Source organism: Nocardia asiatica NBRC 100129 (assembly GCF_000308415.1).
Classification (GTDB): domain Bacteria; phylum Actinomycetota; class Actinomycetes; order Mycobacteriales; family Mycobacteriaceae; genus Nocardia; species Nocardia asiatica.
In genome coordinates this window covers 1-53,004 of sequence record NZ_BAFS01000210.1, presented here as the reverse complement: position 1 = coordinate 53,004, position 53,004 = coordinate 1, and the positions used below count along the sequence as shown (strand labels likewise).

Below are 53,004 nucleotides of genomic sequence, written 5' to 3'. Positions count from 1 at the left end.
CGAAGAGGTTCGATGGTGAGCGACGGTGGCGCGCGGGGGAAGCGCGTCCGATGACCGTCACCGTCGCTCTGTTCACCCGCGACCTGCGGGTGCGGGACAATCCGGCGCTCACCGCCGCACACCGGGAGGGTGCGGCGGTGGTACCGCTGTTCGTCCTCGACGACGCCATTCTCTCCGGCCGCTTCGCCGCGCCGAACCGCGCCCGGTTCCTGTGCGCGGCGCTCGCCGAGCTGGACGACGAATTGCGGGCCGTCGGCGGCGGTCTGGTCCTGCGCCGTGGCGACGTGGCCGCGGAGGTCGACCGGGTGGTCGCGCAGGTGCACGCCGATAGCGTGCACGTGGCCGCCGATGTCAGCGGCTACAGCCGCCGCCGGGAACGCGCCCTGCGGGAGCGTCTGGCGCGCCGCGACTGTCTGCTGCACACGCATCCCGCCACCATCACCGCCGCCGACCCGGAGTCGCTGCTGCCCGCCACCGGGCGCGACCACTTCGCCGTCTTCAGCCCGTATTTCCGGCGCTGGTCGGAGGCGCCACAACGCAAGCCGCTCGGCAAGCCGCGTGATCTCACGGTGCCCCGGGTGTCGAGCTTGCCGCTGCCGGACGCGGCGGAACTGTGCGCGGGCCCGACCTCCCCCCGCCTGGCCGTCGGCGGTGAGACCACGGGAAGGAAGATCCTGCGGGACTGGCTGTCCGGGCCGATCGAGCAATACGCGCGTGACAACGACGATCTCGCCGCCGACGCCACCTCGCGGCTGTCGCCCTATCTGCATTTCGGGTGTGTGTCCCCAGTGGAGCTGGTGCATCGGGTGGACATGTGCACCGAGGGCGGGCATGCGTTCGCCCGGCAACTGGCCTGGCGCGATTTCCATCACCAACTGCTTGCCGCCCGACCGTCCGCGGCCTGGTCGGACTATCGCGAGCGTGCGATCCGCTGGCGCGAGGACCAGCAGGCCGTCGACGCTTGGCGGGAGGGGCGCACCGGCCATCCGATCGTGGACGCCGGAATGCGGCAGCTGCGCGCGGAGGGCTGGATGCACAACCGGGCGCGGCTGATCACCGGCAGCTTCCTGACAAAGTCGCTGCGCGTCGACTGGCGGGTCGGCGCGGAGCATTTCCTGCGCTGGCTGGTGGACGGCGATTTGGCGAACAACCAGCTCAACTGGCAGTGGGTGGCCGGTACCGGTACCGACACCAGGCCGAACCGGGTGCTGAACCCGCTGCGCCAAGCCGAACGCTACGACCCGGACGGCGCGTACGTGCGGCGCTGGGTTCCCGAACTCGCGCACCTGCCCGGCGCGAGCATCCATCGACCATGGCGCGCCGGTGTCGATCCGGCCGACTATCCGGGGCCGATCATCGATTTCGTCGGAATGTGACGCGGCGAGGCGAAGTCATCGGGGCAGCTCGCTCGGCTGGTCGGCGAAGATCGCGGGCACGGCTTCGGCGACCTCCTCGAAGGCTCGCACCACCTCCTCCAATTCCTCGGTGAGCTCTCGCATCCCGGCCATCGCCGAGAGGTCGTCGGTGTCGAAGTACCATCGCGCGAACAGGCGGCGGAAAGCGTCGTCGGCGTCGTCGGCCAGCCGGAGGATCTCGGCGCGATACCACGCGGCCCAGGTGGGATCGAAGGGTGCGGCGAACTGTCGGGCGGTGTGCCGACCGCATTCCTCGATGATGCCGACGACCTCGGCGAGTTCGTCCGCGAGCGATGTCACGCGGTGCCGGTTCGCGTGCTCGGCGCTCGTCCGGAGGCGGGTCAGGACGCTGTGCAGAGCCCGGCCGAGGCGGCGGTCGGCCGTGGCCGTATCCGGCGTGTCCGCACCGCGATCGGCGAGCATCGCGATCTCCGCCGCGACCGCCGCGTGGTCGGCGGGGACTTGCTGGAGGCCGGCGAGTATCGCCGTGGCTCGCCCGACCGCGCTCGCCGTGTCCCCGAAACAGTCGTACCGGTCTCTTCGGGTCGACGGGTGCGACGACACAGGCGCTCCTGACGGTGGATGGAAAAGTCGGCGCGGTGCGGTGTTCCGCATCCACGGCCACGACTGGTGTCGCGACACAGATGATTCGAAGAGACGGGCGTCGTGGATCAACCCTTCTCGACAGCGTTCCGCCGCGATTCCAGCACCCGGATCATGCGACTTCGTACGCGGGTCGTACGGCGCGAATGGCCGGACGAATCCGGCTTTTCCGGCGTGAGCTTCCGAATCGCGTTTGCGCGCGCTTGAATTGAGAGGTCGAGGATTCACCATGCCCGAGGAAAGGGGCCTGTCATGGGCACCGTAGAAATCGCCATCACCATCGGCCGCATCGTGGACACCCTGCAGAAAGCGCTCATCCTGCTCATTCTCTGAGCGCACGGTGGTTCCCGGGCGAGCGGACCAGGGCCGCTGGGAGTCACCGGAGCCCTCGCTCGGTCGATCAGTCGTACACCGACCGGGTGCGATCTTGTGCGTCGGACAGACCCGGGTGCTGCGCCTTGCCAGCGGTTTCGCAGCGGAGTATCGGATCGCCTCGGTCCCCCTGCCCAGCGCCCGCCGTCAGGTCGATTACCTCGCAGGTAATCGACCTGACGGCGTTCGTCGACGAGGCTCGGGACATGGTGACGAACAGCATGCGGCGGTCCCGCTCCGCACTGGCCTGCGCGTTGCGCGGTCTGGCGCTCGGCCGGGTCGCGCTGGGGTCGGCCGCCCTGGTGGCCCCGGCGACGTCGGCCAAGGCGCTCGGCGTGCGCCCGACGCCCGAACTCGACTACATGACCCGCATTTTCGGTGCGCGGGCGATCGCGCTCGGTCTCGGATACCTCACCGCGCCCGCCGAAGAACTGCCCCGCTGGCAGCGCCTGGCGTTGCTGGTGGACATCCTCGACACGACGCACGGCGGAGTGCGCCTGCTACGCGGTGACGTCCCGCGGCCGACCGCCCTCGCACTGGTTGCGTTGACCGGTGGCTACCTGCTCGTCGGCGCGACGCGCCTGGCCAGGGACCTGCGCTGAGACTCTGCGGCACACTGGGGCGATGGCGACCGTTGTGGCATTCCACGCGCACCCCGACGACGAGACGCTTCTGACCGGAGGGACGCTGGCCGAGCTGTCGGCCGCCGGGCACCGAACCGTGATCGTGGTGGCCACGGACGGTCACATGGCCGATCTGGCCGGGCGGGAAGCGCCGCGACTGCGCGAATTGGCGGCCAGTGCCGCCACACTGGGCGTGCACCGGGTAGCGCATCTCGGCTACGCCGACAGCGGACACGGCGCCGTGCTGTACGCGGACCCGCCGGACCGGACGCGGTTCGTTCGTGCGGATGCCGAGCAGGCGGCCGAGCGGTTGGCCGCGATCCTGCGCGAGGAGAACGCCGAGATCCTGCTCAGCTACGACCGCAACGGCGGGTACGGGCACCGCGACCACGTCCGCGTGCACGAGGTGGGCCAGCGTGCGGCCGAACTCGCCGGTGTCTCCCGCGTGCTCGACGCCACCCTGCCGCGCGAGGGCTACGCACGCCTGGCCCGTGTGCTCGGGCGGTTGCCGATCCCGTTCCGCTACGACCCGGCGGCCCTCGCCGCGCTCTACAGCCCGCGCTCGGAGATCACCCACCGCATCGATGTCGGCGCACACGCCGCGCGACGCAGAGCCGCTCTGACCGCCCACCGCTCGGTCATCGAGGGCTCGGGCCGTTTCGCCACCATCGCCGGTGTGCTGCTCCGCCTGCCCGTTCCCGTTCTCGGCCGGGTCCTGCGCTGGGAATGGTTCGCCGAAGAAGGCGCGGTTCCGGGCATCGACGCACCGCTCACGGACATCTTCGATCCGGCGCCGCGCTGAAACATCGCGGTCGCCCGTCGTGCGGGCGGGAGAACTGGCCGGCGCGCGGTCAGTCCGGCGGGGACAGCAGTGCGGTGGCGGCCGTTTCGGCGACCGTGCGAGTGAGTCGGGGGATTTCGGCGCGGTCGCCGTCCAGGATCAGCAGCCAGGCGAAGATCGGGCCGAGCAGCAGGGCATGCACCGTGGCCGGGTCGGGTGCCACGGCCAATTCGCCGCGGGCGACCGCGCGGGCGAGCACTTCGATCACGGCCTGTCGCTCCCGTTCGAGGAAGGTTTCGGCGAAGCGGGTGCTCAGCGCGGGATCGGCGTAGATGTCGGCGAGCAGCCCGGCCAGCACGTCGGCCGGCGCGCGGCCGAGTTGGGCTGCGATGGTGCGGGTGAGGGCGGCCAAGTCCGCGCGGAGGCTACCGGCGTCGGGGGGCGGCTGCTCCCGCATGTCGTGCACCGTGGCGGCGAAAATCATCTCCTGCTTGCTGGCGTAGCGCCGATAGATCGCGGCTTTGCCGATTCCGGCTGTCGCGGCCACGGCGTCCACCGTGAGTCCGGCGTATCCGCGCTCGGCCAGGACTTCTCGCGTGGCGCGGACGATGGCGAGATCGACCTCCTGGTCTTCCTGGGACTCGGGCACACGCTCGGTAGCTGGGTGCTGGTCGCCCCCGACCACGCGGGCTCCTGGTTCACCACGCAGCTGTGGAGTCCCGGGGAGGGGATCAGCGAGATGAGTCCGGCAATGGCGTCGTTCTGGCTGACCACCGGTAGCTTCGGTGTGCCGTTGGTGCTGGTCGGCGTGCTCGTCCTGTGGCTGGATCGGCGCGGCATCGTGCCGCCGCCGTTCGTGGCGTGGACGCTGGGCATCTGGTCGGCGCTCGCCGGCGTCATCCTCGAGCCCGCACCCTGGGCGCTGGCCTGGATCGCGGTCGGGCTGCTCGCGGTCGGGGCTCGGCGTGCCGTTCACGAGTCCCAGCTCGCGGCCGCGCCACGGTGAGTGTGTCGGCGAGGACGGACTGATGGGCGGGCCTTCGATCCGGCCTGGCTCGACCAGTTCGCCGCCGGACGCGGACAAGGCTCGCGCGCGGGCATCGGATCACAACGGCCGGGCCGGGTTCGGCGCGGCCGCGGGCTCACGGGGCAGCACCACCGTGAACGTGCTGCCCCGGCCCGGTTCGCTCTGCACCGACACCCGTCCGCCGTGGGCCGTGACCAGCGCTTGGACGATGGACAGGCCGAGCCCGGCGCCACCGCTGGCGCGGGTGCGCGAGGCGTCCGCGCGGTAGAACCGTTCGAACACGCGGGCGGTGGCATCGGGTGACAGTCCGGGACCGGCGTCGACGACGTCGAGGCGGACGCGGTCGGGCGCGGCGGTCAGCCGCACCGTGACCGCCGCTTCGCGCGGGGTGTGGGTGAGGGCGTTGCCGAGCAGGTTGGCCAGTACCTGGCGCAGACGGGCCTCGTCGCCGATGACGTCCATGGTTCCCTCGCCCTCGCCGATCTCCAGCGTGATCGGACGATCCGGCGCGGCGGGGATGGCTTCTGCCGGGCGGCGACGGCCCGGGCATTGTGCACGGCGTCGCCCGCCAGCGCGAGCAGGTCGACGGGTTTGCGCTCCAGCGGACGTTTCTCGTCCAGCCGCGCCAGCAGCAGCAGATCCTCGACGAGCAGACCCATCCGCTCGGCCTCGGCCTCGATCCGGCCGACCACCATCCCCGCGTCCGTGCTGGCGCCCTGCCGGTACAGCTCGGCGAAACCGCGAATCGTGGTCAGCGGCGTGCGCAACTCGTGGCTCGCGTCGGCGACGAAGCGTCGCATCCGCGCTTCCGAGCGCCGGGCCGCTTCCTCCGACGCCTCGGTGGCGGCCACGCCGTGCTGGATCTGCGCGAGCATCTCGTTCAACGAACGCGCCAGATGGTCGACCTCGGTGTCGACCCCGCGCACCGGCACCCGCCGGTGCAGGTCACCACCCGCGATCGCCGCCGCGGTCCGCTCCACCTCGCGCAGCGGCCGCAGGCTGCGCCGGATCACCAGATAGCCGACGGCGCCCAGAGCCAGCAAGGCCACCGCCCCAGTGCCGAGTTCGAAGAAGATCAACCGGGAGACCGTCTCCTGGTTGTCGTTCAGAGGCAGGCCGATGGTGGTGGAACCGTACTGGTTCGTGGTGGTCAGCACCCGCCAGTCCACCGAAGAACCGTCCGAGGACGGCACCGTCTCCGGTGTGCCCGGGGTCGTGCCGCCGAGGGCGGGAGTCCCGGCGCTGTTGCCGCCCGGTGGGTCCGGATACACCTGCCCGTCGGCGCCTGTGCGCAATTCGAAGAACCGGCGCGGCTGCTCCCCGGCCGTTCTCGGCGGCACGGGCGCGGTGGGCAGTTCGGCCGGAATCCACTGCACGTGACCGTCGCCGGCGATCACCTGGCGCATCGGACGCGGCTGCGCCCAGGACCGTGCCGCGTCGTAGAGCTGCTCGTCGGTGCGCTGGGTCAGCGATCGGCTCAGCGCCGAGGTCACCGCCGCCCCCGAGGCGAACAGCGCCGCGGCCGTCAGCAGCAGCAGCACGACCACCAGCCCCACCCGCAGCGGGACCGCTGATATCCGCCGCGCGATTTTCGCCCGCGCGCTCACGTCCGGCTCGGCTGGGGTTCGCGCAGCACGCAGCCCACCCCGCGCAGTGCGCGCGGCAGCTTCGGTCGGGTGGTGTCGACCTCGCGCCGTTCGTCGTCCACGAGCCGGACGCGAGCTTCGGGTTCGCGACTGGTCATGAGCCCATGATCGCGCCGCAAGCACCGAGCAATCTGCGAGCGAGCTGGGTGTTTCCTGTGGACGGGTCGCCGTCCGGGAAGATGTCCTTCGGGCCGCGATCAGTCGTGGGCGACTCGCCGCGACCGGGTCAGCAACGCGCCGTCGGAGCGGATGAGCACGTCGTGCACGACACAGCTCGGCGCGATCTCCGGCTTGCTGCCCGGGCGGATCTTGACCACCAGGCAGTAGGCGGTGGACACGATGGTCCCGTCGTCCTGCGGCTGCAGATTGATCATGTTGAACCAGTGCCTGCGCTGCATCGGGTCGGTCTCGAAGCGCTTGTGGAACTCCACCAGGTCCGCGATGATGCCCGCCCTGGTCCGGGCAGGCGGAATGCCCGGGGTGTGCTCGAATTCCGCGTCCTCGGCGAAGGTCGCGGCGTAGCCGGGGATGTCGCGGTTGTCCAACCGCTGCATCTGCTCGGCGTAGAACTGCTGGACCTCGGCGTACAACTCGGTGCGGCTGGTGACGGTGGTCATGGTGGCTCCTCTGGACGCTGCGGGCTCGGCTGCACGCCACAGTGGCCGACGCTGCTAAAGCCTCGGTCGAGCCACGGTCCGCGACCGGCGGTTGACCGGATCTATAGGACGCGGGTCGACCCTGGTGGTCGAAAAGCCCGGGGTATTCGGAAGAACGACCGATGGAGGAGTCATGGCGAAGAATCGGCGCGTCGCGCTGGTCACCGGAGCGACCAGTGGAATGGGCCTGGAGATCACCAAAAGCCTGGCGGCGCAGGGCATCGCGGTGTTCCTCTGCGCTCGCGACCAGCAGCGGGTGACCGACACGGTGAAGAGCATGCAGGACGACGGTCACGAAGTGGACGGCACCGTGTGCGACGTCACCGACGCCGCGCAAATTCGCGAGTACGTGGACGCGGGTGTGCGGCGCTACGGTCCGGTCGACATCCTGGTCAACAACGCGGGCCGCAGCGGCGGAGGCGTCACCGCGCAGGTGCCCGACGAACTGTGGTTCGACGTGATCAACACCAACCTCAACAGCGTGTTCCTGATGACGAAGGCGGTGCTGACCGCGGGCGGCATGCTGGAACGCGGCAGCGGCCGGATCGTCAACATCGCCTCGACCGGCGGCAAACAGGGCGTGGTGCACGGCGCTCCGTACTCCGCGTCCAAGCACGGCGTGGTCGGCTTCACCAAAGCCCTCGGCCTCGAACTGGCCAAGACCGGGATCACCGTGAACGCGGTGTGCCCGGGATTCGTGGAGACGCCGATGGCCGAGCGCGTACGCGAGGTGTATTCCGGTCTGTGGGGCGTGGACACCGATGAAGTGCACGCCAGGGTCAGTGCGCGGGTTCCCATCGGCCGCTACGTGGAACCCTACGAGGTGGCGGCGATGGTCGACTATCTGATCGGCCCCGGGGCGGGCGCCGTCACCGCACAGGCGCTGAACGTCTGTGGCGGACTGGGCAATTACTGACGAGGGGTGAGGGCAATGACCGCAGTGGAGGAGAACGCCCCCGTCACCGGGCACGAGGACTACCTCCGGGTGCTCGAGGCGATCCAGACCGGCGCGTTGCAGTTGCTCGCGGGTTTCCCGCAGCAGCCGAGCGCGCTGCGCTTCCAGGTGGGGGAGGTGACCGTCGAGGCCGAGTGGCAGGCGACCGCCCCGCCCGTGGCGGTCGCCGCCGCGCCCGGGGAAGCCGCCGCGGAGCCGCAGGCGCTCGGGGCGGTCGTGCGCGCCCCCAGCGTCGGCGTGTTCTATCGGTGCCCCGAGCCCGGCGCGGACCCTTTCGTGGCCGTCGGCGACCGGGTGAGTGCCGGGCAGCAGATCGCCATCGTCGAGGCGATGAAGTTGATGATCCCGGTGACCGCCCAAGCCGGCGGTGTGATCACCGGGATACTCAAGGAAGACAACGAACCGGTTCAATTCGACGAGCCGTTGTTCTCGTATACGCCGGAATAACGGTCCGATTCAGGCGAGCGGGTGGCTGCGACGCCAGGTGAGCACCCGGCGTTGCGTCCGCCCGCCCACCTGTGCGGCGCCGACCAGTGTCAGCACATCTCCGTTCAGCGACATCTGCCGCACCTGCTCGGTGCGCGCCCACGCCGGGTTGGAGCAGACGCTGATCGCGTGCACCACCTTCGCACCGGATCGCCGCCAGGTGCCCGCGTAGCCCATGAACGGGGTGGCTCCCCCGGCCCCGTCCGTGCGCATCATGCTCACCGACATGTAGCCGTGCGCGCCGTAGATCAGCAGGCCGCGCGGCGCGTCGCCGAGCGGGCCCTCGCTGGTGACGTCCTGCTCATCGATGTCGTAGTAGGACACCAGTTCCCAGGTGCCCACAAGATCGGTCGCGTTCATGGCACCGACGATGACGGCTGCCGCTCTAGTCACGCTGTAGCCGATCGATGGGCGAAGCGGTGACTGATCCGGACCAGCTGCCACACGACCTCCAGCTCCTCCTGATCGCGCGGTCCGTAGACCATCACCAGCGTCCCGGGCAGGTATCCCTGCCTGGCCATCGGATGCTGTTCCGCCCACCCCTGCCGGAGCGCCTGTGCCGCGACTTCTTTCGGCAGGCACATGTGCAGGCTGCCGTCGCCGTGCCCGTGCAGGTGGGCGAATTCGCTGCCCACGAGGTACGCCTCGCGCGGCCCATGGGCCATCGCGGGCCGCAGGTGCAGGGCCCGGGTGTCCGGCACGGATACGCCGCTGCGGCCGGGCAGGACGTCGGCGAGCGCGGTCATCCGCGACCACAGCTGCTCTTGCAGGTCGGGTGGCGAGATCTGGCTGAGCTGCTGGTGCGGGGTGCGCTCACGGGTGCGGGGCCGGTCGCCGGAGCGGCGCGGCAGGTTCAGGCGTCCGTCCAGTGTTGTCGTCATGACTGTGCTCCCTTCGGATTTCGCGTGCTCGCGACTCTGGGAAACACATTACTTCCCAAAGTATAGTAGTAACCAAGTGGAAAGTGACTCACCGGGAGGATGTATGACAACCGCGCCCGACACCCTCGTCGACCCCTGCCCGATCACACCGGTCATCGATCTGGTGTTCGGCCGCTGGTCCACCCAAGTGCTCTGGGTTCTCACCCACGACGGCAGACTTCGCTTCACCGAACTGCAACAGCGGATTCCCGGCCTGACGCCCAAGGTCCTCACCCAGCGCTTGCGCCAGCTCGAACGCGACGGCCTGGTCGCGCGCACCTACCACGCCGAGATCCCGCCGCGCGTCGAATACGAGGCGACCGCGCTGGCCAGGACGCTGACCCCGGTGTTCAGCAGCATCGTGACCTGGTCGGGTGAGCATCTCGGCGAGGTCCTCGCGGCGCGCGCCGCCTATGACGCGGGTGCGATCCGACCATCCGGCAGTACTCGTCACCCGTAGGTGTCCGCGACTGGAGTAGTCGCGGATCTACCGCCGGGGTGAGCGAATAAGGTTCGGAGAGGCCGGGGTGAGGGCCGCGATGTCCGCGTGCTGGTGCACCGGTCGCGGCGCGTGCGGAGGGCATGCGAGGAAGCCGGTCGTCGAGGAGACGACCGGCTCCGCGCCGGGCCCGGTATCAGCCGGCCGATGCCGATTCGGGCGCCCTTTGCAGCAGACATCCGGCCAATTCACGGGGCATCGTGATCATGCAGTCGTGCCCGGTGGGGAGCACGTGCAGGCGGTCGGCGGGCAGGTCGGCGGGCGGCAGGGTGCGTGGCATCGCCGCGCGCATCGCCTTGAAGTCCTCGCCGCCTTCGCTGCAGTGGACGTGCGTCACCGGAATCGCCGCCAGCGCTTCCGGATTCGCCACTCGCATCGGTTGCTGGAAGGTCTCGAGCGATTGCGGCGTCTGCATGGACGCCACCCAGCTGAGGTCGGGCTCCGTGGTGACGCCGTAGAGTCCGCCGTCGCCCGTGGGCTCGGTTTGCGGCGGGACCCGCCAGCCGTCGCCGGTTGCCGCCGCCGCGGCCGCGAAGGCGTCGACCATGCCCGGCATGATGTCGGCCACCGCTTCGCCGTCACGGGGCACGAAGGTATCGATGTAGACCAGTTCGGCGATGCGGTCCGGCAGCGCGTCGGCCAGTGCGGTGATCACGATGCCGCCGTAGCTGTGACCGGCCAGCACGATGCCGGTCAGGTCCTCGGCGGTGATCAGGTCGATCAGGTCCTGGACATGGGTGTCCAGGCCGACGTCCGCGGTGAGCAGGTCCGCGCGGTCACCGAGACCGACCAGCGAGGGGGCCAGGACGCGGTGGCCCGCGTCCTCGAGCAGCGGGGCCACCCGCTGCCAGACCCATCCGCCGTGGAAGGCGCCGTGGATGAGCAGGTAGGTCGACACGATCAGTTCTCCCTGAGTCTCGTTATGGCCGTGACGTTTCCGATCGAGGCCGCCGCGGGCGGCACCGGCTCGGGACGGATGCCGAGGCCGATCACCCGGGCTACCAGCCGGGGCAGGCGCGGGAAGCGGCGGAGCAGCCGGACCAGCAGCGGCTTGTCGGTCCCGGGTCGCCCGGCGCTGGGGTAGAGATCGGCCAGCAAGTGCAATTGCGCGAATTGCACGACGCGCATGGGGAATTCGCGGCGGTGCTGGACGGCGCGCAGCTGAGCCGTGGACGGCGTCGCCCCCGCGGCGAGGACGGGTCCCAGTAACCGGGCGGTCGCGATGGCGTCCTGGATCGCCAGGTTGATCCCGACCCCGCCCGCCGGGGACATCGCGTGCGCCGCGTCCCCGATCGCCACCAGCCCCGGGCGATACCAGCGGCGCAGCCGATCCACCCGGACATCGAGCGGCTTCACGTCGTCCCAGTGCAGGATCTCCGCGTCCAGACGGGACGCGAGCACCGGATAGACGGCGGCCAGGTCCGCGCGAAACCGTGTGATCCCCGCGTCCCGGATCGTCGCGAAACCACCCTTCGGGATCATGTACGCGACCTGGAGATAGTCTCCGCGATCGATACAGACGATGAAGAATCCCTTCCCACTGCGCACGGTGGGCAGCCGTTCGCCCTCCGGCTTGCCGACCCGGAACCAGAGCACGTCCATGGGCGCCGCGCTGGCGGCGACCTCGAGCAGCCCGGACCGGCGCACGATCGAATGTCGGCCGTCGGCCGCGATCACCAGATCGGCGGCGACCTCCAGCGGTCCATCGGCCGTCTCGGCGCGGACGCCGGTCACCGCGCCGTCGCGCTGGACCAGCTCGGTGACCTCCGCTTGCCGCACCAACCGGAAGCCGGGACAGCGGCGGCCCGCCTCGGCGAGGAAATTCAGCACGTCCCACTGCGGCATGAACGCCACGAACGGGAATGGGCCGGGCAGGGCGCTGAAGTCCGCGAACACCACCGGACCGGTCGCGGTCGCCATGGGCAGCTGGGGCAGCTCGACGTGCGGCAGTGCGAGGAATTCCTCGGCCAATCCGAGTTCGTCCATCGCGAGCAGCGTCGAGGGGTGCACGGTGTCGCCCCGGAAATCCCGCAGGAAGTCCGGATGCTTCTCCAGCACGAGCACCTCGACGCCGGAGCGTGCCAGCAGCAGACCGGTCATCAGCCCGGCGGGGCCGCCGCCGAGCACGCAGACCCGGGCGGAATCGGATCTCACGCCAGGCATGTCGGCACCCGCCCGCCGTTGTAGAGCACCATCTCGTCGAATATCGCGAGCACGTCCAGCGGCTCGCCGAGCCGCCTGCCGGAAAGTTCCGCGTCCGCGCGATACAGGTTGCCGACCAACCGCTCCTGGTCGACCAGGTCGGCGAACTCGCCGTGGTCGGCCTCGAGCGCGATCGCCAGCGGTGTGAGCCCGAGTGCGCGTCCCTCCGCGGCCAGGTTCTGTACCCAGCTCAGATACCGCAGCGTCTGATCGAAGATCTCCGGCCCGGTGACCGGGCCGTGCCCGGCGACGACCGTCTCGGCGCCCAGCGCGGCCAGCCGCCGAACCGCGGTCATCGAACCGCTGATCGATCCCATCAGGCAGAACGGCGCCGCGCCCGCCATCACCAGGTCCCCGGCGAACAGCACCCGTTCTTCGGGCAGCCACGCCACCACGTCGTTGGTGGTGTGCGCGGCGGTTCCGAAGTGGATGAGCTCCACCCGGCGCTCGCCACGGTGCAAGGTCAGGCGGAAGTTGAACGTGATGCTCGGCAGCGTGACCCGTACGTCGCCCCAATTGACGTCCGGCCACAGCTTCGTCAGCGCCAGCCCCGTCTCGATCATCTCCGGCCGGATCCGGTCGTGGCCGATGACGACGGCGGCCGGTCCGAACAAGTGGTTGCCGAAGTTGTGGTCGCCGTGGTGGTGGGTGTTCACGATGGTGCGGGCCGGGCCGGTGCCGAGCCCGTCGACGAACTCGACGAGCGCGCGGGTGCGTCCCTCCGTCGCCAGCGTGTCGATCACCACCGCGCCGTCCGGCCCGACCAGCACGCCGGCGTTGCTGACGCACCAGCCGCCGCGATTGTGCGTGTAGGCGTACACGCCGTCGGCGATCTCCCGCACGCGCGGTAGCGCGGCCGTCTCCGTGGCGGTCATGTCGGCGACTTCGTCGTCGCGGCGTAGCGCTGTGCGCACCGCAGCGTGTTGCGGCTGTTGGCCGACAGCGCCTCGGTCAGATACGCGCGGGCGTCGGCGAGATCCGTGTCCGGGCCCAGTATTTCGCGCGCCGCCGCGGGATTGATCGCGACCGTGTGCCGCGCGGTCACCACCGCGCCGTCCGGTCGGTCGTCGAACTCCCATGCGCCGCTGTGGCCGAACAGTATCGCGGGCGGCACCAACTGCTTGTAGTCGATCCGCAGGCCGGGGAAGCACACCCGGATCGACTTGGTGGTGTGCGGAATACCGCCCGCGGTGACCGTGTCCATCTCCATCAGCTGCACACCCTCGGAATCCTCGGTGAGCTCGATGCGGCCGACGTGCGGCACGTGCTCCGGCCAGCGTTCGCTGTGGTAGACGAAGTCGTAGACTTCGGCCGCCGAGCAGTCCAGCGTCACCGTGTCGGCGAAGGTGTGGATCACCTCGTCCACCGGGTGGCCGAGTTCGGCGATGCGGGCCAGCGCCGCGAGTTCGCTCTCGCTGTTGCGATCCACCGAAGCCGCCACCTGCTCGGGATCGACGCCGTCCACCACGGTGAAGTGGTGGTCCAGCGTGACCTTCGTCGTGCCGGGGGCGATCTCCCGGAACGACCAGCCGCCGCCCATCGACGCGATGGGCGTCTGACTGCGTTCCTGCTCGAAGACGATGCGGCGCTGCCCGGCGTCCAGCACCCGCCGCGACGTCCAGTTCCGCACCGTGCCGCCGACGGTCGCCCACAGCTGGAAGCGCTCCTCCTCCGGCCCGCGGTGCAGGTGGCGCACCAGCACGCTGGGCTCGAAGATCACCGGCCACCTGGTCACATCGGCGACCAGGCCGTAGACCAGCTCGGGCGCCGCTTGCACCACCTTCGAGTGGGTCAGCACCGTGGCGCTCATGCCACACCCCGCAGTTGCGCGTTCACGATGTCGACCAGCTCTTGCGGCGTCTTGACCTCGATGAGCTGTTCCTCCGGGATCGTCACGCCGAAATCGCGCTGGATCCGCGCCGCGGTCTCGATGAGCGCGAGCGAGTCGTAGCCCAGCTCCTCGAATTCCACGCCGGCGATGTCGCTGTCGAGTTCGGCGAGATCCTCGCCGCCCGCGCAGGCCACGAGAATGCCGCGCAATTCGGTGATGGTCATGGTCATGAGTCGCTCCTGGGCAGTTCTCGGTCGGAAACGGCGCGCACGACGACCGCGGAGTTGAAACCCCAGCGCCCGCGAGCCAGAACGAGCGCGCCGCCGATGGTGGCGGTGCGCGGGGCGCCGAGAACCAGGTCGATCCGGTAGTCCTCGGCGAGGGTGGTGGTGTGGGCGGTCGGCGGGATCACCGAGTCCCGCATCGCCAGCAGCGCGGTGACGACGTCGAGCGGGCCCGCACCCGAGAACAGGCGCCCGGTCAGCGGTTTCGACGCGGTGACCGGAACGGCGCCGGGGCCGAACAGGGCCTCGATGGCGGCGGCCTCGTCGCGGTCGCGCTCGGGCAGGCCGGAGGCGTCGGCGAACACCACGTCGATGTCACCGGTCGTCATCCCGGCGTCGGCCAGCGCGAGTTCGGCGGCGCGACGCAGGCCCGTCGGCCGGCCGGAACCGGGCGGCGGGTCGAAGGTCGAGGCGTAGCCGGCGATCTCGCCGTGCACCTTCGGTACGCCGCGAGCCCGCGCGGCGGCGGCGTCCTCGACGACCAGCATCGCACCGCCCTCGCCGGGCACGTATCCGGCCGCGGCGGTGTCGAACGGCAGATAGGCGCGTTCGGGGTCGGTGGCGGTGCTCACCGCGCCGCTGGACAGATGAGCGGCCCAGCCCCACGGATCCAGCGCGGAGTCGACGCCACCGGTGACCACCAGCGGTGTCCCGCGTCGCACGGTGCGGCGCGCGTGGCCGATCGCGTCCAGCCCGCCCGCCTGCTCGGCGACCAAGGCGCTGCTCGGGCCGCGCATGCCGTGCCGGATGGAGATCTGGCCGGTGTTGACCGCGTAGAACCACGCGAAGGACTCGTACACGCTGACGTGCTCGGAGCCGAGCGACCACAGTTTGTGGAACTCGCGATGGGTGAACTCGAATCCGCCGGAGGCGTTCCCGGTCACCACGCCCATGTCGTAGTCGGTCAGCGTGGCGGTGTCGACCTTCGCGTCGTCCAGCGCCCACTGCGCGGCGACCAGCGCCATCCGCGTCGAGATGTCCGTCTGCGGCAGCAGCCGGCTCGGCAGGTGCTCACCGGCGTCGAAATCGGCCACCTGGCCGGCCAGGCGCGCCGCCGAGCGGCTGGTGTCGAAGCGGGTGAGCGGCGCGATGCCGCCGCGCCCGGCGAGCACGGCGTCCCAGAAACGCTCCACACCGTGTCCGTTCGGCGCGAGCACTCCCATTCCGGTCACGAGGATCATGCCGTCACCGCCTCCGCCTTGCGCAGCACCATCGCGCTCTGGAAGCCGCCGAATCCGCTGCCCACGGTGAGCACGGTGTCCATCCGGTGGTCCCGTGCGACCAGTGGCACGTAGTCCAGATCGCATTCGGGATCGGGTTCGTGCAGGTTCGCCGTCGGGGGCACCACCTGGTGTTCCAGCGCGAGCAAGGAGGCGGCGATCTCGACCGAGCCGATCGCGCCGAGCGAGTGCCCCACCATCGACTTGATCGAGCTCATCGGCGTGGCGTAGGCGTGCGCACCGAGGCTGCGCTTCACCGCGGCGGTCTCGTGCCGGTCGTTCTGCCTGGTGCCGGAGCCGTGCGCGTTGACGTAGTCCACGCCCGTCGGGTCGATCCGGGATTCGTCGAGCGCGACCCGGATCGCCTCGGCCATCTCGCGGCCGTCCGCCTTCAGCCCCGTCATGTGATAGGCGTTGCACCGGGTCGCGTAACCGGTGATCTCGGCGTAGATGTGCGCGCCGCGCTCGCGGGCGCTCTCGTAGTCCTCCAGCACGAACATCGCGGCGCCCTCGGCGAGCACGAATCCGTTGCGCGAGTTGTCGAACGGCCGCGAGGCCACCTCCGCCTCGTCGTTGCGCGGCGTGGTCGCTTTGATCGCGTCGAAGCAGGCCACCACGATCGGCGTGATGGGGGTGTCCGACGCGCCCGCCACCATGACGTCCGCCGAGCCCTCGCGGATCAACTGCACGGCGTGCCCGACCGAGTCCAGCCCCGAGGTGCACCCGTTGGAGACCATCGCCACCGGTCCCTCGGCCCCCACGCTCCAGGCCACTTCCGCGGGCATCACGCTGGGAATCATGTAGTCGAACATGTGCGGCGAGAGGTACGTCTCGTCGACCAGCCAGTTCTTCCCGGAGTCCGACAGCACCAGGTATTCGCGCTCCAGGCTGGTGGCCGCGGCGACCGCACTGCCGAGGCTCACGCCGAGCCGGTGCGGATCGACCGCGGCGAGGTCGAACCCGCTGTCGGCCACCGCCTCCCGCGCGCAGACCACGGCGAACTGCACCGCCCGGTCCATGCGTCGGATCTCCCTGGGCGACAATCCTTCTCGAGCCGGGTCGAAGTCCGCTTCGCCGGCCACCTGGGACCGGTACGGCGAGGCGTCGAAGAACGAGATCCGGCGGGTCGCGGTGCGGCCTTCCGACAGCAGCTTCCAGAACTCGTCCTTGCCCGAGCCGCCGGGCGCGCGGACGCCGAGCCCGGTGACGACGACGCGGCGGCTCACCGCGCACCACCGGATGCTTTGGCTTTCATGGCGTTTCTCCCTTCGATGGTGTGATCGAGCATCGAGCAGGACCCTCGAACCTCGCTCGAGCCGGCGAGTCGAGTTGTTCTCTAGCGGTGGGGCGCAGGCTGTCGCTGTGATCGTCCGGCCGGCGCTGCCCGGATCGGTCACCCGTTCCCGAGCACAGGAGACACGCGTGATGAAGTCAGCACACGGCCAGGACGGCGCCGCGGACTGGGTGCTCTGCCCGGCATGCCTGATCCCGCTGTACGGCAAGCGGTTCACCCGCGACCTCGGCGTCTGCGGTGAATGCGGCAGGCACACGCCGATCAGCGCGCGGCAGCGCGTGGAGCAGCTCGCCGACGAAGGGCGCTTCGAGCCGCTGCCGGTCGCCGCCACCGACGACGACCCGCTGAGCTTCATCGACACGAAGCCCTACCCGGATCGACTGGCCGCCGCTCGCGTCCGCACCGGTATGCCCGACGCGGTGCTGTGCGCGCTGGCCGCGATCGAGGGCCGGACGGTGGTCCTCGCCGCCATGGACTTCCGCTTCCTGGGCGGCAGCCTCGGCACCGCGGTCGGCGAGATGATCACCGCGGCGGCGGAACTCGCCCTGGAGCGCCGAGTTCCGCTGATCATCGTCACCGCGTCCGGTGGCGCCCGGATGCAGGAGGGCCCGCTGTCGCTGATGCAGATGGCCAAGACGAGCGCGGCGCTCGAGCAGCTGGACCGGGCGGGCATCCTCACGGTCAGCGTGATCACCGACCCCACCTACGGCGGGGTGGCGGCCTCCTTCGCCACCCTCTGCGACGTGCTGATCGCCGAGCCGGGCGCGCGCCTCGGGTTCGCGGGGCGCCGGGTGATCGAGCAGACCATCCGGCAGGAATTGCCGCCGAAGTTCCAGACCGCCGAATTCCTGCTCGAACGCGGGCTCATCGACATGATCGTGCCGCGAACGAGTCTGCGCCGAGCGCTCGGCGCGTTGCTGCGGGTCGCCGGGCCGGTCGATCCCGCCGAGACCTTCGTCCCCGCGGACGCGGGAATGATCACCGATCCGGCCCGCATTCCCGAGACCGACCCGTGGACGCAGGTGCGGCGGGCGCGGGCTCCGCAGCGCCCGACCGCGCTGGACTACTTCGCATTGGCCTTCGACGAGTTCCGCGAACTGCGCGGTGACCGGATCTCGGGCGACTGCGCCGCGGTGGTGGGCGGAACGGCGTGGCTGGGCGGACAGCCGGTGATGGTGATCGGCCACCAGAAGGGACACGATCCGAAGGAACTGATGGAACGCAACTTCGGCATGCCGACCCCGGCCGGATATCGCAAGGCGGCGCGGCTCATGCGGCTGGCCGAGAAGCTCGGGCTACCCGTCATCACCTTGATCGACACGCCCGGCGCGTACCCGGGCGCGACCGCCGAGGAGCAAGGGCAGGCGATGGTCATCGCGGAGAACATCCGGTTGATGTCCGCGCTGCGGGTCCCGGTGATCAGCGTGGTGGTCGGGGAGGGTGGCAGCGGCGGAGCCCTCGCGCTCGGCGTCGCGAACCGGGTGCTGATGTTCGCGAACGGCACGTACTCGGTGATCAGCCCGGAGGGGTGCGCGGCGATCGTCTGGAACGATCCGGCCGCCGCACCGGCCGCGGCGGCCGCGCTCGCGCTGACCGCGCGGGACCTGCTCCGTCTCGGTGTGGTCGACGCGGTGCTGCCCGAGCCGGGCGACGACGTGGGCGCGTCGCCCGTGGCCGCGGCCGAACAGCTGCGCCGCGCCCTGGCCGCGACCCTCGGCGAGCTGGCGGGGCGCAGCGGCGCCGAGCTGGCCGACGAGCGCCGTGCGCGCTTCCGCCGCTTCGGCGCGCGGCAGCAGGTGCTGGTCCGGTCGGTCGCGTAGGAGACGCCGTGTTCGAGAAGATCCTGATCGCCAACCGGGGTGAGATCGCGCTGCGCGTCGCGCGCACCTGCCGTGAGCTCGGCGTGCGCACCGTGGCGGTGCACTCGGTCGCCGACGCCGAGTCGGCGGTGGTGCGTTTCGCCGACGAGTCGGTGCAGATCGGCCCGTCCGCGGCCAAGCGCAGCTATCTGAACGCCGCGGCCGTCCTGGCCGCCGCGCAGCTCACCGGCGCGGACGCGATCCATCCCGGATACGGGTTCCTCTCCGAGTCACCGGATTTCGCCGACGCCTGCCGCGCGGCGGGCATCACGCTGATCGGGCCGCCCGCCGACGTGATGGCCCAGCTCGGCGACAAGCAGTCGGCGCGCGCCCTGATGGCGAAGGCCGGACTGCCGCTACTGCCGGGCAGCCTCGACCCGCTCGAACTCGACGACGCGCACGCACTCGCCGATTCGATCGGCTTCCCGGTGATCATCAAGGCGGCGGCGGGCGGCGGCGGGCGCGGCATGCAGGTGGTGCACGAGAGCGCGGCGTTCCCGCGCGCCTATCAGGAGACCAGGGCGACGGCGCGGATGCTGTTCGGCGACAGCCGGGTGTATCTGGAGAAGTACCTGACCGCGGCCAGGCACGTCGAGATCCAGGTGCTGTGCGACAGCTACGGCAACGGCGTGCACCTGGGTGAACGTGACTGCTCGGTGCAACGCAGGCACCAGAAATTGATCGAGGAATCACCGGCTCCGCTGCTGCCCGAAGGCCTCGCGGAGCGAATGGGCAGCTCGGCTGTGCACGGTGTGCTCGAAGCGGGCTACGCCGGCGCCGGAACCGTGGAATTCCTGGTCGACGGGGACGGCAATTATTATTTCATGGAGGTGAACTGCCGAATTCAGGTGGAACATCCGGTCACCGAGATGGTGACGGGCATCGATCTGATCGCCGAACAGATCCGGGTCGCAGCCGGGGAACGGCTCGGCATCGAGCAGCGAGATATCGTCCTGCGCGGCGCGGCGATCGAATGCCGGATCAACGCCGAAGACCCGGCCGCGGAATTCGCGCCCGCCCCGGGCGTCCTGGCGGAATTCATTCCGCCCGGCGGTCCTTTCGTACGTGTCGACACCCACGCGCACGCCGGTTATTCGATCCCTCCGCACTACGATTCGCTGCTGGCGAAATTAGTGGTATGGGCGCCGGACCGTGACCGGGCGCTCGCCCGGATGCGGCGGGCGCTGGCGGAATTCCGGATCTCCGGCGCCCGCGTCGTGACCACCAGGGATTTCCTGGGCGAGGTGCTCGACCATCCGGCCATGCGCGCCGCGACACATACCACCGGATTGGTGGACGAGTTGCTCGGGCGGAAATGAGCCCGCGTGCCGTACGCCCCGGCCCGCGGTGGTCCGCGGCCGGGCTCCGCGGCGGCGGTGTCAGGCGGGCTCGGCGGTGACGGTGCAGAACTCGGGGGAGTGCCACCCGATCAGATAACCGGCGTGGCGGCTGTTCAGCATCGCGCTCACGGAGACGTCCGAGGCGGCCAGGATGTCCTGGTGCAGTTGCTGCAGCTTCCGGCACGGGTCGAGCCCCAGTTCGTCCTGCATGAACCGGCTGAACTGCTGATAGGAGGCCAAGGCGCGGGCGCGCTGTCCCGACCGGCACAGGGCGAACATGTAGTACGCCTGGAGCCGCTCGTGCAGCGGGTGCTGCATGGTCAACCGCGCCAGGTCGGGACACACCTCGCGGTGCCTGCCCAGCCGCAACTCCGCCTCCACCCGCAGCTCGATATTGGTCAGCCGCAGGTGGTCCAGATGCGAGATCTCGGCGGCGAGCGGGATGCCGCCCTCCACGTCGACCAGCGCCGGACCGCTCCACAGCGCCTCCGCGGCGTTGAACAGATCCACCGCGCGCTGGTCGTCGCCGGTCTTGGCGGCGCACCGGGCGGCTTCGGACATGGACTGATAGTCGCGCAGATCGAACACGCAGTCCTTGACGTCGAAGGAATAGCCCTTGCTCCGGGTGCGGAGAAAACATTCCGCTATCTCGGCCTGCCCCACCCCGAGCTGTTCGGCCATCTTCTTGCGAATTCCGAGTACATATGTCTGCACGACTGTCACCGCGCTGCGCGGCGGATCGTCGTTCCACAGTTCTTCGATCAGGGTCGTCACCGGGACGACGGTGTCGTGCCTGACCAAGAGCAGTGCCAGCAACTGCCGCTGCTTCTGTGCAGTGGGCGTGGCGTTGCGATTGTTGAGAGCGAGCGTCAACGGACCTAATACGCGAGCACAAACTGGATGCTTCACTGGGAGCTCCCCTACGGGCGACTATCCCCCCGACCGATGTGAGATTCTCGATTCCCACCGCGCTGTAGGCACGTCCACAGTAGCGAGAAAGCGGTATCGACTCAATGAATCCTGAGTAATATCGGAGTTAATTCCCGTTGGTATCGATTCGAATTGTCCGCTGCCCCAAGGAGATTCGCCCGTTATTTGCGCTCGCGGTCAGGCGCGGCGAATCAGCAGGATGTTGTCTTTTCGCGTGCCCGGTTGTCCTTCGGGGCCGGCCTGCTCGCGTTCGGCGAGCCCCTCCACTTCCACCCGCCATTCGGCCGGGTCGAGCGCGAGGCCCGCGCGCACCTCGGCGGTGGTCGGAAAGTGGACGTCGGCGGGCGGTTCCAGCACCCAGCTGGGCCATTCCGCGTGCCCGACGATCAACAGCAGCCCGCCGGGCGCCACCGCCTCGGCGGCCCGGCGCAGGATGCGCGTCCGCTCGCCGTCGGCGGCCGGCGGGGAGTGCAGATACTGCGCTGTGACGAGGTCGAAGCGCCCGGACGGGAAGGTGTGGTCGAGATCGTGCCGCTGCCAATCGATTTCGCTGGAAAGTTCCCGTCGTGCGGCGTTGGCCCTGGCGCGCGCCAGCGCGGTCTCCGAGACGTCCACCGCCGTGACCCGCCAGCCGCGCTCGGCCAGCCAGATCGCGTCGGCGCCCTCGGCGCAGCCCAGGTCCAGCGCGGTACCCGGGGTGACCGCTTCGATCTCCCGCACCAGCAGGAAGTTCGGCTTTCCCGACCAGACCTGGTCGCGCTCCCGATAGAAGGACTCCCAGTACTCGACCGTGGTCGCGGTGGTCCGGTCGTGGTGGTGTGTGGCACTCATGTGTCCCACCATCCGCCGACTTGGCTGGATCGGCAAATATCGTTGCCGGTTCGGCAACCCGCCCGGGCTACGACCCCCGGCGGCTCAGCAGTCGTCGAGCGGGTCGCGCAGGATCATGCCCTCCGCGGCGCGCAGGCGGGTGGTCATGGTCGTCAGCAGGTCGACGGAATCCTCGGAGAGGCCGATGGCCGTGTGCAGCAGTCTGCGCAGCCGCGGGCTGGTCAGCCGGGCGGTCAAGGCGCTGTCGTGCTCGGTCGGTTCGGCGTCGAGCTGTCGGTCGAGATTCACGGGAAGGTACTCACAATCGGTCATCGGGCCCCCTGGAACCACTGTGGATGCGCCGACCGCGCCAGGAACGACGGGTAGGCACGGGCGAAATCGTTCCGGGGCGCAGCGTACATCGCACACAGTTGGTCGCTGGACCGGGTCGGAATGGTTGCCGGTGGTCTCCGTGCCGCGGTCGGGTCGGTTCGTCCGTGCCGTGGCCGTGCCCGCTGCGGCGCCGAGACCGTGACCATTGTTCCACTCGCACTGGGCAATTCGGCAATACACACCGGTCTACGCAGGTCGCGGACGTGTCGCACCGCGCACCGGTGCGCTCGCCGCGGACGCCCGGGCCGTTCCCATATCTGGGAAATCGCCTTTCGGCGACGCGGCTCGCCGGAAAAGCGGCGGCTCGGACGGTACGCACGTGACACGATGAGTGCGGCCGAGCAGGTACCGACCGATGAAGGGTCAGTGATGGGGCATCTCGACGACCGGGTAGCGGTGATCACCGGCGGCGCCCGGGGCCAGGGCCGCGCGCACGCCGTGGCGCTGGCGAACGCCGGCGCGGACATCGTGGTGTGCGATATCGCCGCCCCGCTGTCCGGCCTGCCCTACGCGCTGAGCACTCCGGACGATCTGGCCGAGACCGCCGCCCTGGTCGAACGGGCCGGTCGCCGCTGCGTCGCCGTGCAGGCCGACGTGCGCAGCCTGGAGCAGATGCGGACGGTCGCCGAGCGCGCGCTGGCGGAATTCGACCGCGTCGACATCCTGGTCGCGAACGCGGGCATCGCCTCCAACTCGCCCGTCGCGGAGATGGACGAGCAGTTGTGGCAGGACATGATCGACACCAACCTGACCGGCGTGTTCCACAGCTTCCGCGCGGTGGTCCCGCACATGATCGAGCGCCGCTGGGGCCGCGTCGTGGCGACCTCGTCCATCGTGGCGAAGATGGGCGTGCGCAACGCGGCGCACTACGCGGCCAGCAAATGGGGCGTGGTCGGACTGGTGAAGTCGCTGTCGCTGGAGGTGGCGGAGTACGGCATCACGGTCAACGCCCTGTTGCCCTCCGGCGTGGACACCGACATGATCCAGAACCCGGCGACGTGGCGGCTCATGATGCCGGACAAGGAGAACCCCACCAAGGAGGACTGGATGGCGATCATCGAATCCGGTCCGCCCAACGGCGATCTGATCCAGCCCGCCGAGGTGGCCGAAGCGGTGCTGTTGCTGGTCTCCGAACACGGCCGCCACTTCAACGGGGAGGCGATCACCATCTCCTGTGGCGGGAGCGCGAATACGTCCTAGCGGCAGGCCCGCTCGTCCGGAAACGGCGCGCGACGACCGTGGTTCGCGCCTGTACAGAGCTCGCGGGCCGTGCTTCACTGGAAGCGCAAGGTCTGTACAGTGCCAGCTTCCGGCCAGGAGTCAGCGCATGTCCCGACACACCGAACGGACTGCCCCGCTGAGGCTTTCGGTGTGCCGCCCACGCCGCGACGTCACCATGCTGATGGTCGCCGGCGATATCGATGTCGCGACCGCGCCCCGATTGCGGGCCGAACTGGCGGGCGCCTACCTTCGTCGCGCGGCCACCCTCGTGCTCGACTTGTCACCGGTCACTTTCCTCGCGGCGGCGGGGCTGAGCGTGTTGGTCGAGGCGCACACCGAGGCCACCCGCGCACGTCGCCGAATCGTATTGATCACCACGGTGCGGCCGGTGGACCGGGCCATCGAGATCACCGGCTTGGCCGATCGCTTCCACCGGGTCTCCTCGCTGGATGCCGCCCTCGTACAGCTCTCGCCCGATTACGACGAGACCGCCTGACGCCGAGCAGACGCGTTCGGCGGCCCGAGTGGGGCCGCCGAGCACGTGCGTTCGCCGCCGGGACCGGGCCGTCAGCTAGTCGGCCCGGGGCGTCTCAGTGGCGACGCGATTCGATCGCCTCGCGGGCCGCCTGCGCGGTCTGGGCACCGCGTTCGCGGGCCGAGTGCGCGGTGTGCGCGCCACGTTCCTTGGCGGTCTCGGCGATCTCCGGTCCGCGCTCCTTGGCGATCTCCGCCCATTCGGTGCCGCGTTCCTTGGCCAGTTCGGCCCATTCGCCCCCGCGCTGCTTGGCCAGGTCGGCGAGACGGGCACTGCGCTCTTTGGCGATTTCCGCCCATTCGGTGCCGCGTTCCTTGGCGACCTCGGCCCAGTCGGCGCCGCGTTCCTTGGCGACCTCGGCCCACTCCGACCCGTGCACCTTGGCGGTCTCCGCCAGCTCGCTGCCGTGTTCCTTGGCCGCTTCCGCCCACTCCGGCCCGTGTCGCTGGGCCGATTCGGCCAGTTCGGCCCCCTTGCTCGCGGCGACCGCGCCCAGCGCCCGCGCCCGTTCCGCCGCCTCGTGCGCGTAATTGCGCAGCGCCGCGCCGGTCGGGGTGTCGGAGGTCGCGCCGAACGGCAGCGCGGCGGTGACCGCGGCAGCGGCGTCCCGCGCGGCCCGGCGGCCGCGCCAGCCCAGCGACGGCTTGCCCTCGGTGTCGGCCGCGGCGATCATCAGCCCGCCCAGCAGTCCGAGGTCCTTGAGGAACGCGGTCCGCTTCGCCGACTTGCGTGCCGGGTCCTGCTCGTTCCAGAAATCCTGTTCGGTGACGGCCGCGGGCACGACGGTCGCGGCGAGCACCAGCGCGGCCAATCGCGGCGCCTTGCCGAGGGCCAGCAGTACGCCGCCGCTCACCTGGGCGAGAGCGTTGACCTGCACGACGGTCGTCGGATTCGACGGCAACTTCGTAGCGATCTCTTCCGGCAGCTGGCGGTGCCCCCGTTCGAGCAGGGCGTTCGCTGCCTTGACCCGCTCGTCCGGGCGCCGCAGCGTATCGACCCCGTCTACGACGAACGCGGTGGCCAGCAGCGGCCGGGCGAGTCGGCGCAATAACATGACAGAACCCCTTCCCTTGATGTAGTCACGATTCGGATTCCCGCGCGTTCGGCGGCCAAACAGGCCGGTCCGCCGCCGTGTGAAGGCCGCCTCATCCGGGTAACAGCTATCCGAGCGAGTTCGATCCAGGGGGAGAGGCGCGCCGGCGCGCGCCCCCTGCTTCGCCGAAAGGTATCTGCTGTGAACATCCGTACGGCCACAACGGCATTCGAAGCCGTCGTCGCCGAGTTGCCTGCCGCACCGAGGTGCACGTTCCGGTTCGACTCCGTGCCGTGTCGCCATCGCGCGGAATGGTTCATCCGTAAACGGTCCTGCTGCCACTCGGCGGGTGTGGATTTCTTGTGCGAGACCTGCCGTACCCGCATCCACTGGATGCTCGACATGGGCATGGCGTTCGAATGCACCGGCTGCGGGGTGCGCTCCGGCAGTTTCGGGGAACTGTGCCCGACCGCGGCTCCGCTGTGAGCGGATTCAGCGGCCGTCGGCTTGCTTCGGGGCGGGCGCCTCGATGGCGGTGAGAAAACCGGTGATGATCGAGGTGACCTGGTCGGGGGCCTCCACCATCGGAAGGTGACCGCAGTCCGGTAGTTTCACGGCGGTGTGCGGGCGCAGCTTGCGGTCGAGCCGCCCGCCCGCTTTCGCCGACAGGATGCGATTGCGCCGCCCCCAGATCGTGCAGATCGGCGGGAAGCCGGCAGGCGGATCGAACGTGTCCAGCGCGCGGTAGGAGGGGAAATCCTGCACCAGGCCGTGCAGGGCGTGCAGCCTGCCCCGATCGGTCCAGTGCGCCCGCACGCGCGGCTCGTGCTGGTTGCGCTGAGCCCGGCCGCGGGGGCCGAGCTGATTGCCCAGGATCAGCGAGACCACCGGGCTCGGCAGGCTGATCCAGCGGGCCGGCGGCGCCAGCGGCAGCCGCGCGTCGAGCCAGGCCAAGCCCGCCGACCGGCCCGAGCTGACGGTGTCGGAGGTGAGTGGATTGATCAGCACGAGCGCGCGAACGCGGTCCGCATGGTCCATGGTGTAGCGCAGCGAGGTGGCGCTGCCCAGGCAGTTGCCGATCAGCACCACGTCGCTGAGCAGGTGGGCGTCCAGGAACGCGGTGAGCATGTCGACGTAGTCGGCGAGCCGGTAACCCGTGGCGGGCGGGTCGGACCGACCGTAGCCGGGCAGATCGAGTGCGAAGATCTCGTGCTCGTCCCGCAGGGCCGCGACCTGTTCGTCCCAGATCCGGCGCTGCGTGCCCGCGTTGTGCAGGAAGACGATCGGAGGCCCGCTGCCGGTGCGGTCGAAGACCACCGCCCTGCCCTGATGGTCGAAAACGTCCACGGCGACCCCCTGAGAACTGCCGGCGAACGAACCGCCGCGTCTTCGCGATTCTACGTGGCCGGTGCGGTCGGCGGCGGCTTCCGGACTATCGGACGGCGGTGGACGCGCGCAGGAACCGGCCGGTCCGGCGGGTGCCGAGTACCGCGGCGGGAGCGCCGTCGCCGAAGACCGGCACACCGCCGACGAACACCGCGGTCACCGTGTCGTCATTGCGGTTGACCATGCGCGACATGTTGTCGAACGGAGCGATCGGGGATTCCCGGTACGCGTCGAGCGAATCGTCCAAGCGGGCCGGATCCAGGACGACGACATCGGCTCGGTCGCCGACCCGCAGGTGCCCGGCGTCCAGGCCGTACCAGTCCGCGAGCTCGCCGGTGAGCCGGTGCACCGCCTGCTCCACCGACAGGAACGGGCGACCCGCTTCGGCGGCGTCGCGCACGCGGCGCAGGAAGCGCAGGCCGAAGTTGTAGAACGCCATGTTGCGCAGATGCGCCCCCGCGTCGGAGAAGCCCAGCTGTACGCCGGGGTCGGCGGCGAGCCGATCGAGCACCTCCGGTCGATGGTTGGAGATCGTCGTGCGCCAGCGAACCTTGCCGCCGTGCTCCACCACCAGGTCGAGGAACGCGTCCACCGGATGCAGGCCGCCGCGCTCGGCGCCCACCTGCCCGAAGGACTTGCCGACCACCGCCGGGTCGGGGCACTCGACGATCCGCGCGTCGAAGAAGTCGCGGTGCCACACTCTCGGCCCGAATCTCTTGTCGTAATCCGCGCGGAAGCGGCGCCGGTAGTCCTCGTCGCGCAGCAGTTCCCGGCGTTGGTCCACCTGGTCGGCCAGGTGCAACGCTTCGGCGCCGGAACCGAACTCCTCGAACACCACCAGGTCGATGCCGTCGGCGTAGACCTCGAAGGGCACCGGAAGGTGCTGCCAGCGGAAATTGCCGCCCAGCGCGTTGAGCACCCGCGCGATCAGGGGGAACAGGTGCACCACGCCGGGGATCGCCTTGATGTCGGCGGCCGAGAGCAGGCTGACCTTCAGCGGCCTGCGGAACAGGCCGAGGCTGGCCGCCGCCATCGTGACCAGGCTGTGCGGCCGGGACACGTCGGGTCCGCCCTGCAGCGCCCCGCCGCGCCTGCGCAGCACGGCATTGAGCCTGCGCCGTTCCCGGGTGGTGGCGTAGGTGGAGGGCAGGGTGCGCGACCGGCACACTTCGCCGTCGAGTTTGTCGAACATCAGTTGTTGCGAGGACATCCCGACGAACCCGGCGTCCAGCGCCTCGGTCAGCTTCGCCTCCATCCCGGCCAGTTCGGCGGCATCGGGCCGGATGTCCTTACGAGTGGCGCGCTCCAACCCCAGCTCGGCCGCACGGATATCCGAATGCCCGATGAACGCGGCGACGTTCGGGCCCAGCGGCAGTTGTTCCAGCGCGGCCGCGTACTCGTGCGCCGAGCGCCAGGTCTTGTGCGCGTCGACCGCCGCGACGACGTGCTTGCGCGGAATGGCCTCGACCCGCGCGAACAGGTCGCCCGCGTCGGCGGCGCCGACGTGGACGGTCGACAGCGAGCACGAGCCGAGCAGCACCGTGGTGATGCCGTGGCGCACCGATTCGGTGAGCGCGGGATGCTGCAGCACCTCGACGTCGTAGTGGGTGTGGATGTCGAGCATGCCGGGCAGCACCCACTTCCCGGTGGCGTCCACGACGTGCGGACAGGCCGGGTCGTGGATCGGCTCGGCCGAGACGGTCGCGATCCGCCCGTCGCGGATGCCGAGGTGCCGGACGGCCGAGGGCGCGCCGGTGCCGTCGAACCAGCGGCCGTTCGCGATGATGGTGTCGTACATGGGTCTACACCTCGAGATCGGTGCGCACGACCTTGCCGGTCGCGTTGCGCGGGAGTGCGGCGGTCGTGAGCCGCCAGCGGGCGGGCACTTTGTAGTAGGCGAGCCGCTCGGCGGCGAACGCGCGCAGTTCGTCTTCGGTGGTCGCGGTGCTGTTCTCGACCACGACCAGAGCGGCGACCTGCTGTCCGAGGTCGTCGTCGGGCACGCCGAGGACCGCGCATTCGCGCACCGCGGGGTGCTCCTCGAGGCACTGCTCGATCTCGGTGGGATAGACGTTCTCCCCGCCGCGCAGGATGAGATCCGAACGACGCCCGGACAGTCGCAGCCTGCCCTGCTCCAGCACCCCGATGTCGCCGGTGCGCAGCCAGCGGTCCGGTGTGATCGCCGCGGCGGTCGCCGCCTCGTCCTGCCAGTACCCCAGCATCACATAGGGACTGCGCACCCAGATCTCGCCTTCGGCGCCGTCGGGGACCACCTCGCCCGCGCTGTCGCGGATCTCCAGCGTGACCCCGACGACCGGTCGTCCCACGGTGTCCGGGAACGCCGCCAGTTCGGCCGGGCTCGCCAGGGTCGCGGCGGTGCTGCATTCGGTCAGCCCGTAGCTGGTCACCAGCGCGTTGCGGGCGACGGGCAGTTGGTCGCGCAATCGCTGTTGCAGCGCGGCCGAGGACGGCGCCGAATTCAGCGAGAAGGCGGCCAGCGAGGACAGGTCGTAGCCGGACAGGTCGAGTTCGAGCATCCTGGTGGCCATGGTCGGCATGGCGCCCCAGTTGGTGATCCGTTCGGCCTCGATCAGTCGCAGCACCCGGTCGGCGTCGAACGACCCCTGGTGGATCACCGCCGCGTCGCCGGTGACCAGCCGGGGGACCACGAGGTTGTGCAGGCTGGCGATGTGGAACAGCGGCGAGGTGACCAGGAAGCGCCGCCCGCTGGGCAGTTCGCTCGCTCCGGTGAGCGCGGCGGCGAGCGCGTCGTTGAAGACGTGATAGTCGGTGACCGCGACGAGGTTCCGGTGCGAATGCACCGCGCCCTTGGGACGTCCGCTGGTGCCGCTGGTGTACAGGATCACCGCGGGGTCGTCTTCGCCGATCTCGGCGTCCGGCAGGGTGTCGGTCCGGTACTCGGCGACGAGCGCGGGTACGTCGTGCTCCATGGTGAGCACCGGGACGCGGATGTCCAGCTCCGCCGCCAGCGCGGCCCGTTTGGCGTCGACGACCAGCACCGCCGGGCTGGTGTGCTCGACGCCGTAGGCGACTTCGCGCGGCGCCCACCACGCGTTGTAGCCCACCGCGATCGCGCCGAGCGCCTGGGCCGCCCAGAACGTGAGCACCCACTCGGCTGTGTTCGCCGCCAGAATGCCGACCCGGTCGCCCTTCCCGACGCCGAATCGGTCCCGCAGGGCCGTGGCCAGCGCCGCGACCGCGGCGGCGTGCTCGGTGAACGAGATCCTGCGGTCCGCGGTGACCAGATAGTCCCGATCGCCGTGCGCCGCCGCGGCGACGAGCACTTCGCGCAGCGAGGACTTGCGGTCGCGCACCACCGGCATCGGTGCGCCGAGCACGTCCTCGACCACCATCTCGAAACGACCGCCGGGTCCGGTGAGCCGGGCCGCGGCCTGCGCTACGAACGCCTGCGGGTCGATGGGCTTCGTCATATCGGGTACTTCCTCGTCACTGCACAGGGTTGATTCGTCACGGCTCGGGCACCAGGACCGCTCGGCCGGTGACCAGGCCGCGTTCGAGCCGGTCGAGGGCGTCGCGGCCCTCGGTCAGGGGGTAACGCTCCACCTCGACGCGTAGCTTGCCCGACGCGGCCAGCGCCACGGCGTCGATCAGGTCGGATTTGGTGCCGCCGTAGGACTTTCGGACCGAGGCGCCCCACGGCCAACCCGTGCCGCCCGCCGGGGCCGCCGTGATCTCGGGAGTGCCGCCGCCGAGGCCGATCATCCGGTACGCCCCGTTCGGCGCCACCGACTCGACCGCGAGCCGGGCGGTCGCGTCGACGCCGACGAAGTCGAACACCGCGTCCGCGCCACGGCCCGCGGTGCGGTCGAGGATCTCGCGTGCGGTGTCCGGGCCCGCGACCAGCCCCTCCGCGGCCCCGCACCGCAGCGCCAGATCGAGCTTGTCGGCGGCGACGTCCACGGCCAGCACGCGCGCCGCCGTGGTCGCGGCGAGGATCTGCACCGCGACGTGGCCGAGCCCGCCGATTCCGACGACCACCGCCACCGACCCGGGGCCGAGCTGCTCGCGCGCGCCGCGGATGGCGTGATAGCTCGACAGCGCGGCGTCGGCCAGCGGCGCGGCCCGCGCGAAATCGAGGTCGCCGATCGGCACGAACGAACTCGCGGGCACGCGGATGTAGTCCGCCATGCCGCCGTCCGGCCCGAGGCCGGGGCAAGGCGGCATGGCGGTGCGGCCCGCGGCATGACACACGTTCTCGTTGCCGCCGACGCACTCCCGGCAGACCCCGCACGACCAGCACAGATACACGATGCCGCGCTCACCGGCCCGGCGGCCGTCCACGCCGTCGCCGACGGCCTCGATGGTGCCCGCGATCTCGTGACCGAGGGTCAACGGCTTCTCGCGCATCCGGAACGGGATGCGCAGCACATGCAGATCCGAATGGCAGATGCCCGCCGCGCCCACGCGCAGCAGCAGGTCGGTGGGACCGATCCGGGGGATCGGTACCTCGCGCAGTTCCAGCACACCGGGCGCGGTGAGCTGCAGTGCCCGCATCATCCGCGGATCGCCGCGAACGTCGCGCGCAGATAGGCGTCGGCGCGGTCGGAGCCGATCAGACCGGGAGCCATCCGGTTCATCGTGTAGGCGAACGTGGTGCGGTGCTCGAGGTCGTTGACCACCATCGCGCCGCCGTAGCCCGCCCACCAGCACACCCGGCCGTCGGGCACTTCCGGTGCGGTCTGCGGCTGGGGCAGGCCGTAACCGATGCCGAACCGCAGCGGCAGCAGCAGCGCGAGATCCACGCCGTCGGACTGCTGCTGGAAGATCAGCTCGATCGTCTCCTCGGACAGCATTCGCCGCCCGCCGAGTTCGCCGCCGCAGGACACCAGTGACTGCACCCGCGCCACCGAGCGCGCGTTCCCGTGGCCGTTCACCGCGCCGATCTCGGCCTGTCGCCAAGCCGCGCTCGTCGTCTCGGCGATGTCTAGCAAGGGGCTGGTGAGCGTCTTGACCAGGACGCTGTCCTGGTCGAGCGCGGCCATGTCGAATTCCGGCATGGCGGGCGGGACCAAGGCGGCGATCCGCGCGTGATGCTCGGGCGCGGTGCCGATGTGGAAGTCCGCGCCCAGCGGCCCGGCCAGTTCCTCGGCGAAGAACCGGCCCAGCGAGCGTCCGGTGACGCGGCGGATCACCGCGCCGATCAGGTGGCCGTAGGCGAGGGCGTGATACCCCGACGCGGTGCCCGGCTCCCACCACGGCGGCTGGCTCGCGAGGCGGGCGGCGGAGGCTTCCGCGTCGTAGATGTCGGCGAGCTGGATCGGCGGCTGCCAGCCCGACACGCCGGAGGTGTGCGCGAGCAGATGACGGATCTCGATGTCGCCCTTGCCGTTCGCGGCGAACTCCGGCCAGTATTCGGCCACCTTCGCGCGCACGTCGAGTTCGCCGCGCTCGACCAGCAGCAGAGCGCTGAGCGCGGTCATGGTCTTGGTGATCGAGAAGACGTTCACCAGAGTGTTCTCGGTCCACGGCGCGGTGCGCTCGGGGTCGCGGTAGCCGCCCCAGAGGTCGACGACCGGTTCCCCGTCGACCGTGACGCAGATCGACGCGCCCAGTTCCTCGCCGGAGGCGAGCCGGGCCTCCAGTTCCGTTCGCACCCGCGCGAATCGCTCGGCGCAGAAGCCCGACGTCGCGGTGCCTGTCGTAGTGGTCATCGCGGCCTCACACGTGTTCGAGCGTCCGAGCCGGAACCGGCAGGGCGTTGCCGGCGGCGGCGGCCCGTTTCGCGCCGCGCGCCAGCTCCCGCCGCAAGTCCCGCACATACGGTTCGAACTCGATCTGGATGGTGTGCCGCGGCGAGTCGTAGTAGCGGCCCGTCCTGGCCGATTCCGCGGACCGGATGGCCGCTCGCATCTCCTGCGCCGACGGCGGGTGGTAGCGGCCGGTCAGGTAGGCGGCCACCAGCTTGCTCTGCTGCTCGGCGAAATTCACCAGCGTGGGCAGCGGCTGGGCCAGCCCGAGGAAGAAGAGATTGTCGATGCCCGGCTTGATCATCTGCTTGAACAGCGGGAAGCGGTTGTCGCTGTCGGGCAGCAGTTCGGGGTCGGAGAAGAACGGGAAGGAGATGCGGTAGCCGGTGGCGCAGACGATCACGTCCACCTCCGCGGCGCTGCCGTCGGCGAAGCGCACCCGCGGTCCCTCCAGCGCGGTGATCGCGGGCTTGAACGTGATATCGCCGCAGCCCGCGCGGTGCAGGAACTCCTCGCTGGCCGACGGATGCGCCTCGAACGGCAAGTGGTCGGGGGCGGGCAGGCCGTAGTCCTCCATGTTGCCGCGGAATTTGCGGACGAAACGCTGCTTGAGTTTCAGGCCCAGCTTCGGCGGCATCCACCGCGGCATCGAGCGCTTGTCACCGACCTTGCCGTTGACGTACTTCGGCAGCACCCAGACCCCGCGCCGGGCGGAAACGTAGAGCTCGGCGGCGAGGAAACGCTGCGACAGCTCCGAGGCGATGTCCAAGCCGGAGTTGCCCATGCCCACCACGACGACGCGTTTGCCGCGCATGTCGACGGGGTCGAAGGGGTCGTTGTAGGCGTGGCTGTGCAGCAGCGTGCCGTCGAATTCACCCGGATAGTCCGGGATTCGCGGGTCCCAGTGGTGGCCGTTGCAGACGACGAGCGCGTCGTAGTCCTTGGTGTGCCCCTCGCCGGTGGTGATCAGCCAGCGACCGTCCGCGCCGCGCTCGGCCGCGGTGACCTCGGTGTTGAAGACGATCCGGTCGCGGATGCCGAAGTGGTCGACGTAATCGCGGAAGTACTGGAACAGCTGGGAGTGGTGGGGGAAGTCCGGCCACTCGTCGGGCGCCGGATAGTCCTCGAATGCCAGACGGAATTTGGACGTATCGATGTGCAGGCTCTGGTAGCAGGCGGACATGCCGTTGGGGTTCTTGTAATACCAGTTGCCCCCGACCTCGTCGGACGCCTCGTAGCAGTCGAAAGGGATGCCGTGGTCGTGCAAGCGTTTGGCTGCGGTGATCCCCGAGGGGCCCGCCCCGATCACGCAGACCCGGGGGAGTGCGGTTGACGTCATTCACTGTCCTCGTGCTGGTGGGCCGTCGCCGAGGACGGCCGAACGTCCGATACGGGTCGCGCACCGGAGTGACGTAGGCAACAAAATAACACTGGGTAGACATCATGTCCAGTGAGTAACGCACTGTCTATCGAGCTTGTCCGCGCGTAGACTCGATCGGCGGTAGCCGCATGTCAGCACGTCTTTCACGGATACGAGGTACCGGTTCACCATGCGCACGAACGCGAACCTGCGCGACGAGCAGAAGCAGCAGACCCGGGCCCGCCTGATGGAGGCCGCCAAGGTGCTGTTCGCCGGCCGCGGCTACGCGGCCGTGCGGGTGGACGACATCGCCGCGGCGGTCGGCTGTAGCCGCGCCACCTTCTATCTGCACTTCGCGGGGAAGCTGGAGTTGCTGCGCGCGATCGCCGAGCAGGGCACCGCGCCCACCGCGTTGCACTTCTATCAGGATCTCGACCGCGTGCTGGAGACCGGTTCGCGCGCCGAGTTCGCCGGCTGGGTGGCCCGCGCGATCGAGTGGTTCCACGAGTACAAGGACCTGCTGCCCGCGTGGGACGAGGCGACGGCGCTGGAGCCGGAGTTCCGCGAGATCGCCCGCGACGGCATCCTCGCCCTGCCCAACGCGATGACGGCCTACCTCGCCGGGTGGCCTGCCGAGCGGCGCGACGAGGCGCGGTTGCGCGTGGAACTGCTGGTGGCGCAACTGGAACGGTTCTTCACGCGATGGGCGATGCAGGGCACCATCGACGTCTCGGTGGACCAAGCCGTCGAGGTGCTCACCGACATCTGGTTCCCCGCGCTGCGCGCGCCGACGGCGGCGAGCTGACCGGCCCGGTGCGTTGTGTTCCGCCGCGATCGGCAACCGTGTGCGAAACAGCGCGCGGCGCAGCGGTTGTCATCGAGCGACCGCGCGGCCGTCGCGGTAGCCCCCGACTGGCATTGCCGAATATTTGCTGATTGTCCGGGTCGGGTGCTCGGCCGACCCGATTCGACGGTGGCCCGCGAATCTGTCGGCGGCGTGCGGCATCATCTGTGCACGCAGCCAACCACGCAATAGCTCGGAGTCGCCATGCCGTCGCCACGAACCAAGCCGCAACCTTTGTCGGACAGCGAGATTCAACAGATCGCCACGGACATAGCCGGTGGCCACCCGCCCATGGTGTGGTTCACCTCGGCCGCGGTGGGCGTTCCGGAGGGGCGCTCGGGCAAGGTGATCGCGCTCGGCGACCCTGCCGACGGTGACTTCCTGCAGGTCCGGCCGACCGGATCGAAGGATGTACTGTCCTTCTCTCCCGTCGAGGTGACCTTGACCAAGCCGCCGCGAGGGGTGGCGGGCGCCGCTGCCCAGCCGAAGTCGTCAACCAGGAAGGAACCCCCTGTGACCCAGTCGTCGACCGCGACGCAGCCCGCTCAGGCGAGCGCCCCCACGGCAACCGCCGCCCCCAAACCGGTGGAGGCCGCCGGGGAGGCGAGCCGCGGGGAGAGTGCGGGCAAGCAAGCCCCGGCGGCGCCCAAGCCCGCGAAGGCGGCCGCCGCCCGCAAGGCCAAGGCTCCCGAGGTCACCGTGACACTCACCGGCACCGCAGACGGCGAATGGTCGGTCGACGTGGTGAGCGGCAAGAAGCGCACCCTGCGCGGCTTGCCGGTGGCCGGTTCCGCGGTGGCCCAGGCGGCGAAGATCCTGCATCCCGAGGTCGCCGAGGTGGTCGCGGGCGTGCTGGAGGCGCTGCGCGGCGTGCAGGAGGCCAAGGTGCAGCAGTTACAGGCCGAGCTGGAGGAGGCCAAGCGCCTGCTGGACGAGCTGAGCGACTGACTCACACCGCGGGGCTGGCGGAACGGGTGACCGTGCGCCAGGTCCGGCGCTCGGGATCGGCGGGCGGGCGGCGCAGGTCGTCGTGGAACGCGTAGCCGAGCGAGTCGTGCTTCGCGTGGTACATGGCCGCGTCCGCGTCCCGGAGCAGGCTGTGCATGTCGCGGTCCGAGCTGCGCGGACCCGCGCACGCGACGCCGACGCTCGCGGTGATCGGGATCTCGCCCGCGCTCAGCCCGAACGGCCGGACGAACGCGCCGAGCAGTCGTTCGGCCAGCACGGCGGCATCCGCCCGCGCCAGCGCGGCGAGCACGACGAATTCGTCGCCGCCGTAGCGGCTCACCACGTCCTCGCGGCGCACCACGCGCCGGATGCGGGCCGCCGCCGTCGCGATCAGCTCGTCGCCCACGGCGTGCCCGTAGCTGTCGTTGACCCGCTTGAAGCCGTCGAGGTCGATGAACAGCAAGCAGATCGGTTGCTCGGCCCACTGTTGCGCCCGCTGCCGCAGCGCGCGCAACAGCGCCGACCGGTTCAGCAGGCCGGTGAGCATGTCGTGGTCGGCCTGGTACTGCGCGCGCCGCTCGCTGCGTGCGCTGCGCACGATCGCCCGCTCGCTGCGCACCAGCATGCCGATCAGCAGCAGCGCGAACAGCGACGACACCACCACTCGGTCGACCGCCTGCAGGCTGGACCCCACCACCGGCACCAGCGAAGCCACGATCAGCGCGATCGCGATGAGGCTGGCGCGCTGCCGGGAATGGTGCGGGTGGATGCGCCGCGGCGTGCCGAGCGTGGCCATGGTGGGGTGCAGCGCCGCCACGCCCACGGTGGCGTAGGCGACGAGCAGCGGAGCCAGCAGCACCTCGCGGCCCAGCGCGGTCGCGCCCGCGGTCTCCAAGCTGTAGCCGAGATCGCCGAGCAGCACCGCGACCAGTCCGGCGTGCAGCAGCCAGAGCGAGGTCTCCGCGCGCGTGGAGGTGGCCATCGAGTGCGCGACCAACGTGAGCAGCAGTGCGTCCAGCACGGGGTAGGTCGCGGCGACCAGCACGTCCAGCCCGGTCTCGGTGGATTGCAGGATCGGTGAGATGAGGAAGGTCCACGAGGCGAGCAGCGCGCCGAGCCCGATGAGGACGGAGTCCAGCAGCAGGTCGTAGTCGCCGTGCACTTGGCGCGGCCACAGCCAGATCAGCGCGGCGAGCCCGACGCCGAGATAACCGAGCAGCGTGAATCCGTCGTCGAGCGGATGGACCGCGTGGTCGCCGATGTCGCGCAGCGTGGTGCCGGTGGCGAACAGCACCGCCGAGCCGGACAGCAGATACCACGGCAGCGGGTGCGCGGGCCGGTGGGTGTGCAGGCCGACGGCGATCATGGCGAGGGTCGCGCCGACGATGACCACCATCGTCACGAACGCCACCAGTTGCGAGTCGAGCGCCAGGTGAACCGCGATCGCGGCCCCGCTTCCCCCCAGAAGCGCCGCGTGCCAGCCCGATCGAAGACTCGTCCGGCAGTTGGTCTGTGGCTGTTCACCGGGTGTCATCAGCCCCCCTTGGTCGCTCCGTCCCCGGTGAACCGGGCCGCGTAGTAGATCTGCGAATCCTCCACCGCGACTTCGACGTTCGCCTGTTCGTCGAGCACCGCTCGAATACTGTCGGCGAACGAGAACCGAGTGTTGTTGTACGAGCAGATGTCCCAACCGACCGCCGCGCGTTCGGCAACCAAAACATGGACAACTGATTTGATCATGGCATGGAACGCGGCTCCTTGGCGGGCACTTGGCGCAACAAGGGTGAAACCCGCGTAGTAGATCGCCGCACGCGCCGCGTGTTCGGGATAACGGGCCGCGAAATAGTCCGGGCTGATCCACGGCACGGTCTCCAGATGCCGAGTCAGCGTCGTCACGCCGATCGGCTCGCCGTGGGCGTGCGCCACGTACTTCTGCACGCGGGGGTCGATCATCTCCTCCCGGAACTCGTCGGGATGCAGCACCTGGCGTGCGATGGCCTTCGCGCGCAGCGGCCCGAACGCCTCCTCGTAGAGGCGGTGGAACATCGCGATCCGTTCCTCCGGAATCGCCGCCTCGACGGTCACGGAGATCTCGCTCATCGCGGACCCCACGGAATGGTGTGATAGGCCGCCAGGACCAGCGCGCAAGCCGGGTCGCCGTCGGAGGTGGCGGTCGCGGTGCACAGCTGGACCGGCCCGAAGCTGTCGCCGCGGCGACGGGTCATGTCCGCCAGACTGGCCCGGATCAGCGCGGTGACCTCGTCGGTGGTCTCGGCCTCGTGCTCGACGAAAAGTCCTGCCCCGGAATCGTCGTCGCGCAGCGCCCAGCCGATGCCCGCCGCGGCGGTCGCGCCCCGCCCGCAGGCGTGTCGCACGGCGTACACGCAGTAGAGCCGGTCGCCCCAGGGGATCGGCTTGCGCACCCGCCCGATGCGTTCGACGGTGGCGCGCGGCGGAATGACCGAGGACAACCGGATCAAGTTGGCCTCGCCCACCCCGAGGTCGCGCAGCGCAGCGTCGAACGCCGACATGGCGGTCGGTCCCGCTCCGGTCGCCGCGCCGATCTCGATGGTCAGCGGCGCCGGGAGCGGCCGATCCAGCGGTGGCCGCAGCCGATCCGGGCGCGACCGCGCGCGTAAGTCGCCGCGTGCGGCGTCGTGCATCATGAAGCCCTCCCGATCCGACGCGGCCACCGAATTTGCAGGCCGGTCTTGCGTCGAAATCGACTGTGCGTCACGAACCGCGATCGCGCACCCAAGCGCGCCGAAACCACTGCTCGTGCGGCGTGTCTCGTACCCTGACACGACCGAGGAGAACAGCGAGGAACGAGCGTGCGGACATGGGTGGCGCCGGGGCGGGTCAATATCATCGGTGAGCACACCGACTACAACGACGGCTACGTCCTGCCGATCGCGTTGCCGCTGGTAGTGCGGTGTACGGCGGCCGCGTGCACGGACGGGCTGGCGCGGGTCGGCTCGCGGCAACGGCCCGGCGACCCGGTGCTCGTCGCGGTGCGCGATCTGGCCCGGCAGCGGGCGCGGGTGCCCGGGTGGGCGCGCTATCCGCTCGGCGTGGTCGCCGAGTTCACCCGGCGCGGTCATCGGATTCCCGGCGTGGATCTCGACCTCGACGGCGCGGTGCCGATCGGCGCGGGGCTGTCGTCCTCGGCGGCGCTGTCGTGTGCCGTGGCCGTCGCGCTGCGTGATCTGTTCGCACCCGAGGTGACCGACCGCGCCCTGATCGACATGGCCCGCGCCGCCGAGAACGACTACGTCGGCGCTCCGACCGGCCTGCTCGACCAATCGGCCGCGATGCTGTGCACGGCTGGGCACGCGCTGCTGCTGGACGTGCGCGCGTTCGCCGCCGACACCACTGCGCCGCGCGGCGCCGGGCACGAGCAGATCCCCTTCGACCTCGCCGCTTTCGGCCTCGAACTGCTGGTGATCGATACGGGGCAGCCGCACGAACTGGTCGACGGCCGCTACGCCGAGCGGCGCGATCAATGTGCGGCGGCGGCCGCGGCGCTCGGCGTCGCCACTTTGCGCGAGGTGACGTCCGCGGCGGATGCCGACCGGATCGCCGACGGCGTGCTGCGCCGCCGCGCCAGGCACGTGGTGACCGAGAACGCCAGGGTTCTCGCGGTTGCCGAAAAATTGCGAGAGGGCATCGACCCCCGCGAGATCGGCCCGTTGCTGACCGCGGGGCACGTTTCGCTGCGGGACGATTTCGAGGTGTCCACTCCGGCCCTGGACGCCGCCGTGGATGCCGCGCTGGCGGCGGGAGCGCACGGCGCGCGGATGGTCGGCGGCGGATTCGGCGGGAGCGTCATCGCGCTGGTCGACCGCGACCGCACGCCGACCGTGGTGGAGTCGGTGCGACGGCGTTTCGCGCGAGCGGGTTTCGCCGAGCCGCGCACGTTCGTCGTCGTTCCCGCCGCCGGAGCGCGCCGAATCGACTGAGCGACCGTCCAGAATTTGTGGGCGAATGTGCCACGCCGGTGCCGCCCGATCGCGCAGAGTATGTTCAGCCGACACCATTCGGCGGGCGACGAGGAGGTCGTGCGCGCCGGGCACAACCAGCACGACGCACGATCTCGCTCGCCGCCCCGGTTTCACCGCCAGGAGGAACGCTGTGCCGCTCGCCGCTCCATCCGTTCTCGCCGCCGTGCCGATCGTCTCCCCCCTGGCCGCCCCGCCCCCGCATCCGCTGGCCGCCGAGACCCTCCGGCTGGACGCGCAGCCGGTCGACTACGCGCTGGTCGCCCTGTATTTCGTGTTCGTCATCGGCATCGGTCTGCTGGCCAGACAGCGCGTGTCCTCCAGCATCGATTTCTTCCTCTCCGGACGCTCGCTGCCCGCCTGGGTGACCGGTCTGGCGTTCATCTCCGCGAACCTCGGCGCGGTGGAGATCATGGGCATGTCCGCCAACGGCGCGGAGTACGGGTTCCCCACCTTCCACTACTTCTGGATCGGCGCGATACCGGCCATGCTGTTCCTCGGCGTGGTGATGATGCCGTTCTACTACGGCTCCAAGGTGCGCAGCGTGCCCGAGTTCATGCGCCGCCGCTTCGGCACCGGCGCCCATCTGGTGAACGCGCTGAGCTTCGCCGTCGCTCAGATCCTCATCGCCGGGGTCAACCTGTATCTGCTCGGCTCCATCCTGAACGTGCTGCTGGGCTGGCCGCTGTGGGTGTCGGTGATCGTGGCCGCCGTGATCGTGCTGTCCTACATCACCCTCGGCGGCCTCTCGGCCGCGATCTACAACGAGGTGCTCCAGTTCTTCGTGATCGTGGCCGCGCTGCTGCCGCTCACCCTGGTCGGCCTGCACAAGATCGGGGGCTGGGACGGTCTGCAGGAGAAGATCGGCGCGTCACCCGGCGGTTCGCAACAGCTGGAATCCTGGCCGGGTAACGCCCTCAGCGGGTTCGGCAACGACTTCCTGTCGATCCTCGGCATCGTGTTCGGGCTCGGATTCGTGCTCTCGTTCGGGTACTGGACCACCAACTTCGTCGAAGTGCAGCGCGCGATGGCCACGCACTCCATCGCGGCGGCGCGGCGCACCCCGATCATCGGCGCCTACCCGAAAATGTTCATCCCGCTGATCGTGGTGATCCCCGGCATGATCAGCGCCGTGCTGGTGCCGCAGATGGCGGAGTACAAGGCGGCAGTCACCGCGAACCCGGAATACGAGAGCGACACCACCTACAACCAGGCGCTGCTGTACCTGATGAAAGACGTGCTGCCCAACGGCCTGCTCGGGGTGGGGCTGGCCGGTCTGCTCGCGGCGTTCATGGCGGGCATGGCGGCCAACATCTCCGCATTCAACACGGTGTTCAGCTACGACCTGTGGCAGCAGTACGTCCGGCGCGACCGCCCGGACGGCTACTACCTGGGCGTGGGCCGGCTGGCCACCATCGGGGCGACCGTGGCCGCGATCTTCACCGCGTTCATCGCCTCCGGCTTCAGCAACATGATGGACTACCTGCAAACCCTGTTCAGCTTCTTCAACGCGCCGCTGTTCGCCACGTTCATCCTCGGCATGTTCTGGAAACGGATGACGCCGGCCGCGGGCTGGATGGGTTTGGTCTGCGGAACCGGTTCGGCGATCCTCGTTTTCATCCTGCACGAGATGGAAGTGTTCGAACTGTCCGGCCAGGGCGCGAGTTTCGTCGCCGCCGGCGTGGCGTTCGTGGTCGACATCGTGGTCAGTGTCGCGGTCACCCAGGTGACCCAGCCGAAACCGGCGGCGGAACTGGTCGGGCTGGTGTACTCGGAGACGCCGAAGGAAGTGCGCACCGATCCGGAGGCCGACACGCTGCCCTGGTACCAGCGTCCGGTCCTGCTGGCGGGCATCGCGCTCGTGCTCGTGATCGCACTCAACATTCTCGTCGGATAGGGAGTCGTCGCAATGCTTTTCGATATCCGCACCATCGTCGGCGCGTTGCTCGGCTGCTACGGCATCGTGCTCGTCGTCACCGGACTGGTGGACGACACCGCGGCCCAGCAGGCCAAGACCGGCGGCGTCAACGTGAACCTGTGGGCCGGGCTCGCCATGGGCGTGGTGGCCGTCGTGTTCGTGGCCTGGGCGCTGCTGCGTCCGGTCCAGGTGCCCGAACCGCACCCGGCCGACCAGGCCGACGAGGGGCCGGACACCGTCTGATCCGGGCAGCGCCCCTGTTCGAGACGGATAGCCGCCCCTGTTCGACGGGTAGCGGACCCTGTTCGGCACGGACAGCGACCTCGGTTCGGCACGGGCAGCGGCTACTCTCCGAGACGGGCAGCGGACCCTGTTCGACACGGGCGGCGACTCTGTTCGACACGAACAGCGCCTTCTCTCCGACACGGGCAGCGCCCCCTGGAATTCCAGGGGGCGCTGGTTGTCGCGCGGCTCAGGCGTCAGGGGCGGGTGGTTCCGCCCGGGAAGGTGCCGCCTTCGCCGGGGAGGCCGGTTCCACCGACCCCACCGGGGCGAGGAGTCTCGCCGGGCATGGCGCCGGTTCCGCCGGGGCGGGGAGCCCCGCCGCGCTCTGTGGCGGTGTCGCGGGCATCCGGACGCGGAATGTCGCCGCGCCACGCGCCCGTTTCGTGACCTCGTTCCTCGACGAAGTGCTTGAAGCGTTCCAGGTCACCGCTCACCCGGTGCTTCAGTACGCCGAGCTTGTCGGCGACGTTCTCCACGAACCCTTCGGGGTCGACATCCATCTGCGCGGTGACCCTGGTATGGGTGTCGTCGAGCCGATGGAAGGTGACAACCCCCGCGTGGTTGGGTCCGCTGTCGGACTTCCAGGCGATCCGTTCGTCGGGATGCTGTTCGGTGATCGTCGCGTCGAACTCCCGCGTCGACGGGCCGACATGGACACGCCAGTGCGTGTGCCGGTCGTCGAGCTGGTCTACCGCTTCGACACCCTCCATGAACTGCGGAAACGACTCGAACTGCGTCCACTGGTTGTAGGCGGTGCGAACCGGAACGTCGACGTCCACCGTGGCGGCCATTGTGCTCACTTGCTACCCCTTTCCTCGCCCACCCGCACCGATCGCGCGGACGGGCGTCTTTCGGTTGACAAGCGCTCCCTTGGGGGCGACTCGGGACATCAATCGCATACCCGGGTCCACCGCGGACAAACAGCCCGAGGTCGTCTACGCCAAGACCATCGCCGCGTACGCGTCCAGATCCCGGACCGGTCGCGCCGTAGCCCACGGCTCGAAACTCGCCCTGGTCTGCGCGTACGCCTGCCGCAGCCGGGGCGAGGTATTCCGCGCGGCCAGGGCCAGGGCACGCCGGGCGGCTTCGCACGCACGGTCGATATCCCGCGTGACCGTCAGTTGGGCGAGGCTGAGGTTCCACAGGGCCCGGTCGCGGGTCGCGTGGCGGGGAATGAGTCCCAGCGCAGCTTCGATCGTGTCGGCCGCCGCGTCCGATTCGCCGCACGTTTCCAGGCAGCGGGCGGTCATGGCGCTCGTGGTCCACGCGCTCTGGTAGTAGCAGTACGACTCGTCCGGCGTCGTCTGCTCGGTGAACTCGTCGCTCACCTGGATCAGCTGTCGCCACGCGTCGACCTTCCGTCCATCGGAGGCGAACGCCTGCGCCGCGCACAGCTTTCTGAAGTCGTCGACCCGACGGTCCCGCACGGGCAGTCGCAGCATCCCGTCCGCGATCGTGGCGGCGTCTCGGAAGTCGCGCAGCTGAACCGCCAATTGGGTGCGGTGGCAGAGAATGCCGGTCGCGATGTCGATGTCGCCGGACTCTTCCGCGTGCTCGTGGGCGGTGCGGAACAGGGTTTCCGCTCGGTTCAGGTCGCCCTGGTCCCACGCCGACCACGCACTGCTGGCCATGGCCTCGCCGGTCAACGAGTGCAGCGCGGGCCGCAAGCTCGCCGGGCAGTCGCGCAGCAGCGCCGCGCACGTTCGCGCTTGGGCTTCGACGATCGGACGGGCGGCATCCGAACCGAGCTGATCGTCCAGTAGCTGTGCGGAGTGGACGGTGTCGCGCAGATGCCCGATCGCATCCGACGTGACGGTCGGAGAACCACTGTTGTTCGTTGTCGCCGTGCCGATGACCGCGCCGGTGGCGGCGATGAAGTCGCGCCGGTTCACGTCAAGTTCTCCAATCAACGCCCGGAAACGCCTGTGCGCCCCATGGTCCGCATCTTTGAGTACCCTGTCCAGCCGTGCTTGGTGGCTGATACTCACCCGGCGGTACGGCCGGCTCTCCCAGAAGCTGACCGTCCGCTGCGCACAACGCAGCAGCTCAGCGAGTTCGCTCTGGGTCAACCTGCACGCGTCCCGGAGCGTCTTCACATCCGCGCCGGTCCACATCGTCACATCTGCCACGGTGCCCCCTTACCCTGCCGGACGGTCATTGCTGCCGATTGCTCGAATCTGCGTGTCCGTTACCTTCCACCAGGCATTTTGCACCGGCACCCTGGTATCCGTACCCGGAACCGGGAAACCCTGTCGCACAACCGAACTCCTGTGCGAGGGAACATCCGAATCGTGCACGACGCAAGGGACGGGTGGCGTCTCGCCCCGGTTCCGGGTCGACCGACGACCGCGAGGAACCAACCGTGCAGCACACCCCGTACGGGGACACTCCGTTCTCCCGCCGTGACCACCGGCATGCGCACCGGGGCTGCGGACCGGAATGTGAACCGTGGATCGCCGTATCACATTGCGGTGCGGCGAAGTTCGATCCGGACACCGGCGAACTGCGCGCCGTGCAATGCCCGTCCCGGCACTGCGCCGACGCTTTCGTCTCGGTGGTCAACGGCAGGATCGCAGCACACACCGGCCCCTCCGAGCGGCCCGGCGTCTGCCCATGGGCAGGCATCCACATCGTCGACGACCGCACCGGTTCCCGACATCGCGATGCGCAGACGTCGGCATGACCTACGACGACCGCGCCGAAGCCGAGATCGCCGTACTCACCGAAGTGATCACCGCCGTCGACGCGGCCCTGAGGGATGCCGCCCCCGCGCAGCGCCGGCCCCGCAGCCGACGCGCCCGCGTGCTGGCGGTCGTGCTCTACGAACTGATCGCCAGCGCCCGAACCACGGCAGGCCCCGATGCCGGCCGCCTCTACACCGCCCCGATCCTCGATTCGCTCATCGACAACGTGCCCGCCGTCGACGAGCTGTCGGTCCTCGACCTCTTGGTCGCGTTTCTCGCCGCTCAGCACACTGCCACGGACCCTTGACCCGTGTGCCGTCGATCAGGGTGCTCAACGGCAGCAGTTCGGGTCCAGCACTACACAGAGAGCCGCCAGGGCGTCGCGGCGGGCGCGGTGGAAGGTGTTCATGCCGCGACGTTCGGACTCCACCAGCCCGGCCTTGCGGAGCTGGCCGAGGTGATGGCTGACCGTCGATTCCGCCAGCCCCACCGCCGCGGCGAGATCGCCGCCGTTCTCCTCGCCGGGTGCGCTGGTCAACAGCAGTGACAACAGCTTGACCCGCACCGGATCGGCGATCGCCTTCAACCGCAACGCCACTTCCAGCGCGGCGGCGTCATCGACCGGCCCGGCCGCGACCGGGGGGCAGCAGACCGGGGCCGACATGTCGATCACGGGCAACGTCTTGGGCATGCGATCGACTCTACCCAAAGCATTGACATATGTCGAAAAGGTGGCAGACTCGGCAGCGAACCGGTTCTTCGATATATGTCAAACAAGTGGAGGTAGTCATGTCCCGCATCCAGCTCGCCCTCAATGTCGACGACATCGACCAGGCTGTGCAGTTCTACTCGACTTTGTTCGCCGCCGAGCCCGCCAAGCGCAAGCCCGGCTACGCCAACTTCGCCATCGCCGAGCCGCCTCTGAAACTCGTGCTGATCGAGAACCCCGGCCACGGCGGCAGCGTCAACCACCTCGGTGTCGAGGTCGAAACGTCCGACCAAGTGCATGCCGAAATCGCCCGCCTGTCGGAAGCGGGATTGTTCACCGAGGAACAGATCGCCACCACCTGTTGCTTCGCCACGCAGGACAAGGTCTGGGTCACCGCCCCGGACGCCGAACGCTGGGAGGTCTACACCGTCCTCGCCGACAGTGACACTTTCGGCACGGCACCCGGCGGCGCAGCCGACGCCGAGGCGGTCCAGGCCTGCTGCGGCACCGCCGAGGAGGCCGCCGCGGAGGGCGCGTGCTGCGGCTCGGACGCGAAGAAGGAGGCCGTAGCCGCTGGCGCGACCTGCTGCGACTGACCCGGCAACGCTCGCGGCGGCGCATCGGACCGGCTGTACGTCTTGCCCCGGACCGCCGCCGTCGTGGTCTTCAGCAGGCGTGATGAGCCCCGGGCGGCAGGCATGCAGGCCCGGGGCTCGCCATATGCCAGCTTCGGCGAGCCGAGCGAGGCGAACTTCGCGTTCGGAAACAGGCTGGAGACAACACCCCGGATTGCCGGGGCCGTCGATCTGCGGCTGTACCGACGTCGCGCAGTGCATAAGTTCTATTCGCGCGTCGTACCAGCCGGTGCGTCCTTGGTTCCGGTGATCTCGTCCATCAACATCCGCAGCGTGAGTGAGTGCTTCTCCGGCGGAAGCGCATTCATCGCGGTACGCGCCGCTCGGACGCCCTCGGGTCGATCGCCGGCTCTCACCAGCATCAGACCACGGTGCAATTCCAGATGTGTCGCGAAGCGCGGCAGTTCGGCCGGAAGTTCCCTTCGCGCTTGCTCTTGCGATGCCACCGCCACTTTCTCATCCCCGAGTCGGGCGGCCAGCAAGGAGAGGAACACGTTCATGCGCCACCACGGGACGGCGTAGTCGGAGGTTTGCTCATACGAGCCGGACTTGTCGAAAACACGGCGTCCCTCTTCCATGAGGGCGCGCCCCGTCCCGTGGTCGCCGCGCAGCACCGCCGCATGGGCCTTGCCCATGATCGCGTTGAGGCGCCCCAAGCTCGGCTTGTCCGATAACGACAGTGCTTGGTCCGCGAAGAGGCCCGCGACCCGCAGCGCCGCACCTTCGTAACCGAGGGCGATGGCTGCTCGCCCGCGCACCCAAATCCGAGTTTGCTCGTCTTCGGAGCGGTCTGCGGCCTCAGCGGCCATTCGATACCAGCTAACCGCTTTCGTGCCGTCGGACCCTGGGAACGTTTTCGCATACAGGGTCATCAGCCGGGCCGCCGCTCCCCACATCTGCGGGCTGTCCAATTGCTGTTGCAGGATTGCCAGGTCGATGGCCAGGCGCCGTTGGATATCCGCCGCCCCCAGCGACATGTAGTCCGTGCCATAGGCGTTGAGCTTCGCCTGCCACGTCTCGATATCCGGCCCGGCATGATCCAACCGCGCGGAGAATCCAGCCGCCAGCAGATCGGAGGCCACTACCGGCGCGATGCTGGTCGCGGCCGCCTGCGCCAATAACTTCCGTCTGTTCATGCCATCGTCCTCGAAAACAGCCAGAGGCACGTCCAGTACCGCCGAGAGATGGCGTAGCCAAAACCGGCTGGGCACCGTGTCTCCGTTCTCCCAACGCCTCGAGATGTACTCCCGAGAGATGTTCGCCCCCGAATGGGCCGCCAGCTCGTCCGCCAGCCGCCCCTGCGACCATCCGCGCGCCTTCCGAAGCTCACGGATCAACTCGCCCACACCCATACCGTGATCATCTCCCAGGGTGCCACTACCGAATGCCACTATCGCCAGGCCCTTGCAGTGCGTCCCGTTCAGTGATCCAGCGCACAATGCCACTTACTTGTGCCACTGCACAGGCCGATCTTCGTGCGTGACGCTTGATTTGGCCCCGAGTCGGGTTGCCGCCGGTTCCTCACTCCGTCTCTGCCGGTTGCCCGATGAGGCGCAGCCGACAATTCGGCATCGTTGACAAGAATCGTTGTGCTTCAGAAGTTTTTACCGAGCCGTCTACGAGTGCCAATGCTTCGGAACAGCCTCGAGTGCTCGCCTCAAGCGATGACACGCTCTTGCGACACGGAAAGATAGAATATCAACCGCAGATCAGCTCAACCGCTTGAACAGTCACAGTACTTCTGCACCCATGGTGGTTCGAGCCTGGCAGCGAGGCCACGGTCCCAAGTCATCCATCCGGATTCGCCGCCGCCTGGCGGGCCGCGAGCGCCGGTATCGCCGCGATCTTCTCTTGCGGCAACGAGTCCCAGATAAGCCCTACTGGGCGGCGGCGTTCATCGCATCGAATCACGTCCTCCGGCGTGACGATCACGTCGACGCGGAAGTCGTGCGAGCTCTCAGGTAGTGGAACGTCCAGCACCTGAAGTCGATGCACGGTTGTCGCAATCACCGTGTCCGGTCCAATCCGGTGGCCTTCTTGCAGAAGCGCAAGTTCGATATCGGAGTATCCTGCGCCCTTGCCCAATCGCGCGCCGCTGCGGTCAACCGCTACGCTGCCGAGGACCACCATGTCGACTGGGTGCATCTCGTTTACATCGACGTTCCGGCCGATCGCGGCGGCTACGTCCCTTTGTGCCGCACGCTCGGGAGGCTCGACCAAACCGGCAGGGTCAAGAAAATAGAAGGGCTTCGGCGCAGCCAGGCGAGGAACGGCCATATAGACCAGTTTTCCCTCAGCAAGGGCACGAATCCGAACGGGTAATTGAGCGGTGTCCGGAACGGTCTTGAGAACTTCAGCCCGCTTCCATTCGTTCAGACTAGCCAAGCGTTCGGCCGCCAATTCGGCACCCACAAATGCTGGAATATGACGGGGAGCGCCTTGGCGCGTAACTCCTTCGTGTTCCAGCATGGCCCAGACCTCTTCGCGAAGACTCTGCTTCCGCTGCTCAACACTCACTGCGCGCTCTCCTATCTCGTCATCAACTCGAGAATGCGGTCGTATACGTCCCGCAAAACCGCCGAATTGCGGTATGGCTTGAGTTCTCGGCAAGCATTGAACACAATGTTCAATCCAGCGCCGCCACGCGTCTTTTCCACGGAATCGATTGCTTTATTGAGAACATGCGCGCCCTCTTCGAACCTATGCTGTCGGATTTGGGCAAGGCTCAGGTTACCCATGACGATGGCATCGGTCTTCGACTTCTTACCCGCCTTGCGGGCTACTTCTTCCAGCATGGCTTGAGCGCGCTTTTCTTTGCCGAGGAAAAGCTAGCACGATCCAGCAAGCCTATTGTATTCTGCTACGGCGTCTATACCCAGTACGACCTCGCCATCGGCAATGGTCCCATGAACGCAATCAGCACGGCTCAATGCCTTCTCGCATTCTATTTGCCTACCCAGCATCGCGAATGCCTCCGCCTGGTGAAGAAGCGCCAGAAAGGCCAACTCTCGACTGAATATATGGACAGCATCTAGAAGTCTTGTAGACAAATTCAATGCAATAACGGGGTTCTTTTCGCCATAGAGCGAGATGTATATTTTTCGCAGGAGGGCTTGTCCCTCGATGACCGGATCGCCCAACTCCTGCGCCGCCGCAATTGATTGGTCCAGATAATAGTGCGCCGTCGCGTTGTCGCGGCGCTGGGAAGCGTCCCAGACAAGTCGGCTCATAAGTATTGTTCCCTGAGCTTCGACAGTAAGTAGCTTTCTACGGATCGACTCAGTGGTCACATGAGCGTGAAACAGTCGCACTTGGCCGAGGTATTGTCCAGCCTGTCCGAGAAGGGATGTCGAGGGCTCAATCTCATAAGATGCATTCAGGTCGTAGATATGACCTCGAATAAGTTCAATGGTGCTGACCTCAACTTTCTTCGGAGTGGTAGTACCATATTCCATCCGGTCAATTTCTTCGCCGCCGCTCACCAGACCGCGATTATCGTCTCGTACGTTGGCGAGGGCAGACTGAAACCGCGCTCGCTGCCGGTCGTCGAGGCGCTGGAGCAAGGTATCCATACCCTCAGCGAACTCACTCGCCAGCGTGATAGTCGATCCGCGACGCTCCCACTTCCGGACGGCACCTAGAGAGAACCCGGACACGGCAGCAAGCTCTTTCTGTGTCAGACGAAGCGCTTGGGTGCGCAGCAGCAGCACTTCAACGCCTGTCCACCTAGTCACGATCATCGCATCCGTCCAATCGTGCACACCGGTCTCGAGTGCACATGAGCGTAGCGCTTCCGTAGCACTCAGACGGTTCCGATCACGTTGGCGATGAACAACCCTGATGGTCAGCCCCGACGCCGGGTGCTGCCGGTTCTCCCGGCCCCGCCAGGCTGCCCGGTGACGCGCAATCAGGCGGTTCGGCCTCGGCGTCGGGTGCACACCAGTGCATCGAGCAGGGGAGTTGTTCGTGAATTCAGCAAGACAGCTGGGGCATACACCGTTGTCCGCGTGTCAGTTCTACCGGCATGTGTGTGACCTGCCCGCCGAGGTCCGGCCGCCGCATCTGGGTCGCATCACGCTGCGGGCAGGGCGGGTGTGCGGGGTGATGATGCCCGCGTTCATCGGCTCGGAAGTCAAGGCATGGATGCACCAGCACGGTCAGCAGGTCGGGCCGGTCCTGACGCATCCGCGTTCGCAGCGCTGGACCTTCCTCACCGGCCCCGACCTGCCGGAGGACATTCGGTTGTTCGCGGAGATGTCACGGTTCGGTGTGTCCATCCTGCGCGCCGGAGAGATCGCGTTGCCCGGTCCCGGACAACGCCCCGGCTTGTTCCGGGCTTGGGTGCAACCACCCCGCGATCCTTACCGCCCACCGGGGCGCGTCGTGGTCGAAGCGATCCGGGGGTGCGTCGCCCACCGCGCCCGGAAGCGGCGGGTGGTGATGACGCATGTCTGACAACGTCACGGCCATAGTCCCGGACGGGTGCGGTGCGGCGTGTGGGCCGTGGATCACTGTCGAACAATTGAACCTGTTCACCTTTCGCCAGGAGACCGGCGAGGTGTTGTCGGTGAAGTGCCCGTCCATGAACTGCTCTGGGCAGATGGTCAAGGTCGTCAATGGCCGCATGGCCGTCCACGGCTCTCCGATGGCGATCGCACCCGGAGACCGAAAATGCCCATGGATCGGTATCCGCGTCGTGTGCGACCGTACCCGCCACCTAGAAGTTGGTTTCCAGCCTGCCCCGCCGCCAGTCCAGCCGCCGCAGGCCGGTCGGTGAACGGCGACCAGGACGGCGAGCGCGCCGCCGCCGAACTCGACGTCCTCATCGACGTGATCGGCACTCTGATGGTCGCCACCGCGGATGCGGTGCGGGACGGGATGATCCAGACCACTCGCGTGCGTGTGATGGCGCTGGTCGTCTTCGAACTGATCTCCAGCGCACGCACCGCATCTCCACCCCACACCGGCCGCCTGTATGCCGCACCCGTGCTCGATCCGATCATCGACAACATCCCAGCCGCCGACGAGATCACCCTTCTCGACCTGCTGATCCCCGCGATCATCGGCCAGCACATCACCAGCACCTGACACAACCCCAGAGCCGCCCCGGCACACATCGCGCCCCCTGGTACCCGTTGCACCACAAGGAAGCGCGCACGTGCCGGGGCACCCGAAAGGGGGAAGGCTGCGCGGACGGGACTCCACATCGGTGTGCCCAACCGAACCCGCCGCCAGCCTTCCGCCGATTCCCAATCCAAACTGATTGAGCAACAGCATAATTCGCTCGCGAGCGACGCTCTCTCACGAAAGGAACGTCTATGTACGCTCCCGGCACAAAGCCGGGTAGGTGATGACATCCCCACTGCCGAACGAACCGGATGTGCACCTGATCGTGCGGCTGCGCGAGTACCACCTGCACTACGCGGCATGCCTCACCGCCGCTTTGATCTTCGTCCAAGACGAACAATTCCGGCACTGCACAGACGGCGTATCCGTGGCCGGTGACGCACCCGACCACTTACCGAGGTTGCCCGGGGAACGACTGTATGTACAGCGATGATGCGACACCCGCTGCTTGCCCGGTGACTGTGCGGGCGCGAGACTGACCTGTTCGGACCACAACGAGAGGGAGTGAACGTGGGGAATGACGAGCAGATGATCATGGATCTCGGCGTACCCGTCGAGCGGACTAAGTGGGGTATATGGGTCGCCCCTGACCGGCGTGCTGCACAGGTGCGGAAATTTCTCGATCGCGCCGGATTGCCTGCATTGCCGCAAGAACCGTGGGACTTCGAATCCGACGAGGCAGAACAGATCAGCGACAAGATCGCGGAGCTGTTTCCAGATGTGAAGGCTGTAACAGTCCCCGAAGATTCAGACAACGTCGATCAACTGGTGTGCTTCATCGGAGAATGGCTCATCCGGTATCTCGATGCGCGGTGGCTCGACCTGACCGATATGCCGTCCGGCTACAACGACTACAAAGATATTTCGATATACGACGGCATCAAGCCGGGTATAGCTTTCAAATTCCAAGATTGGAAGACCTGCACCGCGGAACTGCTTGTGAACTTCGTTGTAGAACATGAGTTCATCGACATCATCGAACTGGTATCCGTTGCCTACTGGAGGCTGCGTAAGGGCGGCGCTCCATTGTTCTCCGAGTTGAGCGTCAACTTCTCTGGCCATCCTCCTTTCATGTGACCCGCATTGATATTTGCTTCGTAAGTTCGGGGGTGGGTATTGCCTGGTGACGGCTACGACAGTGATCGCAACGGATTCGATAGCAATGAACGTGGACGAATCTTCGAAAATGGTGCCGATCGATTCTTCCGCGACCGCGAGAATGGGTACGTCATTCATTCCCGAACTTATGAAGTCGGGAAAGACCGGGTTCAATTCGACAAGATCAAGGAACATCGCGGCGTCACCTACACCATCGAAGAGAAGTCTGGCAGAATTCGGGGAGGAAAAGACGAAAAGCAACTCAGAGCGGTGCGAGAGCTTCTTGATAAGAATAAGAATCACCAGCATGTGTTGCGATCGGTCCAAGGTGAGTCGATATCGAAAGAAGCGCAGGAACTCATCGTCGGATTGCTCCGAGACTTTCCGAATCAGTTCACACACCAAGTCATAGCGCGAGCCGATGCCCGCGAGATCTGGGCGCGAGGGCGTGCGTTGGAGCAGGGCCAGCAGCTCGAATTGCCCGGCGTCGGCGAGAAGGCTCGTCAGCAGCGGCAGCAGGAAAAGGCGAAGCGGCAGGAGAAGATTGCAGGGCTGGCGAAGGCGCGCGACCGAGCCGAGAAGTTCCGGAAGATGCAGCAGTTCCGGGAAGCCGCTGCGCGTGGCCGGTCGGATGCGCCACAGAAGGTCGCACGCGACCGGCAGGTCCGAGCAGAGGCCGAGCGAACCAGGCAAGCACGTCAGACGCTGGAAGCCGAACGGGCGCGGATCGAACGGGAAACCGCCGAACGTGTGGCGCGGGAGTTCCCGGTGCCCAGCCAGTATCGGGAACGCGAAACCGCCGACACCGGAGAACAGGCGGCCCGAGAAGTAGCCGTCGCCGCCAGTTGAGCGCGAAGCAGCCCCGGCACGCGCAGCGGCAGCCGAGAGGGAACGCGAAGCGGTGTCCAAGGCGCTCGATGAGGCAAGGAACGCGGCGTTCAAGCAGCTGGACGAGAAAGGACGTCTGTCGGAGGTGGAAAGACTTCTGTGGTTGGGGCAGGCGCAGCATCCACAAGCCGCAGTGAGGCAGACGCCCGGTCACGCGCCGAGCGTTGAGCGAGGCGGCACAGGCCAAGGACAGGACCGCTCACGCAATGTATCCCGCGACCGATGACAGACCGCGTCCAATCGACGCAGGTCTCTCTTTGAGGCGGGGTTCGGTTCGCACACTGGGTCGTGCGGCAGTAGGCCAGCACTTCGCGTCCGCTTGTCATGACGGACGAAACCCACAGGAAGGGATGACGCCCCGGCACCAGGGTGTGGTGCCGGGGCGGAAATTCACTTCAGGGGAGTGGGCATGGGCGAGTTGATCGTGCTGAAGTACATGATCGCCGCGCCGATGGCGACC

The 53,004-nt window shown here is 68.7% G+C and carries 58 protein-coding genes and 2 pseudogenes; 26 read left to right on the top strand and 34 right to left on the bottom strand.

The annotated features are described in order from the left end of the window. The first annotated feature begins 50 nt into the window (after window positions 1-50). Complete coding sequence (locus ON27_RS20870; protein WP_043730217.1) at window positions 51-1,376, top strand: cryptochrome/photolyase family protein; 1,326 nt, start codon at window positions 51-53, stop codon at window positions 1,374-1,376. A 15-nt stretch (window positions 1,377-1,391) separates the two neighbouring features. Here ON27_RS20870 and ON27_RS20865 read toward each other — a convergent pair whose 3' ends face one another. Continuing rightward, window positions 1,392-1,979, bottom strand: coding sequence for a hypothetical protein (locus tag ON27_RS20865; protein WP_043730215.1), 588 nt, complete (start codon window positions 1,977-1,979; stop codon window positions 1,392-1,394). A 617-nt stretch (window positions 1,980-2,596) separates the two neighbouring features. Between ON27_RS20865 and ON27_RS20860 the strand changes: the two genes are divergently transcribed. Then, a complete protein-coding gene (locus ON27_RS20860; protein WP_245560030.1) occupies window positions 2,597-2,992 on the top strand; it encodes a hypothetical protein in 396 nt (131 codons plus the stop codon). Between the two features lie 22 nt (window positions 2,993-3,014). Further along, window positions 3,015-3,815 carry a PIG-L deacetylase family protein gene (locus ON27_RS20855; RefSeq protein WP_043730212.1) on the top strand — a complete coding sequence of 267 codons (801 nt, stop codon included), beginning with the start codon at window positions 3,015-3,017 and terminating at the stop codon, window positions 3,813-3,815. Window positions 3,816-3,864: 49 nt separating this feature from the next. Here ON27_RS20855 and ON27_RS42435 read toward each other — a convergent pair whose 3' ends face one another. Further along, window positions 3,865-4,443, bottom strand: coding sequence for a TetR/AcrR family transcriptional regulator (locus ON27_RS42435; protein WP_063711351.1), 579 nt, complete (start codon window positions 4,441-4,443; stop codon window positions 3,865-3,867). Window positions 4,444-4,458: 15 nt separating this feature from the next. Here ON27_RS42435 and ON27_RS42430 point away from each other — a divergent pair, with 15 nt between their 5' ends. After that, window positions 4,459-4,800 (top strand): hypothetical protein, encoded by a 342-nt coding sequence (locus ON27_RS42430; protein ID WP_245560029.1) that lies wholly within the window; start codon window positions 4,459-4,461, stop codon window positions 4,798-4,800. A gap of 99 nt (window positions 4,801-4,899) precedes the next feature. Here ON27_RS42430 and ON27_RS20840 read toward each other — a convergent pair. From ON27_RS20840 to ON27_RS20835, 3 genes and pseudogenes are all read right to left on the bottom strand, one after another. Continuing rightward, window positions 4,900-6,428: pseudogene (locus ON27_RS20840) on the bottom strand (sensor histidine kinase). Next, window positions 6,425-6,565 (bottom strand): hypothetical protein, encoded by a 141-nt coding sequence (locus ON27_RS42995; protein ID WP_157227264.1) that lies wholly within the window; start codon window positions 6,563-6,565, stop codon window positions 6,425-6,427. Before ON27_RS42995 ends, ON27_RS20840 begins: the two are co-directional and overlap by 4 nt. Window positions 6,566-6,664: 99 nt before the next feature. Then, the gene (locus tag ON27_RS20835) at window positions 6,665-7,084 is read right to left on the bottom strand and encodes a nuclear transport factor 2 family protein (protein ID WP_043730210.1); all 420 of its coding nucleotides are present in this window, start codon (window positions 7,082-7,084) and stop codon (window positions 6,665-6,667) included. A 172-nt stretch (window positions 7,085-7,256) separates the two neighbouring features. Between ON27_RS20835 and ON27_RS20830 the strand changes: the two genes are divergently transcribed. Then, a complete protein-coding gene (locus ON27_RS20830) occupies window positions 7,257-8,039 on the top strand; it encodes an SDR family NAD(P)-dependent oxidoreductase (RefSeq protein WP_043730207.1) in 783 nt (260 codons plus the stop codon). Window positions 8,040-8,054: 15 nt separating this feature from the next. Then, entirely contained in the window at window positions 8,055-8,525 is a 471-nt protein-coding gene (locus tag ON27_RS20825; RefSeq protein WP_051046827.1) for an acetyl-CoA carboxylase biotin carboxyl carrier protein, read from the top strand. Between the two features lie 9 nt (window positions 8,526-8,534). On the opposite strand, the gene ON27_RS20820 is transcribed toward ON27_RS20825, so the two are convergent. Both ON27_RS20820 and ON27_RS20815 read right to left on the bottom strand, forming a co-directional pair. Beyond that, window positions 8,535-8,924 (bottom strand): lipocalin-like domain-containing protein, encoded by a 390-nt coding sequence (locus ON27_RS20820; RefSeq protein ID WP_043730203.1) that lies wholly within the window; start codon window positions 8,922-8,924, stop codon window positions 8,535-8,537. Between the two features lie 29 nt (window positions 8,925-8,953). After that, on the bottom strand, window positions 8,954-9,445 hold the full coding sequence (locus ON27_RS20815; RefSeq protein WP_043730200.1) for a luciferase domain-containing protein: 492 nt from the start codon (window positions 9,443-9,445) through the stop codon (window positions 8,954-8,956). A gap of 103 nt (window positions 9,446-9,548) precedes the next feature. Here ON27_RS20815 and ON27_RS20810 point away from each other — a divergent pair, with 103 nt between their 5' ends. Further along, window positions 9,549-9,944 carry a winged helix-turn-helix transcriptional regulator gene (locus tag ON27_RS20810; protein ID WP_043730197.1) on the top strand — a complete coding sequence of 132 codons (396 nt, stop codon included), beginning with the start codon at window positions 9,549-9,551 and terminating at the stop codon, window positions 9,942-9,944. 175 nt (window positions 9,945-10,119) lie between these two features. Here ON27_RS20810 and ON27_RS20805 read toward each other — a convergent pair whose 3' ends face one another. Genes ON27_RS20805 through ON27_RS20775 form a run of 7 tightly spaced genes read right to left on the bottom strand, consistent with a single transcriptional unit; the run spans window position 10,120 to window position 16,746 of the window. Then, the gene (locus ON27_RS20805; protein ID WP_043730194.1) at window positions 10,120-10,881 is read right to left on the bottom strand and encodes an alpha/beta fold hydrolase; all 762 of its coding nucleotides are present in this window, start codon (window positions 10,879-10,881) and stop codon (window positions 10,120-10,122) included. 2 nt (window positions 10,882-10,883) lie between these two features. Further along, the gene (locus ON27_RS20800; protein WP_051046826.1) at window positions 10,884-12,146 is read right to left on the bottom strand and encodes an FAD-dependent oxidoreductase; all 1,263 of its coding nucleotides are present in this window, start codon (window positions 12,144-12,146) and stop codon (window positions 10,884-10,886) included. Next, on the bottom strand, window positions 12,134-13,099 hold the full coding sequence (locus ON27_RS20795; RefSeq protein WP_218003023.1) for an MBL fold metallo-hydrolase: 966 nt from the start codon (window positions 13,097-13,099) through the stop codon (window positions 12,134-12,136). The genes ON27_RS20800 and ON27_RS20795 overlap by 13 nt, the downstream gene beginning before the upstream one ends. Next, window positions 13,057-13,995: an aromatase/cyclase gene (locus tag ON27_RS20790; RefSeq protein WP_043730188.1), complete on the bottom strand. Its 939-nt coding sequence runs from the start codon at window positions 13,993-13,995 to the stop codon at window positions 13,057-13,059. Before ON27_RS20790 ends, ON27_RS20795 begins: the two co-directional genes overlap by 43 nt. After that, complete coding sequence (locus ON27_RS20785) at window positions 13,992-14,246, bottom strand: acyl carrier protein (protein ID WP_218003022.1); 255 nt, start codon at window positions 14,244-14,246, stop codon at window positions 13,992-13,994. The genes ON27_RS20790 and ON27_RS20785 overlap by 4 nt, the downstream gene beginning before the upstream one ends. Further along, complete coding sequence (locus ON27_RS20780) at window positions 14,243-15,481, bottom strand: ketosynthase chain-length factor (protein ID WP_043730181.1); 1,239 nt, start codon at window positions 15,479-15,481, stop codon at window positions 14,243-14,245. The genes ON27_RS20785 and ON27_RS20780 overlap by 4 nt, the downstream gene beginning before the upstream one ends. Next, window positions 15,478-16,746: a beta-ketoacyl-[acyl-carrier-protein] synthase family protein gene (locus ON27_RS20775; RefSeq protein ID WP_043730177.1), complete on the bottom strand. Its 1,269-nt coding sequence runs from the start codon at window positions 16,744-16,746 to the stop codon at window positions 15,478-15,480. The genes ON27_RS20780 and ON27_RS20775 overlap by 4 nt, the downstream gene beginning before the upstream one ends. Before the next feature lie 199 nt (window positions 16,747-16,945). Here ON27_RS20775 and ON27_RS20770 point away from each other — a divergent pair, with 199 nt between their 5' ends. Then, entirely contained in the window at window positions 16,946-18,634 is a 1,689-nt protein-coding gene (locus ON27_RS20770) for an acetyl-CoA carboxylase carboxyl transferase subunit (RefSeq protein ID WP_043730248.1), read from the top strand. An 8-nt stretch (window positions 18,635-18,642) separates the two neighbouring features. Then, the gene (locus tag ON27_RS20765; protein WP_043730174.1) at window positions 18,643-19,992 is read left to right on the top strand and encodes an acetyl-CoA carboxylase biotin carboxylase subunit; all 1,350 of its coding nucleotides are present in this window, start codon (window positions 18,643-18,645) and stop codon (window positions 19,990-19,992) included. A gap of 60 nt (window positions 19,993-20,052) precedes the next feature. On the opposite strand, the gene ON27_RS20760 is transcribed toward ON27_RS20765, so the two are convergent. The 3 genes from ON27_RS20760 to ON27_RS20750 form a co-directional block, all read right to left on the bottom strand. Further along, a complete protein-coding gene (locus ON27_RS20760) occupies window positions 20,053-20,922 on the bottom strand; it encodes an AfsR/SARP family transcriptional regulator (protein ID WP_083887700.1) in 870 nt (289 codons plus the stop codon). A 198-nt stretch (window positions 20,923-21,120) separates the two neighbouring features. Next, complete coding sequence (locus ON27_RS20755; protein ID WP_043730172.1) at window positions 21,121-21,774, bottom strand: class I SAM-dependent methyltransferase; 654 nt, start codon at window positions 21,772-21,774, stop codon at window positions 21,121-21,123. Window positions 21,775-21,858: 84 nt separating this feature from the next. After that, entirely contained in the window at window positions 21,859-22,062 is a 204-nt protein-coding gene (locus tag ON27_RS20750) for a hypothetical protein (RefSeq protein WP_043730170.1), read from the bottom strand. Between the two features lie 453 nt (window positions 22,063-22,515). Between ON27_RS20750 and ON27_RS20745 the strand changes: the two genes are divergently transcribed. Continuing rightward, complete coding sequence (locus ON27_RS20745; RefSeq protein ID WP_043730166.1) at window positions 22,516-23,346, top strand: mycofactocin-coupled SDR family oxidoreductase; 831 nt, start codon at window positions 22,516-22,518, stop codon at window positions 23,344-23,346. 127 nt (window positions 23,347-23,473) lie between these two features. Continuing rightward, window positions 23,474-23,863, top strand: a complete 390-nt coding sequence (locus ON27_RS20740; protein ID WP_083887699.1) for an STAS domain-containing protein — start codon at window positions 23,474-23,476, stop codon at window positions 23,861-23,863. Between the two features lie 94 nt (window positions 23,864-23,957). Here ON27_RS20740 and ON27_RS20735 read toward each other — a convergent pair whose 3' ends face one another. Next, a complete protein-coding gene (locus ON27_RS20735) occupies window positions 23,958-24,956 on the bottom strand; it encodes a DoxX family protein (RefSeq protein ID WP_043730164.1) in 999 nt (332 codons plus the stop codon). Window positions 24,957-25,136: 180 nt separating this feature from the next. On the opposite strand from ON27_RS20735, the gene ON27_RS20730 reads away from it, so the two are divergent. Beyond that, complete coding sequence (locus ON27_RS20730) at window positions 25,137-25,421, top strand: hypothetical protein (RefSeq protein ID WP_043730162.1); 285 nt, start codon at window positions 25,137-25,139, stop codon at window positions 25,419-25,421. Between the two features lie 6 nt (window positions 25,422-25,427). On the opposite strand, the gene ON27_RS20725 is transcribed toward ON27_RS20730, so the two are convergent. The 6 genes from ON27_RS20725 to ON27_RS20700 form a co-directional block, all read right to left on the bottom strand. Beyond that, window positions 25,428-26,282, bottom strand: a complete 855-nt coding sequence (locus ON27_RS20725; RefSeq protein WP_051046823.1) for an alpha/beta fold hydrolase — start codon at window positions 26,280-26,282, stop codon at window positions 25,428-25,430. Between the two features lie 85 nt (window positions 26,283-26,367). Further along, window positions 26,368-28,119, bottom strand: a complete 1,752-nt coding sequence (locus ON27_RS20720) for an N-acyl-D-amino-acid deacylase family protein (RefSeq protein ID WP_043730159.1) — start codon at window positions 28,117-28,119, stop codon at window positions 26,368-26,370. A gap of 4 nt (window positions 28,120-28,123) precedes the next feature. Next, window positions 28,124-29,773 carry a steroid-24-oyl-CoA synthetase gene (casG, locus tag ON27_RS20715; RefSeq protein WP_043730157.1) on the bottom strand — a complete coding sequence of 550 codons (1,650 nt, stop codon included), beginning with the start codon at window positions 29,771-29,773 and terminating at the stop codon, window positions 28,124-28,126. A 37-nt stretch (window positions 29,774-29,810) separates the two neighbouring features. Then, entirely contained in the window at window positions 29,811-30,857 is a 1,047-nt protein-coding gene (locus ON27_RS20710) for an NAD(P)-dependent alcohol dehydrogenase (protein ID WP_043730235.1), read from the bottom strand. Next, on the bottom strand, window positions 30,857-32,014 hold the full coding sequence (locus ON27_RS20705) for an EstA family serine hydrolase (protein ID WP_043730152.1): 1,158 nt from the start codon (window positions 32,012-32,014) through the stop codon (window positions 30,857-30,859). Before ON27_RS20705 ends, ON27_RS20710 begins: the two co-directional genes overlap by 1 nt. A 7-nt stretch (window positions 32,015-32,021) precedes the next feature. Beyond that, a complete protein-coding gene (locus ON27_RS20700; RefSeq protein WP_043730148.1) occupies window positions 32,022-33,389 on the bottom strand; it encodes a flavin-containing monooxygenase in 1,368 nt (455 codons plus the stop codon). Between the two features lie 211 nt (window positions 33,390-33,600). Between ON27_RS20700 and ON27_RS20695 the strand changes: the two genes are divergently transcribed. Continuing rightward, the gene (locus ON27_RS20695; protein WP_043730144.1) at window positions 33,601-34,215 is read left to right on the top strand and encodes a TetR/AcrR family transcriptional regulator; all 615 of its coding nucleotides are present in this window, start codon (window positions 33,601-33,603) and stop codon (window positions 34,213-34,215) included. A 243-nt stretch (window positions 34,216-34,458) separates the two neighbouring features. Beyond that, entirely contained in the window at window positions 34,459-35,202 is a 744-nt protein-coding gene (locus tag ON27_RS20690; protein WP_043730140.1) for a DUF6319 family protein, read from the top strand. A 1-nt stretch (window position 35,203) separates the two neighbouring features. Here the strand turns inward: ON27_RS20690 and ON27_RS20685 are convergent, their stop codons facing one another. The 3 genes from ON27_RS20685 to ON27_RS20675 are packed head-to-tail and all read right to left on the bottom strand — an operon-like array spanning window position 35,204 to window position 37,868. Further along, window positions 35,204-36,736, bottom strand: a complete 1,533-nt coding sequence (locus ON27_RS20685) for a GGDEF domain-containing protein (RefSeq protein WP_051046822.1) — start codon at window positions 36,734-36,736, stop codon at window positions 35,204-35,206. Further along, the gene (locus ON27_RS20680; protein ID WP_043730135.1) at window positions 36,736-37,302 is read right to left on the bottom strand and encodes a hypothetical protein; all 567 of its coding nucleotides are present in this window, start codon (window positions 37,300-37,302) and stop codon (window positions 36,736-36,738) included. Before ON27_RS20680 ends, ON27_RS20685 begins: the two co-directional genes overlap by 1 nt. Beyond that, window positions 37,299-37,868: a pyruvoyl-dependent arginine decarboxylase gene (locus ON27_RS20675; protein WP_245560028.1), complete on the bottom strand. Its 570-nt coding sequence runs from the start codon at window positions 37,866-37,868 to the stop codon at window positions 37,299-37,301. The genes ON27_RS20680 and ON27_RS20675 overlap by 4 nt, the downstream gene beginning before the upstream one ends. Before the next feature lie 165 nt (window positions 37,869-38,033). On the opposite strand from ON27_RS20675, the gene galK reads away from it, so the two are divergent. The 3 genes from galK to ON27_RS20660 all read left to right on the top strand — a co-directional run bounded on the left by galK (window position 38,034) and on the right by ON27_RS20660 (window position 41,361). Next, window positions 38,034-39,161, top strand: coding sequence for a galactokinase (gene galK / locus ON27_RS20670; protein ID WP_083887697.1), 1,128 nt, complete (start codon window positions 38,034-38,036; stop codon window positions 39,159-39,161). Between the two features lie 247 nt (window positions 39,162-39,408). Next, window positions 39,409-41,097 (top strand): sodium:solute symporter family protein, encoded by a 1,689-nt coding sequence (locus ON27_RS20665; protein WP_043730225.1) that lies wholly within the window; start codon window positions 39,409-39,411, stop codon window positions 41,095-41,097. 12 nt (window positions 41,098-41,109) lie between these two features. Further along, on the top strand, window positions 41,110-41,361 hold the full coding sequence (locus ON27_RS20660; protein ID WP_043730132.1) for a hypothetical protein: 252 nt from the start codon (window positions 41,110-41,112) through the stop codon (window positions 41,359-41,361). Window positions 41,362-41,744: 383 nt separating this feature from the next. On the opposite strand, the pseudogene ON27_RS20655 reads toward ON27_RS20660, so the two are convergent. Together ON27_RS20655 and ON27_RS20650 are read right to left on the bottom strand one after the other, a co-directional pair. Continuing rightward, window positions 41,745-42,203: pseudogene (locus tag ON27_RS20655) on the bottom strand (SRPBCC family protein); the annotation flags it as partial. Window positions 42,204-42,338: 135 nt separating this feature from the next. Continuing rightward, complete coding sequence (locus ON27_RS20650; protein WP_157227263.1) at window positions 42,339-43,532, bottom strand: helix-turn-helix domain-containing protein; 1,194 nt, start codon at window positions 43,530-43,532, stop codon at window positions 42,339-42,341. Window positions 43,533-43,765: 233 nt separating this feature from the next. Between ON27_RS20650 and ON27_RS20645 the strand changes: the two genes are divergently transcribed. Together ON27_RS20645 and ON27_RS20640 are read left to right on the top strand one after the other, a co-directional pair. Next, on the top strand, window positions 43,766-44,086 hold the full coding sequence (locus tag ON27_RS20645; protein WP_157227262.1) for a hypothetical protein: 321 nt from the start codon (window positions 43,766-43,768) through the stop codon (window positions 44,084-44,086). Next, window positions 44,083-44,394, top strand: coding sequence for a hypothetical protein (locus ON27_RS20640; protein WP_043730123.1), 312 nt, complete (start codon window positions 44,083-44,085; stop codon window positions 44,392-44,394). The genes ON27_RS20645 and ON27_RS20640 overlap by 4 nt, the downstream gene beginning before the upstream one ends. Before the next feature lie 24 nt (window positions 44,395-44,418). On the opposite strand, the gene ON27_RS20635 is transcribed toward ON27_RS20640, so the two are convergent. Further along, the gene (locus ON27_RS20635) at window positions 44,419-44,778 is read right to left on the bottom strand and encodes an Rv2640c family ArsR-like transcriptional regulator (RefSeq protein WP_043730120.1); all 360 of its coding nucleotides are present in this window, start codon (window positions 44,776-44,778) and stop codon (window positions 44,419-44,421) included. A gap of 98 nt (window positions 44,779-44,876) precedes the next feature. Between ON27_RS20635 and ON27_RS20630 the strand changes: the two genes are divergently transcribed. Then, complete coding sequence (locus ON27_RS20630; RefSeq protein ID WP_043730118.1) at window positions 44,877-45,392, top strand: ArsI/CadI family heavy metal resistance metalloenzyme; 516 nt, start codon at window positions 44,877-44,879, stop codon at window positions 45,390-45,392. Window positions 45,393-45,637: 245 nt separating this feature from the next. Here ON27_RS20630 and ON27_RS20625 read toward each other — a convergent pair whose 3' ends face one another. From ON27_RS20625 to ON27_RS42985, 4 genes are all read right to left on the bottom strand, one after another. Continuing rightward, a complete protein-coding gene (locus ON27_RS20625; protein WP_245560027.1) occupies window positions 45,638-46,777 on the bottom strand; it encodes a helix-turn-helix domain-containing protein in 1,140 nt (379 codons plus the stop codon). A 442-nt stretch (window positions 46,778-47,219) separates the two neighbouring features. Continuing rightward, entirely contained in the window at window positions 47,220-47,948 is a 729-nt protein-coding gene (locus tag ON27_RS20620; protein ID WP_043730112.1) for a 5-formyltetrahydrofolate cyclo-ligase, read from the bottom strand. Between the two features lie 11 nt (window positions 47,949-47,959). Next, complete coding sequence (locus ON27_RS42990) at window positions 47,960-48,226, bottom strand: hypothetical protein (RefSeq protein ID WP_157227261.1); 267 nt, start codon at window positions 48,224-48,226, stop codon at window positions 47,960-47,962. Window positions 48,227-48,259: 33 nt separating this feature from the next. Next, entirely contained in the window at window positions 48,260-49,141 is an 882-nt protein-coding gene (locus ON27_RS42985; RefSeq protein WP_157227260.1) for a helix-turn-helix domain-containing protein, read from the bottom strand. A gap of 256 nt (window positions 49,142-49,397) precedes the next feature. Here ON27_RS42985 and ON27_RS20605 point away from each other — a divergent pair, with 256 nt between their 5' ends. The 6 genes from ON27_RS20605 to ON27_RS20585 all read left to right on the top strand — a co-directional run bounded on the left by ON27_RS20605 (window position 49,398) and on the right by ON27_RS20585 (window position 52,505). Next, window positions 49,398-49,886, top strand: a complete 489-nt coding sequence (locus ON27_RS20605) for a DNA-directed RNA polymerase subunit beta (RefSeq protein ID WP_245560026.1) — start codon at window positions 49,398-49,400, stop codon at window positions 49,884-49,886. Next, on the top strand, window positions 49,879-50,208 hold the full coding sequence (locus tag ON27_RS42980) for a hypothetical protein (protein ID WP_157227259.1): 330 nt from the start codon (window positions 49,879-49,881) through the stop codon (window positions 50,206-50,208). Before ON27_RS20605 ends, ON27_RS42980 begins: the two co-directional genes overlap by 8 nt. Next, window positions 50,205-50,519 (top strand): hypothetical protein, encoded by a 315-nt coding sequence (locus tag ON27_RS20600; protein WP_043730101.1) that lies wholly within the window; start codon window positions 50,205-50,207, stop codon window positions 50,517-50,519. The genes ON27_RS42980 and ON27_RS20600 overlap by 4 nt, the downstream gene beginning before the upstream one ends. A 262-nt stretch (window positions 50,520-50,781) precedes the next feature. Continuing rightward, complete coding sequence (locus ON27_RS20595; protein ID WP_043730099.1) at window positions 50,782-50,991, top strand: hypothetical protein; 210 nt, start codon at window positions 50,782-50,784, stop codon at window positions 50,989-50,991. A gap of 77 nt (window positions 50,992-51,068) precedes the next feature. Further along, window positions 51,069-51,635, top strand: a complete 567-nt coding sequence (locus ON27_RS20590; RefSeq protein WP_157227258.1) for a hypothetical protein — start codon at window positions 51,069-51,071, stop codon at window positions 51,633-51,635. A 39-nt stretch (window positions 51,636-51,674) separates the two neighbouring features. Continuing rightward, a complete protein-coding gene (locus ON27_RS20585; protein WP_043730094.1) occupies window positions 51,675-52,505 on the top strand; it encodes a hypothetical protein in 831 nt (276 codons plus the stop codon). Window positions 52,506-53,004 lie beyond the last annotated feature (499 nt).

What these genes read in the sequence shown, in the direction of transcription:
- ON27_RS20870 (WP_043730217.1), top strand. Translation starts at nt 51, where the DNA reads ATGACCGTCACCGTCGCTCTGTTCACCCGCGACCTGCGGGTGCGGGAC.
- ON27_RS20860 (WP_245560030.1), top strand. Translation starts at nt 2,597, where the DNA reads ATGGTGACGAACAGCATGCGGCGGTCCCGCTCCGCACTGGCCTGCGCG.
- ON27_RS20855 (WP_043730212.1), top strand. Translation starts at nt 3,015, where the DNA reads ATGGCGACCGTTGTGGCATTCCACGCGCACCCCGACGACGAGACGCTT.
- ON27_RS42995 (WP_157227264.1), bottom strand. Translation starts at nt 6,565, where the DNA reads ATGACCAGTCGCGAACCCGAAGCTCGCGTCCGGCTCGTGGACGACGAA.
- ON27_RS20835 (WP_043730210.1), bottom strand. Translation starts at nt 7,084, where the DNA reads ATGACCACCGTCACCAGCCGCACCGAGTTGTACGCCGAGGTCCAGCAG.
- ON27_RS20830 (WP_043730207.1), top strand. Translation starts at nt 7,257, where the DNA reads ATGGCGAAGAATCGGCGCGTCGCGCTGGTCACCGGAGCGACCAGTGGA.
- ON27_RS20825 (WP_051046827.1), top strand. Translation starts at nt 8,055, where the DNA reads ATGACCGCAGTGGAGGAGAACGCCCCCGTCACCGGGCACGAGGACTAC.
- ON27_RS20820 (WP_043730203.1), bottom strand. Translation starts at nt 8,924, where the DNA reads ATGAACGCGACCGATCTTGTGGGCACCTGGGAACTGGTGTCCTACTAC.
- ON27_RS20815 (WP_043730200.1), bottom strand. Translation starts at nt 9,445, where the DNA reads ATGACGACAACACTGGACGGACGCCTGAACCTGCCGCGCCGCTCCGGC.
- ON27_RS20810 (WP_043730197.1), top strand. Translation starts at nt 9,549, where the DNA reads ATGACAACCGCGCCCGACACCCTCGTCGACCCCTGCCCGATCACACCG.
- ON27_RS20800 (WP_051046826.1), bottom strand. Translation starts at nt 12,146, where the DNA reads ATGCCTGGCGTGAGATCCGATTCCGCCCGGGTCTGCGTGCTCGGCGGC.
- ON27_RS20790 (WP_043730188.1), bottom strand. Translation starts at nt 13,995, where the DNA reads ATGAGCGCCACGGTGCTGACCCACTCGAAGGTGGTGCAAGCGGCGCCC.
- ON27_RS20785 (WP_218003022.1), bottom strand. Translation starts at nt 14,246, where the DNA reads ATGACCATGACCATCACCGAATTGCGCGGCATTCTCGTGGCCTGCGCG.
- ON27_RS20780 (WP_043730181.1), bottom strand. Translation starts at nt 15,481, where the DNA reads ATGATCCTCGTGACCGGAATGGGAGTGCTCGCGCCGAACGGACACGGT.
- ON27_RS20770 (WP_043730248.1), top strand. Translation starts at nt 16,946, where the DNA reads ATGAAGTCAGCACACGGCCAGGACGGCGCCGCGGACTGGGTGCTCTGC.
- ON27_RS20755 (WP_043730172.1), bottom strand. Translation starts at nt 21,774, where the DNA reads ATGAGTGCCACACACCACCACGACCGGACCACCGCGACCACGGTCGAG.
- ON27_RS20745 (WP_043730166.1), top strand. Translation starts at nt 22,516, where the DNA reads ATGGGGCATCTCGACGACCGGGTAGCGGTGATCACCGGCGGCGCCCGG.
- ON27_RS20740 (WP_083887699.1), top strand. Translation starts at nt 23,474, where the DNA reads ATGTCCCGACACACCGAACGGACTGCCCCGCTGAGGCTTTCGGTGTGC.
- ON27_RS20735 (WP_043730164.1), bottom strand. Translation starts at nt 24,956, where the DNA reads ATGTTATTGCGCCGACTCGCCCGGCCGCTGCTGGCCACCGCGTTCGTC.
- ON27_RS20720 (WP_043730159.1), bottom strand. Translation starts at nt 28,119, where the DNA reads ATGTACGACACCATCATCGCGAACGGCCGCTGGTTCGACGGCACCGGC.
- casG (WP_043730157.1), bottom strand. Translation starts at nt 29,773, where the DNA reads ATGACGAAGCCCATCGACCCGCAGGCGTTCGTAGCGCAGGCCGCGGCC.
- ON27_RS20710 (WP_043730235.1), bottom strand. Translation starts at nt 30,857, where the DNA reads ATGCGGGCACTGCAGCTCACCGCGCCCGGTGTGCTGGAACTGCGCGAG.
- ON27_RS20705 (WP_043730152.1), bottom strand. Translation starts at nt 32,014, where the DNA reads ATGACCACTACGACAGGCACCGCGACGTCGGGCTTCTGCGCCGAGCGA.
- ON27_RS20700 (WP_043730148.1), bottom strand. Translation starts at nt 33,389, where the DNA reads ATGACGTCAACCGCACTCCCCCGGGTCTGCGTGATCGGGGCGGGCCCC.
- ON27_RS20695 (WP_043730144.1), top strand. Translation starts at nt 33,601, where the DNA reads ATGCGCACGAACGCGAACCTGCGCGACGAGCAGAAGCAGCAGACCCGG.
- ON27_RS20690 (WP_043730140.1), top strand. Translation starts at nt 34,459, where the DNA reads ATGCCGTCGCCACGAACCAAGCCGCAACCTTTGTCGGACAGCGAGATT.
- ON27_RS20685 (WP_051046822.1), bottom strand. Translation starts at nt 36,736, where the DNA reads ATGACACCCGGTGAACAGCCACAGACCAACTGCCGGACGAGTCTTCGA.
- ON27_RS20680 (WP_043730135.1), bottom strand. Translation starts at nt 37,302, where the DNA reads ATGAGCGAGATCTCCGTGACCGTCGAGGCGGCGATTCCGGAGGAACGG.
- ON27_RS20675 (WP_245560028.1), bottom strand. Translation starts at nt 37,868, where the DNA reads ATGATGCACGACGCCGCACGCGGCGACTTACGCGCGCGGTCGCGCCCG.
- ON27_RS20660 (WP_043730132.1), top strand. Translation starts at nt 41,110, where the DNA reads ATGCTTTTCGATATCCGCACCATCGTCGGCGCGTTGCTCGGCTGCTAC.
- ON27_RS20640 (WP_043730123.1), top strand. Translation starts at nt 44,083, where the DNA reads ATGACCTACGACGACCGCGCCGAAGCCGAGATCGCCGTACTCACCGAA.
- ON27_RS20635 (WP_043730120.1), bottom strand. Translation starts at nt 44,778, where the DNA reads ATGCCCAAGACGTTGCCCGTGATCGACATGTCGGCCCCGGTCTGCTGC.
- ON27_RS20630 (WP_043730118.1), top strand. Translation starts at nt 44,877, where the DNA reads ATGTCCCGCATCCAGCTCGCCCTCAATGTCGACGACATCGACCAGGCT.
- ON27_RS42990 (WP_157227261.1), bottom strand. Translation starts at nt 48,226, where the DNA reads ATGCTGGAAGAAGTAGCCCGCAAGGCGGGTAAGAAGTCGAAGACCGAT.
- ON27_RS42980 (WP_157227259.1), top strand. Translation starts at nt 49,879, where the DNA reads ATGTCTGACAACGTCACGGCCATAGTCCCGGACGGGTGCGGTGCGGCG.
- ON27_RS20595 (WP_043730099.1), top strand. Translation starts at nt 50,782, where the DNA reads ATGACATCCCCACTGCCGAACGAACCGGATGTGCACCTGATCGTGCGG.